A 56,909-nucleotide genomic window follows, 5' to 3' on the forward strand; every position below is an offset into this window, starting at 1 on the left:
CGCCCCCCACGCTCCGCGCCGAACCGAAGGGCTCCTGCTCGGCCTCGCCGCGGGCGACGCCGCAGGCTGGCCCGCCGCCCGCCACCGCGCCGCCCGCCTCCCCGACTGGACCCGCCGCCTCACCCGCGAACTCGACACCTTCGCCGAGCAGAACGCCACCACCACCCTCCCCGTCCCCATCGCCCTCAACCAACCCCCCGAACCCCTCCGCCTCGGGCCCTCCGACGACGCCGAGTGGGCGGCCTTCGCCGCCGAGGCGGTGCTCCGCGCCGGCGACGCCGCCACCCTCGGCGACCTCACCCACGACCGCCGCATACGCGCCGCCATCGACCTCTCCTGGAGCGCCGTCGCGGACGAGATCGCCGCCGCCACCGACCGCGCCCCCGAGGTCGAGTCCGCCCTGCTCCCCCTGCGCGCCCGCATCTCCGTCCGGGCCGGCCTCGGCAACCTCGCCGCCGGGCTCCGCCCGCCCGCCACCGGCCACGACAACCCCCACTACTTCGACGACGCCGCCTGCGTACGCGCCTGCGTCCTGGCCGTCGCCCACCCCGGCGAACCCCGCCGCGCCGCCGACCTCGCCGAGTTCGACGCCCGCTACACCCAGGACGGCGACGGCGTGCACGGCGCCCGCGCCATGGCCGCCGCGCTCTCCCTCGCCCTGGCCGGCGAGGACGTCACCGCCTGCGCCGGGGCCGCCCTCGCCGAACTCCCCGCCATCACCGAGATCGGCCGCAACGCCCGCCACGCCCTCGACCTCGCCGCCACCTGCCCCGACACCTTCACCGTGCTCCCGCTCCTGGAGCACCGGATCGTCGACCACGTCTACAGCTACGGCATCGCCGCCGCCGAGACCGTCCCCGTCGCACTCGCCCTGGCGACGGCGGCCCGCGGCCGGATCGCCGAGGCGGTGCCGGCCGCCGCCTGTCTGTCCCGGGTCGCGGACTCCGCCCCCGCCCTGGCCGGCGCCCTCACCGGCGCGCTCGGCGGCGCCGACGCGATCCCGGACACCTGGCGGTCGGCCTGCCGCACCCTCTCCGGCTGTGCGCTCCCCCGCCTCACCGGCACCGACCTCGTACACCTCGCCGAACTCCTGACCTCCACGGAACCGGCCCCCACAGAGGGATGATTCGGACATGACGCCCACTTCTGGCGAGACGACGCCCACTCTCGACGAACGGATCACCGGCGCCCTGGTCGGCGCGGCGGTCGGCGACGCCCTCGGCGGTCCGGTCGAGGGCTACAGCCCCGAGCAGATCACCGAGCGGCACGGCGGCCGGATCCACGGCATCGTCGGCCCCTGGAACGGCGACCAGTGGCGCACCGCCCGCCCCCTCGCCCCGTACCACAAGGGCGACGGCCACGTCACCGACGACACTCTGATGACCCATGCGCTGGTACGGGTCTACGCCGCCGTCCGCGACCATCTGGACGCGTACGCGGTCGCCGAGCACCTGGTCCCGGAGCTGATCGGACACCCGCGCTGGATCCCGGAGCTGGAGGCCGAGGCGCTGCCGCTACAGCGGATCTTCCTCGCCGAGAAGTGGCTCGTGGCCCGGCTGCACTACGGCCATGTCGACCCCCGCGAGGCCGGCACCGGCAACATCGTCAACTGCGGCGCCGCGATGTACATGGCCCCCGTCGGCCTGGTCAACGCGGGCAATCCGGCGGGCGCGTACGCCGAGGCGCTCGACGTGGCGGGCGCGCACCAGTCGTCGTACGGCAGGGAGGCGGCCGGTGTCCTCGCGGCGGCGGTCGCGGCGGCCTGCGCACCGGGCGCGACCCCCGACACGGTGGTCGCCGCCTGCCTCTCCCTCGCGAAGGACGGCACCCGCGCGGCGATCGGGGCGGTGTGCGAAACGGCCGCCCGGTACACGGACTTCGAGTCGGCGCTGCGCCCGCTGCGGCGGGCCGTGGAGCCGTACGACACCGTCGGCCCCGACTACCGTGCCCCCTCGCTCGGCGCCCGCCGCCCCTCCCGGCTGCACGCGATCGAGGAACTGCCCGTCGCGCTCGGGATGCTGGTGGTCGCCGGCGGCGACTACCAGCACGCGGTGCTCGGCTCCGTCAACTACGGCCGGGACTGCGACTCCATCGCCACGATGTCCGGCGCGCTCGCGGGCGCGCTCGGCTCGCCCGTGCCGGACGACTGGGCGAAGACGGTCGCCGAGGCGAGCCGCCTGGACCTGCACGCACCGGCGCGCACGCTCGCGGAGGTAGCGCGCGAGGTGTTCGCACGGGACGTGGCCCGCCGCCGGGCGCACGAGGCCGCGTTCGCGGGGCTGCTCGACGGGATCGGAGGCTGACCATGCTGCGCGTCACCTGGGTCCAGCCGGAGGACCTGCTCGGCCATGAACTCCGCCAGGCGGAACAGGACGGCCGCCGCCCGGAGGCGATCGCCCGCCGTTGGGCCGCGGCGGGCGGCCCCGACGCCCCGCCAAGAGCGGGCGCCTCCCCGCACCCCGTCTCCCGCTACCTGCGCCTGCTGGCCGAAGACCTCCTCGACGAACTGGCCGACCTCCCCAGCCACTTGGCGGACGACGAGCCGACGGAACTGGCCGCCGTCGAGGCCGCCTGCGGCCGTCCCGCACACCGCGCGCCGACGCCGTCCGCCCCCACCCCTGCTGCTGCGCCCACCCCCGCCGCGCTGGAGGCGTCCTGGCTGGGCAGGGCCGCCGGCTGCCTCCTCGGCAAACCCGTGGAGAAACTCCCCCTCGCCACCCTCCGCGAACTCGCCGCAGCCACCGGCAACCGGCCGCTCACCGGCTACTTCACCGCCCGCGGCCTCCCCGACGACCTCGCCGCCGTACCCCCCTGGAACCGCCGTTCCGCCTCCACCTCCCTCGCCGAGAACATCGACGGCATGCCGGAGGACGACGACCTCAACTACCCCGTCCTCAACCTGCTCCTCCTCCGCCGCCACGGCCGCGCCTTCACCACGCCCGACGTCGCCCGCCTCTGGCTCGACGAACTCCCCGCCGGCCGCACCTTCACCGCCGAACGCGTCGCCTACCGCAATCTCCTCTCCGGCATCGAACCCCCGCTCACCGCCCGCCACCGCAACCCGTTCCGCGAGTGGATCGGCGCCCTCATCCGCGCCGACGTCCACGGCTGGACCAACCCGGGCGACCCGGTCGCCGCCGCCGCGCAGGCGCACCGCGACGCCACCCTCACCCACACCGCGAACGGCGTCTACGCGGCCATGTTCACCGCCGCCGTCCTCGCCGAGGCCGCCACCGGCGCCCACGACGTGCACCACTGCCTGGCCACCGGCCTGACCGTCGTCCCACCCCGCTCCCGCCTCGCCCGCGCCGTCCGCCAGGCGATCGAACTGGCCCGGCAGCACGCGGACTTCGACACGGTCGTCGACGAACTCCACGACATCCACCACGGCTACCACTGGGTGCACGCCGTCCCCAACACCGCGCTGATCGCCGCCGCCCTCACCCACTCCGACGGCGACTTCTCCGCCGCCCTCTGCCGGACCGTGTCCGGGGGCTGGGACACCGACTCCAACGGGGCGACCGCCGGGAGCATCGCCGGTCTGCTCGCGGGCGACCCCGCCGCGCTGCCCGAGCGCTGGACCGCTCCGCTGAAGAACCGGCTCGCCACCTCCGTCGGCGACTTCGACGGCGTCGGCTTCGACACCCTGGCCCAGCTCACCCACCGGGAGATCCACCGCCGATGACCCCCCACCAGGAGCAGACACCGCCGCCCGCCCCCACCCGGGAAGAGACCGCCCCCGCCCCACCGCTGGCCGGCCTGCGCGTCCTCGATCTGGCGACCCTCTTCGCCGGCCCCCTCGCCGCCACCCTGCTCGGCGACTTCGGCGCCGAGGTCGTCAAGGTCGAGCACCCGGCCAAGCCGGACCCCTCCCGCGGCCACGGCCCCGCCAAGGGCGGCGTCGGCCTGTGGTGGAAGCTGCTCGGCCGCAACAAGCGCACCGTCACCCTCGACCTGTCCCGGCCCGGCGGCCGCGCCACCCTCCTCCGGCTCGCCGCGACCGCCGACGTGATCGTGGAGAACTTCCGCCCCGGCACCCTGGAGAAGTGGGACCTGGGCTGGGAGGAGCTGTCCGCCGTCAACCCGCGGCTCGTACTGGCCCGGGTCACCGCGTTCGGCCAGTTCGGCCCGTACGCGCACCGGCCGGGCTTCGGCACGCTCGCCGAGGCGATGAGCGGCTTCGCCGCGATCACCGGCGAGCCGGACGCCCCGCCCACGCTGCCGCCGTTCGGTCTCGCCGACTCCATCGCGGGTCTGACCACGGCGTACGCGGTGATGACGGCCCTCGCCGCCCGGGAGCGCACCGGGCGGGGCCAGGTCGTGGACATGGCGATCATCGAGCCGATCCTCACCGTGCTCGGCCCCCAGCCCCTCTGGTACGACCAGCTCGGCTACGTCCAGCCGCGCACCGGCAACCGGTCCACCAACAACGCGCCCCGCAACACCTACCGCACCGCCGACGGCGGCTGGGTCGCCGTCTCCACCTCCGCGCAGTCGGTCGCCGTACGGCTGATGGAGCTGGTCGGCCGCCCCGATCTGGCCGCCCGGCCCTGGTTCGCGACCGGCGCGGGGCGGGCGGAGCACGCGGACGAGCTGGACGCGGCGGTCGGCGCGTGGATCGCCGAGCGGACCCGGGACGAGGTGCTCGCGGAGTTCGAGAAGGCGGAGGCGGCCGTCGCTCCCGTGCAGGACGTACGGGAGGTGCTGACCGACCCGCAGTACCAGGCGCTCGGCACCTTCGCCACTGTCCCCGACGACCCTGAGCTGGGCGTGCTGCGCATGCAGAACGTACTGTTCCGGCTCTCCGCGACGCCCGGCGGCATCCGCTGGGCGGGCCGGCCGCACGGCGCCGACACCGAGGCGGTCCTCGGCGAGCTGGGGCTGACGGCCGCCGAGATCGCGGCGCTGCGCGCCGAGGAGGCCGTATGACCGCCGACGTCCTGCCGCTGACCTGGCTGTACGCGCCCGGCGACCGGCCGGACGTGGTCGGCAAGGCGCTGGCCTCGGGGGCGGACGTGGTGCTGATCGACCTGGAGGACGCGGTCGCGCCCGACCGCAAGGAGTACGCCCGTACGGCGACGGCGGACCGGCTGGGCGCGCCGCAGCCGGTGCCGGTGCACGTACGGGTGAACGCCCTGGACGGCCCCTGGGTGGAGGGCGACCTGAAGGCGCTGTCCGGGCTGCCGGGCGTGTCCGGGCTGCGGCTGCCGAAGGTGACCTCGCCCCGGGAGGTGGTGCGGGTCGCGGAGTTGACCGGTCCGGCGCGGGCCGAGGCGGACGGCGGCGGCATCGCGCTGCACGCCCTCCTCGAGTCGGCGCTCGGGGTGGAACGCGCGTTCGCCATCGCGTGCGCGCACCCCGCGCTGCGCGGGATCGCGCTGGGCGAGGCGGATCTGCGGGCCGATCTGGGCGTACGGGAGGACCGGGGCCTGGACTGGTCGCGCTCCCGGGTGGTGGCGGCCGCGCGGGCGGCGGGTCTGCCGGCGCCGGTGCAGTCGGTGTACCCGGACGTACGGGACCTGGAGGGGCTGGCCGCGTCCTGTGCGCACGGCAGGGCCCTGGGGTTCCTGGGGCGCGCGGCGATCCATCCGCGTCAGCTGCCGGTGATCGAGCGGGCGTATCTGCCGACGCCGAAGGAGATCGTGGAGGCGGAACAGATCGCGAAGGCGGCCACGGCCACGGCGGGCGCCCAGGCCCTGCCCGACGGCCGCTTCATCGACGCGGCGGTGGTGGCGGTCGCCCACCGCACCCTGACCCTGGCCCGCCGCCGACGCTGACCCATGGCCTGACGTACGAGACCGGGGGCGCCGCACGAGTGTCGTGCGGCGCCCCCGGTTCACGTCGGTCGGTGCGCGGTGCTCAGCTCTTCTTGGTCGCCGACGCCGACGCCGGCCCGGAGGGAATCTCCGTCTTCTTCAACGTCCCCGCATCCGCGTCCGCATCCGCTTTCGGACCGGCTTCGCCGGAGCCCTCGGCGTCCTTCGTGTCCGGCTCACCGGGGGCGTCCGCACCCGGTTCTCCCGGCTCACCCGGCTCCACCGTCTCCTCGCGGCCCGGCCGCTTCTTCGACGAGACGATGATGTACGCGACGGCCGCCAGGAACACCACCAGCGCGGTCCAGTCGTTGAGCCGCACACCGAGGAAGTGGTGGGCGTCGTCCACCCGCATGTACTCGATCCAGGCGCGGCCCGCGCAGTACGCCGCGACGTACAGGGCGAACGCCCGGCCGTGGCCCAGCTTGAAGCGCCGGTCGGCCCAGATGACGAGCAGCGCGACACCGATGCACCACAGCGACTCGTACAGGAACGTCGGGTGGTAGTAGCCCGGTACCCGGCCGCCCTCGGAGGAGGTGATGTGCAGCGCCCAGGGAACGTGCGTCTCCCGGCCGTACAGCTCCTGGTTGAACCAGTTGCCCCAGCGTCCGAGCGCCTGTGCGAGGGCGATGCCGGGCGCGATGGTGTCGGCGTACGCCGGCAGGGAGATGCCCCGGCGCCGGCAGCCGATCCAGGCGCCGACCGCGCCGAGGGCGATGGCGCCCCAGATGCCGAGGCCGCCCTCCCAGATCTTGAAGGCGTCCACCCAGTCGCGGCCCGCGCTGAAGTACAGCTCGTAGTCGGTGATGACGTGGTAGAGCCGTCCGCCGACGAGGCCGAAGGGCACGGCCCACACCGCGATGTCGGCCACCGTGCCGGCCCGGCCGCCGCGGGCGATCCAGCGCTTGTTGCCGAGCCAGACGGCCACGAAGACGCCGATGATGATGCAGAACGCGTAGCCGCGCAGCGGAATGGGGCCGAGGTGCAGCACTCCGCGCGACGGGCTGGGAATGTAGGCAAGGTACATGGCAGGGTCGACGCTACCCTGCCGACCGTGCGGCACGGCAACCCGCCTGGCTACGGCTCCATAACGTACGCCTCGGTAACCGGGTCCCGAGGGCGGGTCCGGCCGCCGTGCCCCGCCCGGTCATCCCTTGTTCGCCGCCTGGACCATCTGCTTGAGCTTCGCCGGGGTCATGGAGCGGTCCTCGACGAGGTTCTTGCCGTCGAACAGCACGGTGGGCGTGCCACTGAAATTACCGGCCTGGAAGGCGGCGTTGGACTTGTCCACCCAGGTGTTGTGCGTGCCGTCCTTCACACAGGAGCGGAAGGCCGGGGTGTCGAGGCCGCCGGCCTTCTTCGCCAGGTCGATCAGCTTGGCGTCGTCCGCGAAGGCGTCGTCCGTCTCCTGCGGCTGGTTGTCGTACAGCACGTCGTGGTACGCGGTGAACCTGCCCGCGTCCTGGGCGCAGGCCGCCGCGTTGGCCGCGTGGCGGGAGCCGCTGCCGCGGGTGTTGCCGTCGATGAGGGTGACCAGGTGGTATTCGACCTTGAGCTGTCCGGCGTCGACCAGGTCGTGGATCGTCGAGCGGTAGGTCTTCTCGAAGGCCTGGCAGGCCGGGCAGCGGAAGTCCTCCCAGACCGTGAGGCTCGCCTTGGCCGAGTCCTTGCCGACGGGGATGGCCAGGGCGTCCTTGCCGATCGCGCCCGAGGGCGCCACCGCCGGGCCCGCGGTGTCGCTCTTGTCCTTCGTGCCGGAGTTGGCGGCCAGGATCCCGCCGACGGCCGCGAGGCCCAGCACACAGACCACCGAGGCTCCGATGATCAGCGCGCGGCGGCGCTTGTCGGCGGCCTTCTGCTTCTCGCGCTCGTCCGCCAGCCGCTGCCGGGCGGTGCGCTTTCCCTCACGGTTCTTCTCGCTCACATCCGGCAGAACGAACCGGGGAGGCGCAGCGCGCCTCCCCGGCCCCAGGTCCACCCGTTCGAGTGAGCGGCTGTCGTCGTGTTTACCGTCGGCTACGGCCGGCCCGGTTCACCGCCGGCCCTCGCGGACACCGCGCGCCAGTTCGCCCGCCAGCTCCCGTACGGCCGCGAGCCCCGCCGTCTCGTCCGGGGCGTCCAGCATCCGCTTGACGAACGCCGAGCCGACGATCACACCGTCGGCGAAGCCGGCCACCTCGGCGGCCTGGGCGGCGTTCGAGACCCCGAGGCCGACACAGACGGGCAGGCCGGAGCCGGTGGCACGGGTCCGCTCCACCAGGTCCTGCGCCTGCGCGCCGACCGACTCGCGGGTCCCGGTGACACCCATCAGCGAGGCCGCGTACACGAAGCCGCTGCCGGCCGCCGTGATCTCGGCGAGCCGGGCGTCCCTGCTGCTGGGCGCCACCACGAACACGGTCGCGAGACCGTGCTTCTCGGCGTGCTCCCGCCACAGCGCCGACTCCTGCACCGGCAGGTCGGGCAGGATGCAGCCCGCGCCGCCGGCCTCGGCGAGCTCGGCGGTGAACCGCTCGACGCCGTAGCGGTCGATCGGGTTCCAGTAGGTCATGACGAGGACGGGCTTGCCGGTGGCCGCGTGGGCCTCCCTGACCGTCCGCATCACGTCCGCGATCCGCACTCCGCCGCGCAGGGCGATGTCGTCGGCGGTCTGGATGACGGGGCCGTCCAGGACGGGGTCGCTGTGCGGGAGGCCGACCTCGACGATGTCGGCGCCACCGTCGAAGACCTCCTTGACGGCCGCGATGCCGCCGTCCACGGTCGGGAACCCGGCCGGGAGGTAGGCGATGAGCGCGGCCCGGTCCTCCGCCTTGGCGGCGGCGAGGGTGTCGGTCAGGAGTTGGCCCCGCCGGCTGTTCGATGCTGCGCCGCTCACTTGGCGTCCCCCTCGATCTCCGCGGTGTCGGCGGCGTCGGCGGCCACCTCGGCGTCGGTGTCGTACAGCCCGAAGTAGCGGGCGGCGGTGTCCATGTCCTTGTCGCCCCGCCCGGAGAGGTTGACGAGGATCAGCCCGTCCTTGCCCAGTTCCTTGCCGACCTCCAGCGCGCCGGCCAGCGCGTGGGCGCTCTCGATGGCCGGGATGATGCCCTCGGTGCGCGACAGCAGGCGCAGCGCCTGCATGGCGGCGTCGTCGGTGACCGCGCGGTACTCGCCGCGGCCACTGTCCTTGAGGTACGCGTGCTCGGGGCCGATGCCGGGGTAGTCCAGGCCGGCCGAGATCGAGTACGGCTCGGTGATCTGCCCCTCGTCGTCCTGGAGCACGTACGACCGCGAGCCGTGCAGGATGCCGGGCTCGCCCGCGGTGAGGGTGGCCGCGTGCTCGCCGGTCTCGACGCCGTGCCCGGCGGGTTCGCAGCCGATGAGGCGTACGTCCTCGTCCGGGAGGAACGCGTGGAACAGGCCGATGGCGTTGGAGCCGCCGCCGACGCAGGCCACGGCGGCGTCGGGCAGCCGTCCGGCGCGCTCCAGGAGCTGGCGGCGGGCCTCGACGCCGATCACCCGGTGGAAGTCGCGGACCATCGCCGGGAAGGGGTGGGGCCCGGCGACGGTGCCGAACAGGTAGTGGGTGCGGTCGACGTTGGCGACCCAGTCGCGGAACGCCTCGTTGATCGCGTCCTTGAGGGTGCGGCTGCCGGACTTGACGGCCACGACCTCGGCGCCGAGCATCCGCATCCGGGCCACGTTGAGGGCCTGGCGCTCCGTGTCGATCTCGCCCATGTAGATGGTGCAGTCGAGCCCGAACAGGGCGCAGGCGGTGGCGGTGGCGACGCCGTGCTGGCCGGCGCCGGTCTCGGCGATGACCCGGGTCTTGCCCATGCGCCTGGTGAGCAGGGCCTGGCCGAGCACGTTGTTGATCTTGTGCGAGCCGGTGTGGTTGAGGTCCTCGCGCTTGAGGAAGACGCGGGCGCCCCCGGCGTGCTCCGCGAACCGCGGCACCTCGGTGAGCGCGCTGGGCCGGCCGGTGTAGTCGACCATCAGCTCGTTCAGCTCACGCGCGAACTCGGGGTCCGCCTTGGCCTTGTCGTACTCGACGGCGACCTCGTCCACGGCGGCGACGAGCGCCTCCGGGATGAACTTCCCGCCGAACGCGCCGAAGTACCCCTCGGCACTGGGGATCCGACCCTCCGGGTCGGGAATGAAGAACTCGCTGGACATGGGGATACCTCGTGGGCGAAGCCCTGGGGTTGTTGTACGGACAGGGGGGACGTGTGGGTGCGCGCGGTCGCCCGGTGGGCGGGGCCGCGCGGCTTACCGGGCGAGGGCGGACGCAGTGCGGATGCGTCGTGGCGTGCCTACGCGGCGGAGCCGCAGACCGGCGACAAGGCCCACCGACCCCGACGAGCCGCCGCCTGCCGCAGGGAACCGCGAACGGTTCCGTCGGCCCCGCTCAGCCCACCGCGGGTGACCGGCGCGCACCGAGCGCGCCGTACCATCGCATCCCGTTCACCTGTCCCGGCTCCGCCCCGATGACGTACCGCACCCGTCGCCCGTGCACCCGCCGCGCGGGCGCCCGGCAGCCACGCGGCCGGCATCCGCGGGCGAGGCGGGCATAGGGGTCCCTGGTCGCCGAGGTGTACGAGGAAGTCATCGCGGCCAACCCTACCGGCGTACGGCCGCCCGGGTGACCGCACGGCACCGGGAACCCCGGCCGCGGTACGAGCCCCTCGGCCCGCCGCGCGCCCACGGGCACCGGCGCCCCGGTCACGTCAGCCGCGCCCGTGCCGCAGCGCGGGGTGCGCGCCGGCGGCGACCAGGTCGGAGACGGCCGTCTTCGGGTCGCGCCCGGTGACGAGGGACTCGCCCACCAGCACCGCGTCGGCGCCCGCGTTGGCGTACGCGATCAGGTCGTGCGGGCCGCGCACGCCGGACTCGGCCACCTTGACGATGTGCTCGGGAATCTCGGGGACGACCCGGTCGAACGTGCCCCGGTCGACGCTGAGCGTCTTGAGGTTGCGCGCGTTGACGCCGATCACCTTCGCGCCGGCGTCCACCGCCCGCTCGACCTCGTCCTCGTCGTGCACCTCGACGAGCGGGGTGAGGCCGATGGAGTGGGCGCGCTCGATCAGTGACTCCAGGGCCGGCTGCTCCAGGGCGGCCACGATCAGCAGCACGAGGTCGGCGCCGTACGCCCGGGCCTCCCAGAGCTGGTACGACGTGACGACGAAGTCCTTGCGCAGGATCGGGATGTCGACGCGGGCCCGGACCGCCTCGAGGTCGGCGAGCGAGCCGCCGAAGCGGCGCTGTTCGGTGAGGACGGAGATGACGGCCGCGCCGCCCGCCTCGTAGTCGGCGGCCAGTCCGGCGGGGTCGGCGATCGCGGCGAGCGCGCCCTTGGAGGGGCTGGACCGCTTGACCTCGCAGATCACCTTGACGCCGTCGCCGCGGAGCGCGGCGAGCCCGTCCTTGGCCGCGGGAGCCTTCGCCGCGCGCTCCTTGAGCTCGTCGAGGCTGACGCGCGCCTGCCGCTCCGCGAGGTCGGCACGGACTCCGTCGATGATCTCGTCGAGCACACTCACGCGAGCGGCCCCCTTCCTGCCGGTTGATGCTGAGCCGATGGCTCTTGCGATGGTATCCGGAGGAACCCGTGGTCCTCGCATCCGGCCCGGGCCGGTCCCACTACCTGGACGTATCCCCGATGATCAAGGGTGGAGCCGGCCACCGAAGGGCAGGTTCCGGACAACCGTGAAGACCAGCAGCAACGCGCCACCGGTCCACAGCGGGAGGGGGCCGGGTTCGAGGCGGAGGGGGCGGCCGGTGAGGGCGCGGACCACCCAGACGGTCCACAGCACGGCGAAGCCGAGGAAGCCGGCGACGGCGAAGACGTTGTCGGTGAGCGCGGTGGTGAGGTCGCCGTGGGCGAAGGCATGGGCGCTGCGGAGGCCGCCGCAGCCGGGGCAGTACAGGCCGGTGACGCGGAGGAGGGGGCAGGCGGGGTAGTGGCCGGGCTCGTTGGGGTCGACGGCGGCGACGTAGGCGAAGGCGGCGACGGTTGCCGCGAGGGTCGCGGCGGGAGCCGCCGCCGCTCGTAGTTCGACGTTCACCCGGGCATTCTGGCGCGCCCCAAGGTTTTTCGCCCCCGCCGCCCCTGCCCGTCCCGTCCCTTCAAGGGGCTCCGCCGCGTGGTGACACAGCCCCGCGCCCCTGACAGGGGCGCGGGGAACTGCGCGTCTTTCGGGGGTCCGGGGGCTTGCCCCCGGGGACGGGACGGGCAGGGGCGGCGGGGGCGAGGAAAAGCCCCTGCTCAGCCCTGGACCTGGTGGGCCGGGTGGGTGTGCTTCGGCTGGCCGAGGCCCATCATGCGCATGATGCCGCCGACGACCGCGCCCAGCAGGATGAGCCCGATACCCGCCCAGAAACCCGCCGGCTGGGCCGCGACCATGAACACCCCCGCCACGCAGAAACCGATGAAGGCGATGATGACACCGGTCCAGGCGGCCGGGGTGTGACCGTGGCTGCTGCCCGCCATGACTTGCTCCTCGTTGCTGTGTACGTAGGTGAGCCGGACGCTCTGCGGTCATTCTCCCGCACCGGCGCCCGCGCCGTGAGCGCGGGGGTCGCCCGCCCGGCGGGGCCCCCTACGCGCCGGTCGGGTCCTCGCCCCGGTCCAGCGCCTTCCACAGGTCCTCGGGACGGTCCGGGTCCACCGGGCGGGCCCGGCGCGGCCGGGGCGTGCCGTCGCGTTCGTAGCGGCCGGACATCGCCGGCCACAGCCGGCCGTAGCGCAGCGCGAGCAGCCCGGCGAGCAGCAGCAGCGCGCCGCCGAGGGCCGCGATGTACGGCCAGGCCGTATGGGTGAGCGCCGCGGCGGTGGCGGAGGCGTTGCCGGAGGTCTGGGCGGCCTGCTCGTCCAGCGCGGAGCTGTCGCCGGCCCCGAGCAGGGCCGCGGCGGTCGTGCCGGCGCCGGAGAGCGCGAGCAGCGCGGAGACCAGGTAGCGGCCGGCGCGGCGGACGGCGAAGACGGCGACGAGCGCGGCGAGTCCGACCACGGCGAGGGCCGCGGGGACGCCGGTGACGTCGCTGCCCTTGACGTGCAGCGGGAAGTCGCCGCCGGGCACCGCGACGGTGGCGGAGGACCAGCCCTGCCGGGTGGACAGCAGGGCCACGGCGGCGCCGAGCGCCCCGCTCAGCAGGGCGGTGGCGAGGCTGCGGCGCCCGGACCGGGCGGGCGCGGGCTCCTCGGCGGAGGGGTGAGGTAGGGCAGTCACGTACTCCACTATCACCCGAACACCGGGCGAACAGTCACCCGGGGTTCGGGTCGGGTTCCGTGTCCTCGGTCACCGTGTCCGCGTCGTCCTCGGTCACCGGGCTCCCGTGGCGGCTCCTTCCAGGCGGTTCGCCGTGTGGACCGCGCGGAGTACCGCCGCGGCCTTGTTGCGGCATTCGGTGTCCTCGGCGAGCGGGTCCGAGTCCGCGACGATCCCGGCGCCGGCCTGCACGTACGCCGTGCCGTCCCGCAGCAGCGCCGTACGGATGGCGATGGCCGTGTCGGAGTCGCCCGCGAAGTCCAGGTAGCCGACGCAGCCGCCGTACAGGCCGCGCCGGGACGGTTCGAGTTCGTCGATGATCCGCAGGGCGCGGGGCTTCGGCGCGCCGGAGAGGGTGCCCGCCGGGAAGCACGCGGTCAGCACGTCGAACGCGGTACGGCCGGCGGCGACGCGGCCGGTGACCGTGGACACGATGTGCATGACGTGCGAGTACCGCTCGACGGACATGAAGTCGACCACCTCGACCGAGCCGGGCTCGCAGACCCTGCCCAGGTCGTTGCGGCCGAGGTCGACGAGCATGAGGTGCTCGGCGCGTTCCTTGGGGTCGGCGAGCAGTTCGTCGGCGAGGGCCTGGTCCTCCTGCGGGCTCGCCCCGCGCGGCCGGGTGCCGGCGATGGGGTGGACCATGGCGTGTCCGTCCTCCACCTTGACCAGCGCCTCGGGGGACGAGCCGACCACGTCGAAGTCGTCGAAGCGGAACAGATACATGTACGGCGACGGGTTGGTCGCCCGCAGCACCCGGTAGACGTCCAGCGCGCTCGCCGTGCACGGCGTCTCGAACCGCTGCGAGGGGACGACCTGGAAGGCCTCCCCGGCCCGGATGCGCTCCTTGATGTCCTCGACGGCCTGCCGGAAGTCGGGGCCGCCCCACCGCGCGGTGTACTCGGGCAGTTCGGAGGGCGGCAGCGCGGCGGGCGGCTGTGCGACCGGCCGGGCCAGGTCCGCCTCCATCGCGTCCAGACGGGCCACGGCGTCGGCGTAGGCCTCGTCGACGCCGGTGTCCAGGTCGTTGTGGTTGATCGCGTTGGCGATGAGCAGGACCGTGCCGTCCCAGTGGTCGAGGACGGCGAGGTCGGAGGTGAGCAGCATGGTCAGCTCGGGGAGCTTCAGGTCGTCCCGCTCGCCGGGGCCGACCTTCTCCAGTCGGCGCACGATGTCGTAGCCCAGGTAGCCGACCATGCCGCCGGTGAAGGGCGGCAGCCCCAGGTCGTGGGCGAGGTCCCGGGGGGTGTGCAGGGCCTCGACGGTGGCGCGCAGCGCGGCGAGCGGGTCGCCGTCGGCCGGGACGCCGACGGGCGGGGTGCCCAGCCAGTGGGTGCGGCCGTCGCGTTCGGTCAGCGCGGCCTGGCTGCGGACGCCGACGAAGGAGTAGCGGGACCAGGTGAACGCCGCGCGGCCGTTCTCCGCGGACTCCAGCAGGAAGGTGCCGGGGCGTTCGGCGGCGAGCTTGCGGTAGAGCGCGACCGGGGTGTCGCCGTCGGCGAGGAGCTTGCGGCTGACGGGGATGACGCGGCGGTCGGTGGCCAGCTTGCGGAACGTCTCGAGGTCCATGGCGGTCGACCCTACTGAGCGGGGGTGGTGGGCAGGAGGACGTCCGCGTCGAAGCAGGTGCGGGCGCCGGTGTGGCAGGCGGCGCCGACCTGGTCGACCTTGACCAGCACGGTGTCGGCGTCGCAGTCCAGGGCGACGGACTTGACGTGCTGGACGTGGCCGGAGGTGTCGCCCTTGACCCAGTACTCCTGGCGGCTGCGGGACCAGTAGGTGCAGCGGCCGGTGGTGAGGGTGCGGTGGAGGGCCTCGTCGTCCATCCAGCCGAGCATGAGGACTTCGCCGGTGTCGTGTTGCTGGGCGATGGCCGGGAGGAGGCCGTCGGGGGTCCGCTTGAGGCGGGCGGCGAGGTCGGGGGGCAGGGGGCTGTCGGCGGGTGGTGGTGCGGGCGTGCGGCTGGTCATGCGTGTCATTGTGCCGCGCGGGGAGTTGTGGCCCTTCCGGTTGTCCACAGGGCGGACCTTGCAGTCGTACTTTTCGGCGGGTGCGCGTGGGGCGCGGCTGGTCGCGCCACGCGGCGGAGCCGCGCACGGGCACCGTCCCGCGCCCCTTGCGGGGCCGCCGGTCGTAAGCTGAGCGTATGTCGACCCATGCGAAGCGTGAACGACTTCTTCTGGCGGATCTGTTGGAGGCGTCGGGGCCCGACGCGGACACCCTGTGCGAGGGGTGGCGGACGCGGGATCTGGCGGCGCACATCGTCCTGCGGGAGCGGCGGCCGGACGCGGCCGGGGGGATCCTGATCAAGCAGCTCGCCCCGCGCCTGGACCGGGTGATGGACGAGTTCCGGGCCAAGCCGTACGAGGAGCTGATCCAGCTCATCCGTACCGGCCCGCCCCGGTTCTCGCCCTTCTCGCTGAAGCAGATCGACGAGGCGTCCAACACCGTCGAGTTCTATGTGCACACCGAGGACGTGCGCCGGGCGCAGCCCGACTGGACGCCCCGTGAGCTGGACGCGGTCTTCCAGGACACCCTGTGGTCCCGGCTGGAGCGGATGGCCCGGATGCTGGGCCGCGGCGCCCCGACGGGCCTGGTGCTGCGACGGCCGGACGGCCAGACGGCCGTCGCCCACCGCGGTACCCCGGTGGTCACCGTCACCGGGGAGCCCTCGGAGCTGCTGCTGTTCGCGCACGGCCGGCAGGGCGCGGCCCGGGTGGAGCTGGACGGCGACGTCGACGCGGTCGCCAAGGCGCGGGGCACCAAGCGGCTCGGCAACTGACGGGGCCCGGGGGCGGGCGGGGCTACCGTACGGGGTGGCCCGCCTCCCGCAGTTCCCGCTTGACCTCGCCGATGCGCAGGTCGCCGAAGTGGAACACGGAGGCCGCGAGCACCGCGTCCGCGCCGGCCTCGACGGCCGGCGGGAAGTGCGGCAGGGCGCCCGCACCGCCGGAGGCGATCACCGGGACCGTGACGTGTTTGCGGACGGCCCGGATCATCTCCAGGTCGTAGCCGTCCTTGGTGCCGTCCGCGTCCATCGAGTTGAGCAGGATCTCCCCGGCGCCGAGGTCGGCGGCCCGGTGGGCCCACTCGACGGCGTCGATGCCGGTGCCGCGGCGGCCGCCGTGGGTGGTGACCTCGAAGGAGCCGGTCTCCGTGCGGCGGGCGTCGACGGAGAGGACGAGGACCTGGCGGCCGAACCGTTCGGCGATCTCGCGGATCAGTTCGGGGCGGGCGATCGCCGCGGTGTTGACGCCGACCTTGTCCGCGCCCGCCCGCAGCAGCTTGTCCACGTCCTCGGGCGTACGTACGCCGCCGCCCACGGTGAGCGGGATGAAGACCTGCTCGGCGGTGCGGCGGACCACGTCGTAGGTGGTCTCGCGGTCGCCGGAGGAGGCGGTGATGTCCAGGAACGTCAGTTCGTCGGCGCCCTCGGCGTCGTACACCTTGGCCATCTCGACGGGATCGCCCGCGTCCCGCAGGTTCTGGAAGTTGACGCCCTTGACGACCCGGCCGTTGTCCACGTCCAGGCAGGGGATGACTCGGACCGCCAGGGTCATGAATCCACGGCTCCTCTGAATGCTTCCAGTTCGACTTCGACCAGCACGCGCGAGTCGAAGAACCCGTCCACGACGAGCAGGCTGGCGACCGGCCGCACAGCGTCGAAGAGTTCCTTGTGCGCCCGGCCCACCTCGTCCACGTCCCGCGGATGGGTGAGGTAGACGCGGGTGCGGACCACCGACTCGGGGCCGAGTCCGAATTCGGCGATCGCCTCCAGGGCGCCGGCGAAGGCCGCCCTGGCCTGCTCGTAGGGGTCGCCCTCGCCTTGCAGGACGCCGTCCCGGAAGGCCGTCGTGCCGCCCACCAGGACACGGTCGCCCGCCGCGACGGCGCGTGCGAAACCGAAGGACTCTTCCCAGGCGCTTCCGCTCTGCACGCGCCGTACGGCGTCGGACGTCATGACGACACAACCTCCAGGGCCTCTTCCAACGTGAACGCCTTCGCGTACAGGGCCTTCCCGACGATGGCCCCCTCGACACCGAGCGGGACGAGGGAGGTCAGGGCGCGCAGGTCGTCCAGGGAGGAGACGCCGCCGGAGGCCACCACCGGGCGGTCGGTGGCGGCGCAGACGTCTCTGAGCAGCTCCAGGTTGGGGCCCTTCAGGGTGCCGTCCTTGGCGATGTCGGTGACGACGTAGCGCGAGCAGCCCTCCTCGTCGAGGCGCGCGAGCGTCTCGTAGAGGTCGCCGCCGTCGCGGGTCCAGCCGCGGCCGCGCAGGGTGGTGCCGCGCACGTCGAGGCCGACGGCGATCCTGTCGCCGTGCTCGGCGATGACCTTGGCGACCCATTCGGGGGTCTCCAGGGCGGCGGTGCCGAGGTTGACGCGGGTGCAGCCGGTGGCGAGGGCGGCGGCGAGGGTGTCGTCGTCGCGGATGCCGCCGGACAGCTCGACCTTGATGTCCATGGCCTTCGCGACCTCGGCGATCAGCGCGCGGTTGTCGCCGGTGCCGAACGCGGCGTCCAGGTCGACCAGGTGCAGCCACTCGGCGCCGGAGCGCTGCCAGGCCAGGGCGGCCTCCAGCGGGGAGCCGTAGGAGGTCTCGGTGCCGGACTCGCCGTGGACCAGGCGGACGGCCTGGCCGTCGCGGACGTCGACGGCGGGGAGGAGTTCGAGCGTGGCCATGGTGTCTACAGGGTTCCGATCCAGTTGGTGAGGAGCTGGGCTCCGGCGTCGCCGGACTTCTCGGGGTGGAACTGGGTGGCCCACAGGGCGCCGTTCTCGACGGCGGCGACGAACCGCTCGCCGTGCGTGGACCAGGTGACCTTCGGGGCGCGCAGGGCCGGGTTCGCGGTCTCCAGGGTCCAGTCGTGGACGGCGTAGGAGTGCACGAAGTAGAAGCGCGCGTCGGCGTCGAGTCCGGCGAAGAGCTGCGAGCCGGCCGGTGCCTCGACGGTGTTCCAGCCCATGTGGGGGACGACGTCCGCCTTGAGGGGCTCGACGGAGCCGGGCCACTCGTCCAGGCCCTCGCTCTCGACACCGTGTTCGATGCCGCGGGCGAAGAGGATCTGCATGCCGACGCAGATGCCCATGACCGGGCGGCCGCCGGCCAGCCGGCGGCCGATGATCCAGTCGCCGCGGGCCTCCTTGAGCCCCTTCATGCAGGCGGCGAAGGCGCCGACGCCGGGCACGAGCAGGCCGTCGGCGTTCATGGCCCGGTCGTAGTCACGGGTGATCTCGACGTCCGCGCCGGCCCGCACGAGGGCGCGTTCGGCGGAGCGGACGTTGCCGAAGCCGTAGTCGAGGACGACGACCTTCCTGGTGCCGGGACTGGTCAATTCCACACCTCCAGTCGCATGACGCCCGCGACGATGCACATCGCGGCGCCGACGGAGAGCAGCACGATGAGGCTCGTGGGCATCTTCTGCCGGATGAAGGAGACGATCCCGCCCGCCAGGAAGAGCCCCAGCACGATGAGTGCCGTGGACCCCCCGTTCACAGCGCGCCCTTGGTGGAGGGGAGGATGCCGGCCGCGCGCGGGTCGCGTTCGGAGGCGTAGCGCAGGGCACGGGCGAGCGCCTTGAACTGGCATTCGACGATGTGGTGCGCGTTGCGCCCGTAGGGCACGTGCACGTGCAGCGCGATCTGCGCCTGGGCGACGAAGGACTCCAGGATGTGCCGGGTCATCGTGGTGTCGTAGGAGCCGATCATCGGCGCCATGGTCTCCGGCTCGGTGTGCACCAGGTAGGGGCGGCCGGAGAGGTCGACGGTGACCTGGGCGAGGGACTCGTCCAGCGGGACCGTGCAGTTGCCGAAGCGGTAGATGCCCACCTTGTCGCCGAGGGCCTGCTTGAAGGCGGCGCCGAGCGCGAGGGCGGTGTCCTCGATGGTGTGGTGGGAGTCGATGTGCAGATCGCCCTCGGTCTTCACGGTGAGGTCGAACAGACCGTGCCGGCCGAGCTGGTCGAGCATGTGGTCGTAGAAGCCGACGCCCGTCGACACGTCGACCTTGCCGGTGCCGTCGAGATCGATCTCGACGACGACCGAGGTCTCCTTGGTGGTGCGCTCCACGCGCCCGACGCGGCTCATGCGCTCCGCTCCTGTCCTTGGTCCTTGAGGTCCGTCGCGGGGGCCTTCTCGTGGTCCTCCCCGAGGTCCTTCCTGAGTGCGCGTACCGCTTCGAGGAACGCGTCGTTCTCCGCCGGGGTTCCCGCGGTCACCCGCAGCCACCCCGGTACGCCGTTGTCCCGGACCAGGACGCCCCGGGCGAGGATCTTCCGCCACGCCTCGTGGGAGTCGGCGAACCGTCCGAACTGGACGAAGTTGGCGTCGGACGCCGTCACCTCGTAGCCGAGCGCGCGCAGTTCACCGACCAGCCGGTCCCGTTCGGTCTTCAGCTGTTCGACGTAGCCGAGCAGCGTGTCGGAGAACTCCAGCGCGGCCAGCGCGGTCGCCTGGTTGACGGCCGAGAGGTGGTACGGGAGCCGGACGAGCTGGACGGCGTCGACGACGGCCGGGTGCGCGGCGAGATAGCCGAGGCGCAGCCCCGCCGCGCCGAACGCCTTCGACATCGTGCGCGAGACGACGAGATGCGGCCGTCCCTCCAGCAGCGGCAGCAGCGAGTCGCCGTGGCTGAACTCGATGTACGCCTCGTCGACGACGACCAGGGAGGGCTTGGCCGCCTGGGCCGCCTCGAACAGGGCGAGGACGGTGGCGGGCGGGACGGCGGTGCCGGTGGGGTTGTTGGGGCTGGTGATGAAGACGACGTCGGGGCGGTGCTCGGCGATGGCCCGCTGGGCGGCGCGCACGTCGAGGGTGAAGTCGTCGTCGCGGGGGCCGGAGATCCATCCGGTGCCGGTGCCGCGCGCGATGAGCGAGTGCATCGAGTACGACGGCTCGAAGCCGATCGCGGTGCGCCCGGGCCCGCCGAAGGTCTGGAGCAGCTGCTGGAGGACCTCGTTGGAGCCGTTGGCGGCCCACACGTTCTCCGGGCCGACGGGGTGTCCGCCGGTCTTCGTCAGATACTCGGCGAGCCGGGTGCGCAGCTCGACCGCGTCCCGGTCCGGGTAGCGGTTGAGGCTGCGGGCTGCTTCGCGCACCCGTTCGGCGATCCGCTCGACGAGCGGTTCGGGCAGCGGGTACGGGTTCTCGTTGGTGTTCAGCCGTACGGGGACGTCGAGCTGCGGTGCGCCGTAGGGGGACTTGCCGCGCAGTTCGTCCCGTACGGGGAGGTCGTCGATGCCGAACGTGCTCACTTGCTTCCGGGTACCTTCCAGTCGAACCTCGCCTTGACCGCCGCGCCGTGCGCCGGCAGGTCCTCCGCCTCCGCGAGCGTCACCACGTGGTGGGCGACCTCGGCGAGCGCGTCGCGCGTGTAGTCCACGACGTGGATGCCGCGCAGGAAGGACTGGACGGAGAGCCCCGAGGAGTGGCAGGCGCAGCCGCCGGTCGGGAGGACGTGGTTGGAGCCGGCCGCGTAGTCGCCGAGCGAGACCGGGGCCCAGGGGCCGACGAAGACCGCGCCGGCGTTGCGCACGCGGTCGGCGACGGCCGCGGCGTCGGCGGTCTGGATCTCCAGGTGCTCGGCGCCGTAGGCGTCGACCACGCGCAGGCCCTCCTCGACGCCGTCGACCAGGACGATCGCGGACTGGCGGCCCTCGAGGGCGGGCACGATGCGGTCCTCGACGTGCTTGGTGGCGGCGACCTGCGGCTCCAGTTCGCGCTCGACGGCGTCGGCCAGCTCCGGGGAGTCGGTGACGAGGACGGCGGCGGCCAGCGGGTCGTGCTCGGCCTGGCTGATCAGGTCGGAGGCGACGTGCACCGGGTCGGCCGTGGCGTCGGCGAGGATCGCGATCTCGGTCGGTCCCGCCTCGGCGTCGATGCCGATGCGGCCGGTGAAGAAGCGCTTCGCGGCGGCGACCCAGATGTTGCCGGGGCCGGTCACCATGTTCGCGGGCGGACAGGACTCGGTGCCGTACGCGAACATCGCGACGGCGGTGGCGCCGCCCGCCGCGTACACCTCGTCGACGCCGAGCAGGGCGCAGGCGGCGAGGATCGTCGGGTGCGGCAGGCCGTCGAACTCGGCCTGGGCGGGAGACGCGAGCGCGATCGACTCGACGCCGGCCTCCTGGGCGGGCACGACGTTCATCACCACGGAGGACGGGTAGACCGAGCGGCCGCCGGGCGCGTACAGCCCTACGCGGTCGACCGGGACCCATTTCTCGGTGACCGTGCCGCCGGGGACGACCTTGGTGGTGTGCGTGGTGCGGCGCTGCGCGCGGTGGACCATGCGGGCGCGGCGGATGGACTCCTCCAGGGCCGCGCGGACCTCCGGGTCGAGCCGCTCCAGCGCCTCCTCGAGGGCCTCGGCGGGGACGCGGACGGATTCCAGCCGGACGCCGTCGAACTTCTCGGCGAAGTCGATCAGCGCCGCGTCGCCCCGATGATGCACGGCCTCGCAGATCGGACGCACCTTCTCCAGGGCGGCCGCGACGTCGAAGTCGGCTCGGGGCAGCAGGTCGCGCAGGGCGGGTCCCTCCGGGAGGGCGTCGCCGCGCAGATCGATTCGGGAGATCACACGGTCAATTCTCTCAGACCGGCAACGGTGGCCGTCCGTCCGTATCAGTGGCTGATACGTCACGCACGGCTCGCACGAGTGGCCGATACGGCACGCATGGACGGGCGGGCGGCGAAGTCGTCGTCACTTTGAGTGTTCAACACCTGACCCAGCGGGCATCACCCGTGATACCAACCCGCGAGTAGCGCCACCTGTGGGGCAGGAAGGAGGCACCGTGACGGGGAGGACGGGCGCGCCGTGACCGAGAGTGACGGCCTGCGCGCCACGACGACCGATGTTCCCGATGTTCCCGACGGACTGACCACCGTCGAGGCCGGCATGTGGCAGGCGTTCCGTGCCGGCACCGTCTACGACCTGCGCAGCGGCGACGCGCGCGTGGACGATCCGCACGGCGGCGCCCCCTGGGGCCCCGAGCGCACGGTCCGCGCCCGCGTGGTGTGCTGGCTGCTGCTCGACGGCCCGCCCGCGCTGGCCGGCCGGGTCTCCTCGCTGAAGCTGACCGGGGTGCTGATCACCGACCCGCTCGATCTGGCGGGCGGCACCGTCGATCCGTACGTCGAGATCAAGGGCTGCCGCTTCGAGCAGGAGGTGCGGCTGCCGGAGGCCCGGTTCACCACCGTGCGGCTGCTGGACTGCGCGATGCCCCGGCTGGAGGCGGCCCGGGTGCACACCGAGGGCGATCTGCATCTGCCGCGCTGCCGGGTCCCCGGGGGCATCCGGCTCACCGACGCGCACATAGGCACCGACCTGCTGCTCAACCAGGCGGCCGTGGGCCGGGACCGCACCGGCCGGGCGATCGTCGCGGACGGCATCTCGGTCGGCCAGGACCTCCAGGCCGAGATGCTCCGCACGGAGGGCGAGCTGAGCCTGCGCAGCGCCCAGATAGGCGTGTCGCTGAGCCTGCGGGGCGCCCGGCTGGCCAGTACGACCACGCGGCACGCCCTGAACGCACCCCAGCTCACCGTCGAACGCACGCTCTATCTGAGCCCCGCCGGGCTCGGCAACCCGGTACTGACCAGCGGCACCACCCCGGCCCGCGGCACGCTCGTGCAGCGGTTCGAGGCGCTGGGCGGAATCCGCCTCGACGACGGGCGGTTCGGGGACTCCGTGGACCTGGAGGGCGCCCGGTTCCGCTTCCGGGACGACCAGGAGCTGTCGCTGCGCCGGGTGCAGATGCCCGAGCTGCGCTTCCTCGGGGAGCGGCCGGAGCGCGGCCGGGTGGTGCTGTCGGGCGCCCGGATCGGCAACCTCGTCGACCGCACGACGAGCTGGCCCGGCCCCGGCCGGCTGCACATGGGCGGCTTCACCTACGAGAACCTGGTGCCGCAGGACGCCTTCCCGCTCCAGCGGCGCGTGGAGTGGGTGACGGCGGCGACCGCCGAGTACGACCCGGAACCCTACGAACGGCTCGCGGCCGTGCTGCGCGGCTCCGGGGAGGACGAGGACGCCCGCGAGGTGCTGCTCGCCAAGCAGCGCCGCCGCCGCGAGACCCTGCCGCTCGCCGCGAAGCTGTGGGGGTACGCGCAGGACTGGACGGTGGCCTACGGGTACCGGCCGGGGCGGGCCGCGGTGTGGATGGCGGTGCTGTGGGCGGCCGCGTCGCTGGCGTTCGCGGGGAACGACCCGCCGCCGGTCGATCCCCAGAAGCATCCGCACTGGAACGCCTCGCTGTTCGCGCTCGACCTGCTGCTGCCGGTGATCGACCTCGGGCAGGCCGACCAGTGGCGGCTCGGCGGCGGCTGGCAGTGGCTGGCCGCGGCGCTGATCCTGCTGGGCTGGGTTCTGGCGACGACGGTGGCCGCGGGGGTGACGCGGGCGCTGCGGCGGAGCTGAGGAGGGTTCCCCGGCGGACCGGGACGTGCCAGGCGTACGTACACCCGTGCGACAGGTGAGGGATGCTCACCTTTTACCGCGCCTTGACCCTCCCCCGTACAACCAATTTCCGTTTCGTCCGCACCTCTGGCGCGTGCGCGACCTGGTGTTTTCAATGGTCGACACCATGACCCGCTTGCGCGCCCTGCTCCGTGCCGCTCGGCCGTCCCGGAACGCTCCGCGGCCCGCCGCCGGGCCCGTCCCCGACGGTCTCCCCCCGGACGGCCGCGTTCCAGACGGCCCCGGTCCGGACGGCCCCCTCCCGGACGGGCCCCTCCCGGACGGCCCCCTCTCGGACGGTCTCGTGCCGGACGACGAGGTGCTGCTCGACGCGCCCGACGACCGCCTCTCCCCCGCGCTCGTCGCGGCCGGCCGCGGCGAGTACGGGCCGGCGGCCGCGCTGCTGGCCGGCACCCGCGAGGCCGCCGCGTGGGAGGACCGCGACGGCTACGTCCGGCGGCTCGCGCTGTTCGCCCGCTCGCGCGGCGAGTGGTTCGACGGCTGGTGCGCCGCCGACCCGGACTCCCCGGACGCGGCCCTGGTCGGGGCCCAGCTCGCGGTGGATCGCGGCTGGGTCTCCCCGGCCCGCGCCGAACTGCTGCGCCGGGCGAGTCCGCTGGTCACGGCGGTCAGCGAACGGGGCGGGGGTGACCCGGTGCCCTGGCGGATCGCCCTGGACCACGCCCGGGGCACCCGTGCGGGACACACCGCGTTCGAGCGGCTGTGGGTGGAGGCCGTGCGCCGCTCCCCGCACCACTACGGGTGCCATGTGGCCGCCCTGCGGTACCTCGCAAGCGCCTGCGACGCCCGGGGCGGCTCCGGCCCGTCGTGCCACCGCGAGTGCTTCGACTTCGCCGAGCGGGCCGCGCAGGACGCGCTCCCCGGGTCGCTGGTGCAGGCGCTGCCGGTCCGGGCCGCCCACGCCTACCTCTCCGCACGGGGCGGCGCGGCCGTCTCGCGGGCCCGGCTGGACGCGGCGGCGGACCGGGCCGTCGCGCTCTCCGCCGGGTACGCGCCGGCCGATCCCTGGCCGGCCGAGGTGCGTAACGTCCTCGCGCTCGTGCTGGTCCGCCTGTACCGCTGGGAGGACGCGCTGGAGCAGCTGCGCCTGATCGGCCCGTACGCCACCTCGTTCCCCTGGGAGCGGGAGGGCGAGGACCCGCTCGCCCGGTTCCTGCGGGTACGGGACGGCGTCCGGCTCCGGGCCGCGCACGACCGCGCGCCGCACGCGGGCGGTCCGCGCCCCGCGCGCCCGCCCGGCGCCTCCGATCCGTACCCGCCGGGTGACCGCACCGGCCGTTCCCGGCCGTAGGACCATTAGGCTGTCCCGTCGTGACCACCGTCCGGCTTCCGCTCTTCCCGTTGAACTCGGTGCTTTTCCCGGGACTCGTGCTTCCGCTGAACGTCTTCGAGGAGCGTTATCGCGCCATGATGCGCGAACTGCTGAAGACCCCCGAGGAGGAACCGCGCCGCTTCGCCGTCGTCGCCATCCGCGACGGCCACGAGGTGGCGCCCAGCGAGCCCGGCATGCCCGATCCGACGGCCGTGCCCGAGCGGGGGCCCGCGGCGGGCTTCGGGGCCGATCCGGCCAAGGCGCTGCACGCGGTGGGCTGCGTCGCGGACGCGGCGACCATCCGGGAGCGGCCCGACGGTACGTTCGAGGTGCTGGCCACCGGCACCACCCGGGTCCGGCTGCTCTCGGTGGACGCCTCCGGCGCCTTCCTGACGGCCGAGCTGGAGGAGCTGGAGGAGGAGCCGGGCGACGGCGCCGCGACGCTGGCCGAGGGCGTGCTGCGGGCGTTCCGGAAGTATCAGAAGCGGCTGGCCGGGGCGCGGGAGCGGTCGTTGTCGACCAGCGGGGAGCTCCCCGACGAGCCGTCCGTGGTGTCGTACCTGGTCGCCGCGGCGGCGATGCTGGACACCCCGGCGAAGCAGCGGCTGCTCCAGGCGCCGGACACCGCCTCGCGGCTGCGGGACGAGCTGAAGCTGCTGCGCGCGGAGACCGCGATCATCCGCAACCTGCCGTCGCTGCCGGCGGCGGAGCTGACGCGGGGCCCGCAGAGCCTCAACTGACGCGGCGCGGGACGGCGTGAGCGGCACGGTACGAAGAGGAAGGCGGTACGAGGGCCGGGATGGCGAAGAAGGCGAAGAAGCAGCAGCCGGGCGGGGGCGGGACTCCGGCCACGGTGGCGCTGACGGCGGCGGGGGTGGCGTACACGGTCCACTCCTACGACCACGACCCCTCCCACCCCTCGTACGGCGAGGAGGCGGCCGAGGCGATGGGCGTCTCCCCGGACCGGGTCTTCAAGACGCTGGTGGCCGACGTGGACGGCGCGCTGGTGGTCGGGGTGGTCCCGGTGGCGGGCTCGCTCGACCTGAAGGCCCTGGCGACGGCGGTGGGCGGCAAGCGCGCGGCGATGGCCGACCCCACGCTGGCCGAGCGGACGACGGGGTACGTGCGCGGCGGCATCTCCCCCCTGGGCCAGCGCAAGCGCCTGCGCACGGTTCTGGACGCGTCCGCGTCCGCGCACGCCACGGTGTGCGTGTCGGCGGGCCGACGGGGCCTTGAGGTGGAGCTCGCCCCGGGTGACCTGGCGGCCCTGACGGAGGCGGTCGTCGCGCCGATCGCGCGGGGCGCGTAGGGGCACGCCTCAGGGGCGTGTTGGGCGTGTGCATGCGGGACTGCGGGTGCGTCGTGGCCGGCCGCGCGGTTCCCCGCGCCCGTCAGGGGCGCGGCTTGGGGGAAGGCACCCGTCGAGCGCCGGGTCGCGAAGCCGCCGTGACGGCGACCCCGCTTTTCCGGGGCGCCCTCACCCCACCGGAGGCAACGGCACCGGCCCCGGCTCGGGGTCCCTCGGGCCGAACAGCGCCGTGAGGCCCAGGTGAACGACCAGCGCCGCCAGCGACCACGCCAGCAACGCCCCCTTCGCCCCCAGCTTCAACGGCGCGGAGAACGTCACCCCCTTGCCGACGCTCTTCGCATGGGCGACCACATCCTGCGCGGGCCCCAGCCAGATCCCCACCCGCCACGCGAGCAACGACCCCAGCACCCCGCCCACCGCGAGCGCCACCACCAAGGGCACCCCGCCCCGCCGCCGCACCAGGAACACCACCAGCGCGCTCACCGCCCCGAACGCCAGCGCGAGCAGCGTGAACGTCCCGTCGACCCCGATCGCCTGCTCCCCCTCGCTGTCCTTGAGGTAGACGACCCAGTTCTTGCCGACCACGTCACCGACCAGCGGCACATGCGGCGCCAGCCACCACCACAGCACCCCGAGCAGCACCCCCGTCACCGCCACGCCCAGCGCGACGACGACGCCCTCCCGCACTTCGGTCTTCATACCGGGTCCGTCCTGTGCGTACGACACGCCCGGCCCGTGGCCGAAGGGTCCGGGCACGGCCGCACCGTCGAGTCCCTGCCACCGCTCGTACGCGGGGCCCGGCGCCGCCGGGGCGGACGGGGCGGGGGCCTGCTGTCCGGCCTGGTCGCGGCGGGACGGTTCCTGCGGGGGCGGAGGAGTCAACGGAGCGGTCACCCTGTCATCGTGCCAGTCGAGTCGGTCGGTCGCGTCACCGGACGGCCGCGCGCCGGTACGCCCAGGCCGCCACGGCAAGCGAGGCGAACCCGACACCGGCGCACACGGCGAGGTCGCCGAGGACGTACATCCAGTCCGGGTGTCCCCCGAACGTCCGCGCGAACGCCTCCACACCGTACGTGGACGGCAGCAGATCGCGCGCGAGGCGGACCACCTCCGGCAGCCGGCCGGGCGGGAGCACGCCGAGCAGGAGCGCCGCCGACATGCCGAGCTGGCCGAGCAGGGTGGCGAGTTCGGGGCGCGGGGCGAGCAGCCCGAGGGCGGCGCCGAGCCCGGCGAGCGCGGCCCCGGCCAGCGGGATCACCGCGGCCAGTATCCACAGGTGGCCGAGCGGCAGTCCGAACAGCAGGCAGCCGAAGACGGCGGTGACCACCGTGCCCGGCACGGTGAAGGAGGCGTACGCGCCCGCCGCGCCCAGCACCACGGCGGCGGGCGGCACCGGGAGCGTGGCGTAGTGGTCGAGGCCGCCGTCGGCGCGGAGCCGACCGAAGTACTGCGCCAGCAGGTTGAGTGCCACGAAGGCGACGACGAGGACGGAGGACCCGGCGACCACCGCGCGCGCCCCGGCCGTGTCGTCCACGACTCCGCGCATGAGGATCATGATGCCGATCGACTGGAACGTCGCCACGAACAGCAGGGGGATGCGGGCGACCCGGGCGCGGGAGAGCTGCGCCTTGTACACGGCGGCCAGCGCGGGCCACAGCCGGGCCCGCGGCCCGAGGACGGCCGCCTCCGGGGCGGTGTCCGGCACCGCCCCCTGGGCGGCGGGCAGGATCCCGGCGGGTACGACACTCACGAAGCGCTGCTCCTTCTCGCTCGGGTCCTTCTCGCTCGAGTCTTCTCCCTCGGGGTGTTCTCCCTCGGGGCGGTCGTTCCGTTCCCTGTGGACCGTACGGACGCGGCGCCCCGCGTGCTCACCGCCGCACCGGCCCGCCTCACGCCTTCACCAGCCCCTGGCTGTCCCCGCCGAGCGCGAGGTAGACGTCCTCCAGGCTGGGCGTGGCGAGGGTGAAGTCGTCCAGGGCGGCGAAGGCGGCGCCGCCGGTGACCGTGGCGACGACGGCCCGGGCCTCCTCGGGGGCGAGCCGCAGCGTCCAGCGGCGTCCTGATTCGGTGGCGCGGTCGTGCAGGGCGGCGACTTCGGGCACGTCCAGTGGCGGGCGGTCGCGCCAGACGAGCTCCACGCGGACCTCGCCCGCCACCTCCGCCTTGAGTCCGGCGGGCGTGTCGCAGGCGACGACGCGGCCGCGGTGCAGGACGGCGACCCGGTCGAGGACGGTCTCCGCCTCGATGACGTTGTGCGTGACCAGCAGCACGGTGGTGCCGTGTTCCGCGCGGCGGCGGTCGACGGCGGCCCACACCGCGCGGCGGGCGACCGGGTCCATGCCGGTGGTGGGCTCGTCCAGCACCAGCAGCGGGCGCTCGCCGACGAGGGCGGCGGCGAAGCAGGCGAGCCGGCGCTGGCCGCCGGACAGCTTCTTCAGGGGGCGGGCGGCCAGCGGGGTGAGGCCGAGTTCCTCCAGCACGGCGTCCCGCTCCGCGCGGGCCCGGCGCAGGTCGAGGCCGCGGAGCCGGCCGGTGGTCTCGGCGGCGAGGGAGACGGTCAGCTCGTCGAGCGCGGTGGACTCCTGGCCGAGGTAGGCGAGGATGCGGGCGGCGCGCTCGGGGTGGCGGACGATGTCGTGGCCGAGGATCTCGACGCTGCCGCGGTCGGGGCGCATGAGGCCGGTGAGCTGGCGGACGAGGGTGGATTTGCCGGCGCCGTTGGGGCCGAGCAGGCCGAAGATCTCGCCGCCGCGGACGTCGAGGCGGATGTCGTCGGTGGCGGTGATCTCGGGGGTGGCGGGGGTGCCGCGGCGGGCGCGGGCGGCGGGGTAGGTCTTGGTCAGTCCGCGTACGCGTACGACGTCGCCCTGCGGTCGGGTCGACGGTGCGGTGCGCGTACTCACAAAGGACGAGACTACGGGGTATCGCCGACAAACCCTCGCCGGGGTGGGGCCGCGGGGCTTTTCCCGCCCCGGCGCCCCTGCCCTCCCCCGAGCCCTCGACTTCGTTCGAGCAGGCGCATCGCAGACAACTTCGAGCAGGCGCATCGCAGACGACACAGCCCCGCGGCTCTGTCGGGGGGCGCCCCCCTACTCCCCCGCCGGAACCCGTTCCGTAGCCGTTCGGCCGTCGATCTCGCGCCAGAAGCCCGCGCGGATCGCGTAGCGGTCCTGTTCGTCGATCTGGTCGTCCTTGTGGGCGAGCAGACCGAAACGCGCCGCGTACCGCAGCAGCTCGCCGTCGATGCGGTGGGGCACCCGGGGGTACATGCCGGAAAGTTTCTGCAAATGGACCTGGTCGGTCAGCCGCTCCGCCCAGCGGCGGGCGAACACCTGTCCGACCTCCAGCGGGTCGCCGCCGACCGCGGTGATGTCCTCCTCGCGGTCCGCCCACCGCTGCTCCGCGCTGGTGAGCTGCGCGAGCGTCGGCAGCGAGGCGGCCTCGGAGGACTCGCCCCCGGGCCGGTCGACCCAGCCCTTGTCCGAGGACCACCGCAGCGTCGCCGAGGGCGGCGGGGGCGCCGGCTGCGGGCCGGGGGCGCGCAGCCCCGCCAGGTCCTTCGGCGTGGGCACGCCCTTGGCGGCGGGCCCGCGCTCCGCCGAGCCGTTGCGCGGCTCGGCCGCCGCCGGGTGCCGGGGCTCCTCGGCGGGGCGTTCGGGCGCGGCGGAGAGCGAGGACTCCGGCAGCGGGGCGGAGAGGATCGCGGCGATCTCGGGCCGGGGCACGTGCGGGGGCGCGCAGATGCCGCCGTACTCCTTGGCGCGTACCGCCCGGGTGATCCAGGCGCGGTCCAGGACCCGGCGTTCGTCGGCCTCGGCGACCAGGTCCTCGGACTGGTTGTAGTCGCCGTCGGCGGCCTGCACCGCCCACAGGTGGACGGCGACGCCGTGCTCCTTGGCGGCCATCATGCCCGGCAGCAGATCGCCGTCCCCGGTGATCAGGACCACGTCGGAGCAGGCCCGGTTGCGGGCGAGTTCGGTGAGTTCGGCGTGCATGGCGGCGTCGACGCCCTTCTGCGCCCACCGTCCGTCGCTGCGGGTCAGGGCGCCGAGGCGGACGGTGACCCGGGGCATCACGCGCAGCCTGCGGTGCTCGGGCTGCGGTACACGATCGGGGGCGCCGTCGAACCAGTAGATGCGCAGCAGGGGCTGCCGGGTGTCGGACTCGGCGCGGTCGCGCAGGCCCTGGATGAGAGCGGCGTGGTCGACGGTGATGCGGGAGCGGGAGGGTTCACCGGCGAGGAGGCTGGCGGCGGCCCCGAGCAGGTATCCGGCGTCCACCAGGACGATGCAGCGGTCCACGCGGTCCACCTCTTTCCGGGAGGTTTGCTTCGGGCTTCCTTCGAGTCTGCCCGACGGCACGGGGGTTAACGGTCCGAACTGGATCTTCGGCGTGGCGCACGGGCGCGTCTGTCGCCAGCCACCTTGTCACACACGGTAATTGCCCGGAATGCGTTCTTTGTACGGCTGTGTGAGTCTGATCCCGTCCGGCCCCCGGACCCCCTCACAGGAGGCGAATCAGCATGGCGAAGAACAAGAACCAGAACCGCAAGCAGCCGAAGAACAACGGCCCGCAGAACCGTTCCGCCCAGGCGGAACACGCGGCGGAGCAGGCGCACCGGCCCGAGCGGGAGGCGCAGGCCGCCTCCATAGCCCCGGCGGATGCGGGCCCGGCCCAGCCCGGCCGCAAGCAGCGGAAGAGCTTCGGCCACAACTGAGGCCGGGCGCACCAAGAGGGGCGCATCCCGTGCGGGATGCGCCCCTTGCGTGCACCTGTGCGCGCCTGACCCAGGCGGAATCCCTGCCGGGATCTCCACCGGGCGTTCACGCCGGCCCCTCAACCCACCGGGCCGGGCAGGCCCTCGGCCTGGCAGGGCGGCGGGCCGGGCGGGGCTCAGCCCGCCAGGCAGGACGGGCCGAGCAGCACCTTGAGGTCGCCGAAGAGCGCCGGGTCCGGCTTCACCCGGTGCCGGTCGAGCCGGAGGACCGTGGTCTTGCGGGGTCCCTGGAGCTTGATCCGCACCTCGCTGTCGCCCTTGTGGTGGCTGAGGATCTCGCCGAGCCGGCTGACCATGGGCGGAGTGACCCTGGTGGCCGGGATGGTGAGCACCACGGGCGCGTTGGTGCCCGCGTTCGACAGGTCGGGCACCTGGAGCTCCATCGCGACCAGCCGCGGCACGTCCTCCCGCTTGTCGAGCCGGCCCTTGACGAACACCACGGCGTCCTCGACCAGTTGCGTCGAGACCAGTTGGTACGTCGCCGGGAAGAACATGCATTCCAGGGAGCCGGCCAGGTCCTCGACGGTGGCGATCGCCCAGGCGTTGCCCTGCTTGGTCATCTTGCGTTGCAGCCCGGAGATGATGCCGCCGATGGTGACGACCGCGCCGTCCCCGAAGTCGCCGCCGGTGAGCTGGGCGATGCCCGCGTCGGCCTTGTCGGACAGCACGTGCTCCAGGCCGAAGAGCGGGTGGTCGGAGACGTAGAGACCGAGCATCTCCCGCTCCTGGGCGAGCAGATACGTCTTGTCCCACTCGTCGGGCGAGAACTCCACGTCGAGTCCGAAGCCCGGCTCGCTGGTGTCGGCGTCGCCCATGCCGCCGAAGAGGTCGAACTGGCCCTCGGCCTCCTTGCGCTTGACCGCGACCACGTTGTCGATCATCGGTTCGTACTGGGCGGTGAGCCCCTTGCGGGTGTGCCCCATGGAGTCGAAGGCGCCCGCCTTGATGAGGGATTCCGTGGTCCGCTTGTTGCAGACGACGGCCTCGACCTTGTCCAGGTAGTCCGGGAAGGAGGCGTACTTCCCCTTCGCCTTGCGGGACCTGATGATCGACTCGACCACGTTGGTGCCCACGTTGCGCACCGCGGAGAGGCCGAAGAGGATCACGTCGTCACCCTGGGCGGCGAAGTTCGACTCCGACTCGTTGACGTTGGGCGGGAGCACCTTGATGCCCATGCGCCGGCACTCGTTGAGGTAGACGGCCGACTTGTCCTTGTCGTCCTTGACCGAGGTGAGCAGTCCGGCCATGTACTCGGCCGGGTAGTTGGCCTTCAGATAGGCCGTCCAGTACGAGACCAGGCCGTACGCGGCGGAGTGCGCCTTGTTGAAGGCGTAGCCGGCGAAGGGGACCAGGACGTCCCACAGGGCCTGGATCGCCTCGTCGCTGTAGCCGTTCTTCTTGGCACCGGCCTGGAAGATGGTGAAGTTCTTCGCCAGCTCGTCGGGCTTCTTCTTGCCCATCACGCGGCGGAGGATGTCGGCCTCGCCGAGCGAGTACCCGGCGATGATCTGGGCGGCCTTCTGCACCTGCTCCTGGTAGACGATCAGGCCGTAGGTGACGTCCAGGACCTCCTTGAGCGGGGCCTCCAGCTCGGGGTGGATCGGGGTGATCTCCTGGGCGCCGTTCTTGCGCAGCGCGTAGTTGGTGTGCGAGTCCATGCCCATGGGGCCGGGCCGGTACAGCGCCGAGACGGCGGAGATGTCCTCGAAGTTGTCGGGCTTCATCAGGCGCAGCAGGGAGCGCATGGGGCCGCCGTCGAACTGGAAGACGCCGAGGGTGTCGCCGCGCTGGAGCAGTTCGAAGGTCTTGGGGTCGTCCAGCGGCAGCGACAGCAGGTCGATGTCGAGGCCCTTGTTGGCCTTCACCATCTTGACCGCGTCGTCCATGATCGTCAGGTTGCGCAGGCCGAGGAAGTCCATCTTCAGCAGGCCGAGCGACTCGCAGCTCGGGTAGTCCCACTGCGTGATGGTCACGTTGTCGGTGTGCCGGACCCAGACGGGCACGTGCTCGGTGATGGTCTCGCTGGACATGATCACGCCGGCGGCGTGCACGCCCATCTGCCGCACCAGGCCCTCGACGCCCTTGGCGGTGTCGATGACCTTCTTGACGTCCGGTTCGTTCTCGTACATCCCGCGGACCTCGCCGGCCTCGCTGTAGCGCGGGTGCGAGGGGTCGGTGATGCCGTTGAGGTCGATGCCCTTGCCGAGGACGTCGGCGGGCATCGCCTTGGTGATGCGGTCGCCCATCGCGTACGGGTAGCCCAGGACGCGCGCGGAGTCCTTGATGGCGTTCTTGGCCTTGATCTTGCCGTACGTGCCGATCATGGCGACCTTGTCGGCGCCGTACTTCTCGGTGACGTACCTGATGACCTCGACACGCCTGCGCTCGTCGAAGTCGATGTCGACGTCGGGCATGGAGACGCGCTCGGGGTTGAGGAACCGCTCGAAGATCAGGCCGTGCGGGATGGGGTCGAGGTCGGTGATGCCCATGGCGTAGGCGACGATCGAGCCGGCCGCGGAGCCTCGCCCCGGGCCGACGGCGATGCCGTTGTTCTTGGCCCACATGATGAAGTCGGCGACGACGAGGAAGTAGCCCGGGAACCCCATCTGGATGATGACGTCCATCTCGTACTCGACCTGCTTCTGGCGGTCCTCGGGGATGCCGCCGGGGAAGCGGCGCTCCATGCCGCGGCGGACCTCCTCCTTGAACCAGGTGACCTCGGTGTAGCCCTCGGGGATGTCGAACTTGGGCATCAGGTCGCGCTTCTCGAACATGCCCGTGGTGTCGACCTGTTCGGCGACCAGGAGGGTGTTGCGGCAGCCCTCCTGCCAGGCGTCCGAGGAGTCGATGGCGTACATCTCGTCCGTGGACTTCAGGTAGTAGCCGGTGCCGTCGAACTTGAAGCGGTCGGGGTCGGAGAGGTTCTTGCCGGTCTGGATGCACAGCAGGGCGTCGTGGGCGCTCGCCTCGTGCGCGTACGTGTAGTGTGAGTCGTTGGTGACCAGCGGGGGGATGCCGAGCTTCTTGCCGATCTCCAGGAGGCCGTCGCGGACCCGGTGCTCGATGTCGATGCCGTGGTCCATCAGCTCAAGGAAGTAACGGTCCTTGCCGAAGATGTCCTGGTACTCGGCGGCCGACTTCAGGGCCTCGTCGTACTGGCCGAGGCGCAGCCGGGTCTGGAGTTCGCCCGAGGGGCAGCCGGTGGAGGCGATCAGCCCCTCGGACCACTGGGAGATGGTCTCCTTGTCCATACGGGGCCACTTCTGCAACCAGCCCTCGGCATAGGCGTCGGAGGACAGCCGGAAGAGGTTGTGCAGTCCGGTGGCGTTGGCCGCCCAGATCGTCTTGTGGGTGTAACCACCCGAACCGGACACGTCGTCCCGCTTCTGGTGCGGCTGGCCCCAGCGGATCTTGCGCTTGTTGCGCCGGGACTCGGGGGCGACGTACGCCTCGATGCCGATGATCGGCGTCACGCCCGCCTTCTTCGCGGAGTGGAAGAAGTCGTACGCACCGTGCAGGTTGCCGTGGTCGGACATGGCGATGTGCGTCATGCCCATCTCGTCGCAGGCCTTGAACATGTCGTTCAGCCGCGCGGCGCCGTCCAGCATCGAGTACTGGGTGTGGACGTGCAGGTGCGTGAACGGCGGCTTCGACACGTTCGGCCTCCAAGAGATGCTGCGTCGCGGAGCGCCCCGACGAGGGGCGGCGGTCGGTGACGGGAGGACGGTCGGCGACGGGCTCGCGGACAGTCCTGGGGTCAGCGTCGAAGTCTATGCCCCGGCACCGACACCGGCGGGACCCCTCCGCGTACCGTCGTGCGGGGGGCGCGGAAGCCCGCGCGTGTCGTCCGGGCACGCGGATCGCGGGCACTTCCGGTGACCGTCGCGCGTTGAAGGGACCGGCGGGGCCACCGCCCGTCGTCCGGCCCGGCGGACGTCGCTCCCGTCACATCTGTCACGCATCACCTGCTCCTGGAGGCACCCAGCGATGTCGGTCCCGCAGCTCACCGCCGAGCACCGCGGCGAGGAGATCCTCGCCGTCTTCGACACCGCCTTCGGCCGGCTCCTGGCCGCCGACCCGGCCGCGTTCCGCGTGAAGTTCCGCAAGATGGCGGCCTCCGCGTTCGCGTTCTACCGGGGCACGGCGTGCCTCTTCTACCACGACCTGGACGCGGCGGGCGACGGCGACCTCACGGGCCCGTACCTGGACGAGCGCACCTCCCGGGTGTGGATCCACGGCGACCTGCACGCGGAGAACTTCGGCACCTACATGGACGCCAACGGCCGGCTGATCTTCAACGTGAACGACTTCGACGAGGCGTACGTCGGCCCGTTCACCTGGGACCTGAAGCGGCTGGCCGCCTCGGTCGCGCTGATCGGGTACGCCAAGGCGCTCAGCGACGAGCAGATCTCCGAGCTGGTCGGGGTCTACGCGGCCGCCTACCGGGAGCGGATCCATGCCCTGGCCACCGGCGCCAAGGACGACGAGGTGCCGCCGTTCACCCTGGACACCGCCCAGGGCCCGCTGCTGGACGCGCTGCGCGACGCCCGCTCGCTGACCCGTTTCGGCCTGCTGGACTCGATGACGGAGATCCGCGACTTCGAGCGGCGGTTCGCCCCCGGCGGCGGCTCCATCGAGCTGGACGCCGCCACCCGCTACAAGGTGCTGGCCGCCTTCGACGGCTACCTGGAGACGCTGCCGGAGTCCTCCCTGACCCGCCCGGACTCCTACCGCGTGAAGGACGTCGTGGGCCGCCGCGGCATCGGCATCGGCTCGGCCGGCCTGCCCTCGTACAACATCCTCCTGGAGGGCAACAGCGACGCCCTGGAGAACGACGTCGTCATCTACATCAAGCAGGCCCAGACCCCGGCGGTCTCCCGGCACATCACGGACCGGGCGATCAGCGACTACTTCCTGCACGAGGGCCACCGCACGGTGATCTCCCAGCGCGCCCTGCAGGCGCACGCCGACCCGTGGCTGGGCTGGACGGAGCTGGACGGCGCCGGACAACTGGTCGCCGAGGTGTCGCCGTACGCCGTGGACCTGGACTGGGGCGACATCGACGACCCGGAGGAGATCGCCGCCGTCGTCGCCGACCTGGGCCGGGCCACCGCCACGATGCACGCGGCGGCGGACGACCAGTCCGGCGAGTCCCTGGTGCCGTTCTCCACCGAGCGCGCCATCGACGCCGCGATCGCCGCCGAGGAGGACGGCTTCGCCGACCTCCTGGTCGACTTCGCGCACAGCTACGGCGCTCGCGCGCGCGGTGACCACCAGATCTTCGTCGACCTGTTCCGCAACGGCCGGATCCCCGGCCTCTGACCCCCGGCCGGCCGCCCGGCCGGTCCCGATCACCACAACGCTCCGGTAACGCACAGCTCACCTTTAGGGGCCGCTTACCGGAGCGCATGGGACACTCTCCAGCGCGATGGACATATCAGCGACCCACCTCAGAGCCGTACGCGCGGCGGTGTTCACGGCGCTCGTCGTGACGCTCGGCACCGCGTCGCACGTGCTGCTGTCCGGGGTCCCGCTGCCGACGGGCACGGTGACGGCGACCGCCGCCGCCGTGTTCGCCGTCGCCTATCTCCTGGCCGGCCGTGAGCGCGGCTTCGGACGGATCGCGGCGCTGCTGGTCCCGCTGGAACTGGGCGCCGACACGGTCTTCACCACCGGCCAGCACACCTGCTACGGCCCCGCGGGCGGCCCCGTCACCGGCCCGCTGCGCTCGGTCGGCTGGGACGTGCTGTGCCGCGGCGGCGAGGTCGGCACCCCGCTCGCCCACCTGACCGGCTCCGGCGCCGCCCGGGTCTCCCCCCTGCTCGCCGACCCGGCCACCGCCTGGCTGCTGCTGGCCGCGCACGTGAGCGTGGGGCTGCTCGCGGCGGCCTGGCTGCGCCGCGGCGAGCGGGCCCTGGCCCAGCTCCTGCGCGCGGCCGGGGCCGTCACCTTCCGGCCGCTGCTGCTGGCGGTCGCGGCGGTCACCGTACGGCGCCGCACGACGGGGCACGCCGCGCTTCCCGCGCACCCGGCGGCCCCCGCCCCCCGCACCCGGCTGTTCACGCACTCCCTGGGCCTCCGGGGCCCGCCGCGCGCCACCGTGCCCGTCGCCGCTCTCGGCTGAGGCACACCCGCCCCGGTACGGGACCGGAGACGGCACCCGAGCACGCCCCCACCCCGAAGCATCCCGCGCACCCCACCGGTGCGCGCGTTCCCACGGAGATCACCCACATGAGCAAGCGAAACAGTCCTGCGGCGAAGTCGGCGGCCCGGGAGCGGCTGCGCCAGGAGCGCGAGCGCCAGGCCAAGCGCGACAAGGTCAAGCGGCAGCTCGTCGTCGCCGGCTCCATCGTCGCGGTCCTCGCGATAGCCGGCGGCATCGGCTACGCGGTCGTGCAGGGCAACAAGCCCGGCTACTGGGAGGCCGCCAAGGACGACAAGCTCGTCAAGCCGGCCCACACCAGCGGCAAGGACGGCCTGACCGTCGTCATCGGCAAGGACAGCGCCAAGAAGACCCTCGAGATGTACGAGGACCCGCGCTGCCCGATCTGCGCGAGCTTCGAGCAGACCGTCGGCCCGACCGTCCACAAGGACGTCGAGGACGGCAAGTTCAAGATCCAGTACATCGGTGCCACGTTCATCGACACCAACAGCCAGGGCGAGGGCTCCAAGAACGCGCTGAGCGCGATGGGGGCCGCCCTGAACGTCAGCACCGACGCGTTCGCCGACTACAAGACGGCCCTCTACTCCAAGAAGTGGCACCCCGAGGAGACCGAGGACAAGTTCAAGGACGACGCCTACCTGATCAAGGTCGCCAACACCGTGCCCGCGCTGAAGGACAACGCGGCGTTCCAGAAGGCGGTCAAGAACGGCACCTACGACAAGTGGGCGCTGGACATGTCGGCGAAGTTCGACAAGAGCGGCGTGAACGGCACCCCGACGCTGAAGATGGACGGCAAGACGCTGACCGGCTCCGACGGGCAGAACGCGCCGATGACGGTGGACGACTTCAACACCGCCATCAACAAGGCACTGGCCTCCTGACGCCGGACACCCCGCGGCACTGAGGTTCGCGGCCGAACAGCGGGCGGACTTCGGCGAGTTCGCCCGCTGGCGGCCGGTTCCGGACACTAGCCTGATCGTCCGTGACCCCCAGCCCACACGGATCGTCCGACAGCACCCCCGCCGCCGCGCCCCCTCCCCCACCGCCTCCGCCGGTGCCCTCCACGCGCGTGCCCTCCATCCCCGCGCCCTCGACCTCGCCCGAGGAGACCTCCCGGCTCGCGGAGGCGCTCGCTCCGCTCCGCCGTACGGTCGGCAGGGCGGCGGCGGCCACCGCGGAGCTGGTCGGTCCGCTCGCTGCCGTACTGCCCGCCCGGGCCGCGCCCGGCACCACCGCCTTCCTGCACGGCGTGGCCTCCGGCGATCCGCTGCCCGACGGCATCCTGCTGTGGACCAGGGTGACGCCCACCCCCGAGGCGGTGCCCGGCTCCGGGCTCGGTCCGGACGTCCGGGTCGGCTGGGTCGTCGCCACCGACCGGGCATTCACCGAGATCGTCGCCAAGGGGGCCGTCACCGCGACCGCCGCCTCCGACCACACCGTCAAGGCGGACGTACGCGGGCTGCGGCCGGCCACCGACTACTGGTTCCGCTTCACCGCCGGCCCCGCCGAGTCCCCCGTCGCCCGCACCCGCACCGCCCCGGCCGCCGACACCCCCGTCACCCACCTGCGCCTGGGCGTCGTCGCCTGCGCCAACTGGGAGGCCGGCCACTTCTCCTCCTACCGTCATCTGGCCGCCCGCGGCGACCTGGACGCCTGGCTGCACCTCGGCGACTACATCTACGAGTTCCCCACCGGCAAGTACGCCCACCGGGGCACCGTCGTCCGCCCGCACTCCCCGGCGCACGAGATCGTCACGCTCGCCGACTACCGGGTGCGTCACGGCACGTACAAGACCGACCCCGATCTGCAAGCGCTGCACCACACCGCGCCGGTCGTCGCGATCTGGGACGACCACGAGTTCGCCGACAACGCCTGGTCCGGCGGCGCGGGCAACCACACCGAGGGCGAAGAGGGCGCCTGGACGGACCGCCAGGCGGCCGCGAAACAGGCCTACTTCGAGTGGATGCCGGTCCGGCCCGCGACCGAGGGCACCACCTACCGCCGGCTGCGCTTCGGCACCCTCGCCGACCTGTCCCTGCTCGACCTGCGCACCTTCCGCTCCGAACAGGCGGCCACGGGCAGCGGTTCGGTCGACGACCCGGAGCGCACCCTCACCGGGCGGGGCCAGCTCGACTGGCTCAAGGCGGGGCTGAAGGCGTCCGACACCACCTGGCGGCTGGTCGGGAACTCGGTGATGATCGCGCCGTTCGCGGTGGGCTCCCTCTCCGCCGCCCTGCTGCGGCCGCTGGCCCAGTTGCTCGGGAAGCCCAAGGAGGGGCTCGCCCTCAACACCGACCAGTGGGACGGCTACACCCGCGACCGGCGCGAACTCCTCGGCCATCTGCGGGAGCACGGCATCGGCAACACCGTCTTCCTCACCGGCGACATCCACATGGCCTGGGCCAACGACGTGCCGTTCGACGCGGCCACCTATCCGAAGTCCGGCTCCGCGGGCGTCGAGTTCGTGGTCACCTCGATCACCTCCGACAACCTCGACGACTTCGTCAAGGCACCCGAGGGCACCGTCTCGGCGATGGCGTCCCCGCTGATCCGCACCGCCAACCGGCACGTCCAGTGGGTCGACACCGACCGGCACGGCTACGGGGTGCTCGACCTCACCCCCGAGCGGGCGCAGATGGACTACTACGTCGTCTCCGACCGCCGGGACCCGGCCGCGACCTCCTCCTGGGCCCGGTCGTACCGCACCCGCAGCGGCACGCAGAAGGTCGAGCGGGCCCACGACCCCGTCTGAGGCCCCGTCCGTTCAGCGGGCCCCGGGCTCTCACGCCTCCAGGGTCCCGAGGAAACCGAGCGCCACCCGCCAGGTGGCCTCGGCGGCCTCCTCGTCGTAGTCGGGGAGCCCGGGGTCGGTGTAGAGGTGGCCGGCGCCCGCGTATCTGTAGACCTCCACGTCGGCCCCCGCCCGGCCCATCTGCAAGTACCAGGCGCTCAGCCAGTCGTCCGGCTCGAACGGGTCCGGCTCCGCCACGTGCAGCTGGACCGGCAGCTCGTCCACCGAGGCGTTCGGCGCGAGGTCCGACGTGCCGTGCAGGAGCAGCAGTCCCCGGGCCTTGGCGTCGCCGAGGGCGAGGGTCTGGGCGGTCGCCGCGCCCAGCGAGAAGCCGGCGTACACCAGGCCGCGCTCGGAGTACGGGGCGGCGGCCAGCACCGCCCGCTTGAGCAGCTCCTCCTTGCCGAGCTCGTCCTTGTAGGCCGTGCCCTCCTCGACCGTGTCGAACGTACGGCCGTCGAAGAGGTCCGGGGTCCACACCTCGTGCCCGGCGGCACGCAGCCGGTCGGCGGCATCGCGGACGGCGGGCCGCAGTCCGTACGTCGAGTGGAAGAGCATGATGTTCATGGGCCCATGGTGCCAGCCGCCACTGACAGTCACGTTCCGCCGGAGCCCGCCGCCCGGCCGGCGGACCCCGGCGCACCGGCGCCCGGGGCCGCGTGCGGATGCGTGAGGTCGCTCACGCGGGGGCCCGCGGGCGCCCGGGGCTACCCGCGATCGCCGGGACGACACATGTTCATGACCGGCCGTGCCGGTTACGTTCTCCGGCATGGAGAACGTACTCCGCCCCCTGATCGTCGTCGGCGGTTCCGTCCTGCTCACCCTGTTCATCGGCTGGGCCTCGGACCGTCTGCTGCGCCAAGCGGACCAGCGGCACCACGAGACCCCCCTGTGGGGTCTGCTGCGCCGGGGCCGCATCCCCTACCTGCTCGTGCTGTGCGCGGCCCTGCTGAGAGGCTCCTACGACGAGGCGAAGCTGCTCGACGACCATCATGTCGGCATCGGCCGCGCCCTGAGCCTGGTGCTGATCGGCTCCGCCGCCTGGCTGGTGATCCGGATCGCGGCGGCGGTCGTCGAGACGTCGTACAGCCGCTATGCCCGGGCCCACCGCGACCCGGCGCGGGTGCGCCGGGTGCGGACCCAGGTGACGCTGATCATGCGGGTCGTCTCGGCGGTCGTCGGGGTGGTCGCGGTGGCCGCGATGCTGCTGACGTTCCCCGCGATGCGGGCGGCCGGCGCCTCCATCCTGGCCTCGGCGGGCATTGTCGGCATCGTCGCCGGTGTCGCCGCGCAGTCCACGCTCAGCAACCTGTTCGCCGGGTTGCAGATCGCCTTCGGCGACATGGTGCGGATCGGCGACACCGTGGTGGTGGACGGCGAGTGGGGCACCGTCGACGAGATCACGCTGACGTTCCTCACGGTACGGACCTGGGACGAGCGCCGGATCACCATGCCGGTGTCGTACTTCACCTCCAAGCCGTTCGAGAACTGGTCGCGCGGCGGCGCGCAGATGACCGGCACGGTCTACTTCCACGTCGACCACAGCGCGCCCGTGGAGACGATGCGCGAGCGGCTGCGGGACATCCTGCGCCAGTGCCCGGCGTGGGACGGGCGCGCGTACGGCCTGGTCGTCACCGACACCACGCCCAACACCATGGAGGTGCGGGCGCTGGTGACGGCGAAGGACGCGGACGACATCTGGACGGTGCGGGTCGCGGTCCGCGAGGAGATGATCCGCTGGCTGAGCGAGCACCATCCCTACGCGCTGCCGCGGGTCAACACGGCGGAGGCGGTGCGGCCGCCGCACCATCTGGACGGCCGTTTCGCCGTCCCGGGCGCCCGGCCCGCGCCGCCGGACGAGTCCGGGCCCGGGCGGTCCGACGGGACGCGGTCCCGGCAGACGGACGGGACGCGGTCCCGGCAGTCGGAGGGCGCGAGCTGGGTCACGGCCAACCGGCCGCCCGGCAAGAGCTGAGCCCGGCGCGGAGCCCGGGCTCGCGCAGGGCCCGGCCCGGCAGCACCCCAGCTTCCCCGCAGGGTGCCGCCCCGGGGGTCGTCAGCGCAGACTGCGCACGTCCAGGTGGCGCAGGACGCGGTCGACGACCTCCGGGTCCGCGCCCGGTTCGCTGCGGGCCGCCAGGATCTCGTGCCGGGCGGCGCTCAGCATCTCCCCCTGGATCCGCCGGATCCGCTTCAGCCGCCGCACCCGCTTCTCGTGCGCCTCCCGGCGTTCGTCCTCCGCCATGTCGGGGCTGATCCGCACCCCGATGTCGAAGGCGCGGCGCAGCATCTGCTCGGACAGTTCCTCGGAGAGGTCCTCGTTCTGCTCGATCTCCGCGAGCCGCTTCTTGGCCGCCCGGGCCGCGCGGGTGGCGAGTTCCTTCTCGAACTCCTTCTCCCGGTCGGTGTCGGCCCGTACGTCCAGCCACCGCACCAGCCAGGGCAGCGTCAGGCCCTGGAGCACGAGCGTGGCCATGATGACCGCGAAGGCGATGAAGACGATCTCGCCCCGGTCGGGGAAGGGCGACCCGTCGTCCATCTCCAGCGGGATGGCGAGCGCCAGCGCGACCGAGGCGACCCCGCGCATCCCGGACCACCACATCACGATGGTCTCCCGCCAGCTGGTCGGGATGTCCTCGTCCTGGTCACGCCGGCTGTGCAGCCGCTGGGTCAGCCAGGTGGCGGGCAGCAGCCACAGCAGGCGGACGAGGATCACGACGCCGACGACCGCCCCGGCCCAGCCGAGCATCTCGCCCCAGCGGCCCTCGGCGGTCGCGAGCGCGTGGTGCAGCTCCAGTCCGATCAGGCCGAACGCCACCCCGGTGACCAGCGTGTCGACGACCTCCCAGAAGGTGTGGCCGGCGAGCCGGGTCAGCACGTCGTCCGGGTCGGTGGCGTACTCCGCGAGGAACAGCGCGGTGGTGAGCACCGCCAGCACACCGGAGCCGTGCAGTTCGTCTGCCATGACGTACGACGCGAACGGCACCAGCAGGGTGAGTCCGATTTGCAGGGTGGGGTCCCCGAGGACGTCCATCAGCTTGTTGGACAGCCAGCCCAGCACCGTGCCGACGACGACGGCGACGACCGCGAAGAGCAGCAGTTCGAGCAGGGCCCCGGGCAGCGAGAACGAGCCGCTGACGGCGGCGGCGATGGCCACGTGGTAGAGCGTGATCGCGGTGACGTCGTTGAACAGGCCCTCGCCCTCCAGGATGGAGACGAGCCGGCGCGGCAGCCCGAGCTGGCCGGCGACGGCGGTCGCGGCCACCGGGTCGGGCGGCGCGACCAGCGCGCCGAGCGCGACGGCGGCGGCGATCGGCAGCCCCGGGACGACGGCGCCCGCGACCGCCGCGACCGCGATCATGGTGACGAACACCAGGGCCACGGCCAGCAGGAAGATGGGCCGTTTGTTGGCCGTGAACTGCCGCCAGGAGGTGCGCCGCACCGCCGCGTACAGCAGCGGCGGCAGCAGGGCGGGCAGGATCAGACCGGGCGGGATGTCGACGTTGGGGACGAAGTCCGGCAGCGCCAGCACGATGCCGAGCAGCGTCATCAGCACCGGCGAGGGCAGTCCGAGCCGGTCCCCCACCGGCACGCTCACCACGGTCCCGAGGAGCAGCACGAACAGCAGGGCCAGCTGGTCCACGGTCAGCGCTCCCGGGGTCAGGGACGATCAGGACGATCAAGAGGGGCCGGAGATCCAGCCTGCCACGCCGCCCCCGGGGACCGCACCGGCAGACTCCGTCGGCCGGCCCCGCCGCGCCGCCGCCCCGTCCGTCTCAGACGGGGCGCCGCATCGCCCGGTGGGGTATCCCGGCGTCCGGGAACTCCGGTCCGTACGCCTCGTACCCCAGCCGCCGGTAAAAACCCAGCGCGTGCGTCTGCGCGTGCAGATCGACGGCGGTCAGGCCGCGCTCCCGCGCGGCGTCCTCTATCGCGCGCACGAGGGCGGCGCCGACGCCGAGGCCGCGCGCCTCCTTGGTGACCGCGAGCCGGCCGAGGGAGCCCACCGACGGCTCGCCCCCGTTCTTCGCCGCGGCCGCCTCGCCGGACAGCAGCCGGCCGGTGCCGAGCGGCACGCCGTCCGCCCGCCGCACCGCCAGTACGTGCACCGCGTCGGCGTCGTGGGCGTCGTACTCGATGTCCTGCGGGACGCCCTGCTCGACGACGAAGACCTCCTTGCGGACCGCGAAGCAGGCCTCTCGGTCGGCGGAGCCTTCGGCGACGCGCACCTCGTACCGCTGCCCGTCACCGGTCGCCGTGCTCATGCGTAGGTCTCCTCGCGCACCTGGTCCAGGGCCTGCTGCAAGTCCTCGGGGTAGTCGCTGGCGAACTCCACCCACTCCCCGTCGCCGGGGTGCTCGAAGCCGAGGCGGACCGCGTGCAGCCACTGGCGGGTCAGCCGGAGCCGCTTGGCGAGGGTCGGGTCGGCGCCGTAGGTGAGGTCGCCGACGCAGGGGTGGCGGTGGGCGGCCATGTGGACGCGGATCTGGTGGGTGCGGCCGGTCTCCAGCTTCACGTCGAGCAGGGAGGCGGCGCGGAACGCCTCGATCAGGTCGTAGTGCGTGACGGAGGGCTTGCCCTCCGCGGTGACCGCCCATTTGTAGTCGTGGTGCGGGTGGCGGCCGATGGGGGCGTCGATGGTGCCGCTGGTCGGGTCGGGGTGGCCCTGGACGAGGGTGTGGTAGCGCTTGTCGACCGTGCGCTCCTTGAATTGGCGCTTGAGCGAGGTGTACGCCCGCTCGGATTTGGCCACCACCATCAGGCCGGAGGTGCCGACGTCCAGGCGGTGCACGATGCCCTGGCGTTCGGCGGCGCCGGAGGTGGAGATGCGGTACCCGGCGGCGGCCAGGCCGCCGATCACGGTCGTACCGGTCCAGCCGGGGCTCGGGTGCGCGGCGACGCCGACGGGCTTGACGATGACGACCACGTCCTCGTCGTCGTGCACGATCTCCATGCCCTCGACCGGCTCGGCGACGATCTGCACCGGCGCGGGCGCCTGCGGCATCTCGACCTCGAGCCAGGCGCCGCCGTGGACCCGCTCCGACTTGCCGACCGCCGAGCCGTCGACGTGCACCTTGCCCGCCGAGGCCAGCTCGGCCGCCTTCGTACGGGAGAAGCCGAACATGCGGGAGATGGCGGCGTCTACGCGCTCGCCCTCCAGGCCGTCGGGCACGGGCAGGGTGCGGATCTCGGGAAGCGTGCTCACCCGTCGAGTATGCCGGACGGACCGGGACCCCCCGCACGAGCCTGTGGACAACTCCGAGGACCGTCCGGCCTCAGTCCTTGTGGACGCTGCCGTCCGGGTCCAGTCCCCGGAAGGAGAGCAGCACGATCAGGATGCCGCCGCACACGATCGCCGAGTCCGCCAGGTTGAAGACGGCGAAGTGCTTGGGCGAGATGAAGTCGACGACCGCGCCCTTGAAGACGCCGGGGGCGCGGAAGACGCGGTCGGTGAGGTTGCCGAGCGCGCCGCCGAGGAGCAGGCCGAGCGCGATCGCCCAGGGCAGGCTGTAGAGCTTGCGGGCCAGGCGGGCGATCACCACGATCACGGCGGCCGCGATCACCGTGAAGATCACCGTGTACGCCTCGCCGAAGCTGAAGGCGGCGCCCGCGTTGCGGATCGCCTCCAGCTGGAGCCAGTCGCCGATGAGGCGCACGGGGGCGTGGTGCTCCAGCTTCGCCACCACGATGAGCTTGCTGACCAGGTCGAGGGCGTAGGCGAACGCGGCCACGGAGAACAGCACGGCGATCCGCCGCCGGCCGCGAGGACGCGCGGCGGCGTCCCCGGAGGGCTCGCCGCGTTCTTCGCCCTCCGCGCGCGCGGAGGCGTCGTCGGCCCGCGGGGAGCCGCCGTCCGCCTTCGTGGCCTCCTCCACCGGCCGGCCGTCGGACGGCGGGGCGGGGCGCGCCGCGGCCCGGTCACCGGCCGCGGCGGCCTGTGCGCGGGCCTCCTCCGGCCCGCTTCCCGCCGCTTCCGGGGTGTCCGGCGTACCGATGATGCGCTCCGCCTCTGCCACGTGAATCCCTCAACCTAGGTACCTGACTGAGGACGAGAGTACGACACGTCACCGTCACAGCAGGCGCTCAGGAGGGGTTCAGAAACGGCGTTCCTGCTTCTGCTTGCACTCCACGCACAGCGTGGCGCGAGGGAAGGCCTGCATGCGCGCCTTGCCGATGGGGTTGCCGCAGTTCTCGCAGAGGCCGTAGGTGCCCGTGTCGAGCCGGTCGAGGGCGCGCTCGGTCTGTTCCAGCATCTCGCGGGCGTTGGCGGCGAGGGCCAGTTCGTGCTCACGCGTGATGTTCTTGGTGCCGGTGTCGGCCTGGTCGTCGCCGGCGCCGTCCCCCGAGTCGCGCATCAGGCCGGCGAGCGCCCGGCCGGAGGAGTCGAGCTCGGTGCGCAGCCGCATCAGCTCGGACTGGAGTTCGGCCCGGGCCTCCGCGACCTCGTCCGGGGTCCAGGGGTCCTCGCCGGAACGTACCGCGAGCTCACCGGGGTCCACCGCGGCGAGCCGCGCCTTGGGCACGGGGGTCGGGTCCTTCGCCGCCGTGGCCGTGGCCGGAGTCTTCTTAGCAACCACCGTGGGCTCCCGTCTGCTTCGCGGGGTGGTTCGGATCGTGTGGTGCCGGGTGCTTCGCCGTCATGGGCCACGCCTCTTCACGGAAGTGATGTACTCGCTCGCGAAATCGTTCTGGGACGATAAATCGACTTGTGACCCCCGGCAACGGGGCGTGCCGGTGGGGGATCCGCCCCGCGGGCGCCGGGCGGCGAGCATGCAAGCGTTGTGCCCAGCTCCCGGCCGGGTAATCCGCCCGGCGCCCGTCCCGGAATCCCGTACGCCGCCGCCGCGCCGTTCGGGTCACCCGCGGCCGGGGACCGCGGGCCCGGGCCGTCCCGTAAACCGGTCGGCCGCTGTCGGCCCGGCGCCGTACACTGGGCGGAGCGAAAAAGCGTGGATGGGGACGAGTAGCGGCGTACGCAGCCCAGAGCGACCCGGGGACGGTGGAAGCCCGGGGGCGAGCGCGACGCGAAGATCACCCCGGAGCCGCCGGAAGAAAGCCGCAGCGGGCCGCCGTCACCGGGGCCTGCGGCGGCGAGTAGACCCGGTATCGCGACCCCAATGAGGGGGCTCACCGGAGCGCAGGGTGCGCCGGCGGGCCAAGGAGGGTGGTACCGCGGGAGCCCGCCGCACACGGCGTACGCACGACAAGTGGCTCTCGTCCCTCCGACGGAAGGCAGCAAGTCCGTTGGAGGAATCTCGCTGATGACAGCGCCGACGTACCGCCAGGTGCCCGCCCAGGTCGACCTGCCCGCGCTCGAGCACGCGGTGCTCGACTTCTGGCGCGAGCAGAAGATCTTCGCCAAGACCCTGGACCAGTCCGCGGGCCGCCCCGAATGGGTGTTCTACGAAGGTCCGCCCACCGCCAACGGCATGCCGGGCGCCCACCACATCGAGGCCCGCGTCTTCAAGGACGTCTTCCCCCGCTTCCGCACCATGCGCGGCTACCACGTGGCGCGGAAGGCCGGCTGGGACTGCCACGGCCTCCCCGTCGAGCTGGCGGTCGAGAAGGAGCTGGGCTTCACCGGCAAGCAGGACATCGAGGCGTACGGCATCGCCGAGTTCAACGCCAAGTGCCGCGAGTCGGTGACGCGCCACACGGACGCCTTCGAAGAGCTCACGACCCGCATGGGGTACTGGACCGACCTCAAAAACCCCTACCGCACGATGGACCCCGAGTACATCGAGTCGGTCTGGTGGTCGCTGAAGGAGATCTACACCAAGGGCCTGCTCGTCCAGGACCACCGCGTCGCCCCCTGGTGCCCCCGCTGCGGCACGGGCCTGTCCGACCACGAGCTCGCCCAGGGCTACGAGACGGTCGTCGACCCCTCCGTCTACGTCCGCTTCCCGCTCACCTCCGGCCCGCTGGCCGGCGAGGCCGCGCTCCTGGTGTGGACGACGACGCCCTGGACGCTGGTGTCCAACACGGCCGTCGCCGCCCACCCCGGCGTCACGTACGTCGTCGCGACGAACGGTGCGGAGAAGCTCGTCGTCGCCGAGCCGCTGGTCGAGAAGGCGCTCGGCGAGGGCTGGGAGAGGACCGGGCAGTCCTTCACCGGCGCCGAGATGGAGCGCTGGACGTACCAGCATCCGTTCGAGCTCGTCGAGTTCACGGAGCCGGCCCACTACGTGGTGAACGCGGACTACGTGACGACCGAGGACGGCACCGGTCTGGTCCACCAGTCCCCCGCCTTCGGCGAGGACGACCTCAAGGTGTGCCGCTCCTACGGGCTGCCCGTCGTCAACCCCGTGCGCCCCGACGGCACCTTCGAGGAGGACGTCCCGCTGGTCGGCGGCGTCTTCTTCAAGAAGGCCGACGAGAAGCTGACCGAGGACCTCAAGGAGCGCGGTCTGCTCTTCCGGCACCTGCCGTACGAGCACAGCTACCCGCACTGCTGGCGCTGCCACACCGCGCTGCTCTACTACGCGCAGCCGTCCTGGTACATCCGCACCACCGCCGTCAAGGACCGCCTCCTCCAGGAGAACGAGAAGACCAACTGGTTCCCGGAGCGGGTCAAGCACGGCCGGTACGGCGACTGGCTCAACAACAACATCGACTGGGCGCTCTCCCGCAACCGCTACTGGGGCACCCCGCTGCCCGTCTGGCGCTGCGCGGAGGACCACCTCACGGTGATCGGCTCCCGCGCGGAGCTCACCGAGCTGACCGGCACCGACCAGTCCGGGCTGGACCCGCACCGCCCGTTCATCGACGAGGTCACCTTCGCCTGCCCCCAGGACGGCTGCGGGGCGACGGCCACCCGCGTGCCCGAGGTCATCGACGCCTGGTACGACTCGGGCTCGATGCCGTTCGCGCAGTGGGGCTACCCGTACAAGAACAAGGAGCTGTTCGAGAGCCGGTACCCGGCGCAGTTCATCTCCGAGGCGATCGACCAGACCCGCGGCTGGTTCTACACGCTGATGGCCATCGGCACCCTGGTGTTCGACAAGTCGTCGTACGAGAACGTCGTCTGCCTGGGCCACATCCTGGCCGAGGACGGCCGCAAGATGTCCAAGCACCTGGGCAACATCCTGCAACCGATCCCGCTCATGGACCAGCACGGCGCCGACGCGGTCCGCTGGTTCATGGCGGCCGGCGGCTCGCCCTGGGCGGCCCGCCGGGTGGGCCACGGCACCATCCAGGAGGTCGTCCGCAAGACGCTGCTGACCTACTGGAACACGGTCGCCTTCCAGGCCCTGTACGCCCGTACGTCCGGCTGGGCGCCGAGCGGGGCGGACCCGGCCCCGGCCGACCGTCCGGTGCTCGACCGCTGGCTGCTGAGCGAGCTGCACGCGCTGACCGACCAGGTGACCCAGGCCCTGGAGGGCTACGACACCCAGCGCGCCGGCAAGCTGCTCTCCGCGTTCGTCGACGACCTGTCCAACTGGTACGTGCGCCGCTCCCGGCGCCGGTTCTGGCAGGGCGACAAGGCGGCGCTGCGCACGCTGCACGAGGTCGTCGAGACGGTGACGAAGCTGATGGCCCCGCTGACCCCGTTCCTCACCGAGCGGGTGTGGCAGGACCTGGTGGTGCCGGTGACGCCGGGGGCGCCGGAGTCCGTGCATCTGTCCTCCTGGCCGGAGGCGGACCTGTCCGCGATCGACCCGGAGCTGTCGAAGCAGATGGTGCTGGTGCGGCGGCTGGTCGAGCTGGGCCGGGCCACGCGCGCGGAGTCCGGCGTCAAGACGCGCCAGCCGCTGCGGCGGGCGCTGATCGCGGCGAACGGCTTCGAGTCCCTCGACCCCGAGCTGCACGCGCAGATCACGGAGGAGCTGAACGTCGAGTCGCTGGCCGCGCTGAGCGAGGTCGGCGGGTCCCTGGTGGACACCACGGCCAAGGCCAACTTCCGGGCGCTGGGCAAGCGGTTCGGCAAGCGGGTGCAGGACGTGGCCCGGGCGGTCGCGGCGGCGGACGCGGCGGCGCTGTCGCTGGCGCTGCGCGAGGGGACGGCGTCGGTGGAGGTCGACGGCGAGAAGATCACGCTGGCGCCGGACGAGGTGATCGTCACGGAGACCCCGCGGGAGGGGTGGTCGGTGGCCTCGGACTCCGGGGCGACGGTCGCGCTGGATCTGGAGATCACGGAGGAGCTGCGGCGGGCGGGGCTCGCGCGGGATGCCATCCGGCTGATCCAGGAGGCGCGGAAGAACAGCGGGCTGGATGTGGCGGACCGGATCGTGCTGCGGTGGGACGCGGTGGAGCCGGGGGTGGTCGCGGCGCTGTCCGAGCACTCCGGGTTGATCGCGGACGAGGTGCTGGCGACGGAGTTCGTGCGGGGGGAGGCGGACGGCTCGTACGGCGATCCGTTCACGGAGGACTCCCTGACCCTCACGTTCCGCCTCCGCAAGGCGTAACCCTCCGGGGGCGGGGGATTTTTCCCTCGCCCCCGCCGCCCCTGCCCATTCCCGACCCCCGGGGGCTGCGCCCCCGGACCCCCGAAAAGATTGCGCAGTTCCCCGCGCCCCTGTCAGGGGCGCGGGGAACTGCGCGAAAACGGGGCGCAGCCCCGTGCCGGGTCCAAGGGCGGAGCCCCTTGAAGGGACGGGAAGGGAAGGGGCGGCGGGGGCGAGGACAAGCAGTCCACGGGACCCCGCAGCCCCCTGCCGCACAACGCGAAGGCGGCCCTGGAGGGGGGAACCCTCCGGGACCGCCTTTCGAGCCCGCCGACGGCTCGCCGTGTGGCTACACCGCGCTCAGTTGTCGTCCTCGTCGATCAGGAAGCCCCGCATCGGAGAGGGAGCCTGCCCCATCGGCGACGGCCCCTGCGGCCGCACCGGCGCCATCGGCTGCGTCATCGCCGGCGTCATCTGCTGCTGCCCGCCGTACGACGGCGCCGACGGCCCCTGGGGGCCACCCATCGGCTGGTTGCCGCCGTAGGACGGCGCGCTCGCACCCGCCGGAGCCATGGACGGCGCGGACGGCGACGGCAGCGACGCCGTGGCCGGCGTGCGCGGCGGCGCCAGCGAGTCGTCGGCCTGGGTCTCCAGCTGACGCAGCTGCGACTCCAGGTACGACTTCAGCCGCGTGCGGTACTCGCGCTCGAAGCCGCGCAGATCCTCGACCTTGCGCTCCAGCGTGGCGCGGGCGGACTCCAGGGAGCCCATCGCGACGCGGTGCTTCTCCTGCGCGTCCCGCTCCAGCGCGTCGGCCTTGGCACGGGCGTCCCGCTCGAGACCCTCGGCACGCGAACGCGCCTCGCCGACGATCTTGTTGGCCTCGGAGCGGGCCTCGGCGATCGCCTGGTCGGCGGTCTGCTGGGCCAGCGAGAGGACACGCGCGGCACTGTCGCCACCGGGACCCTGGCCGGGGCCGCCCATCGGACCGCCCATCGGGCCGTGGCCGCCCATCGGACCGCCCATGGGGCCGCCCATCTGCTGCATGGGCGGCTGGCCGCCCATCGGTCCCTGGCCCATGGGACCGGGGCCCTGACCCATCGGGCCGGGACCCTGCGGGCCGCCCTGACCGCCACCGGGGCCGGCGGGCAGCTGCGGCGCACCGCTCGGCAGCTGGGGCGGACCACCCATGGGGCCACCCATCTGCTGCTGCGGCGGGCCCGATATGCCGGCGGGCACCGGAGCGCCGGGTCCTCGCATGCCCTGCTGCGGGTGCCCCTGCTGGTGGGGACCGCCCTGCTGGTGCGGTCCACCCTGCTGGTGGGGGCCGCCCTGCTGCTGGTGCGGGCCGCCCTGGTGCGGCGGTCCGTCCTGGCCCTCCGGGGGCTTGCGCATGTTCTGCTGGTTCTGCGCGGCGGCACGCGTGGCCGCGGCCAGCTTGGCGCGCAGATCCTCGTTCTCGCGCAGCAGCTTGGTCAGCTCCGCTTCGACCTCGTCGAGGAAGGCATCGACCTCGTCCTCGTCATAGCCTTCTCGGAGGCGGACGGTCGTGAACTGCTTGTTCCGCACGTCCTCGGGGGTCAACGGCATTTCTTCACCTCAACGTTGTCGTCGGCAGTCGGCAGGCCCATGTCGTCCACGCTCATCCCAGTGCACTACCCACGAGGGAGATCAGGATGTAGACGATGATCATCAGTACGAAGAAGGACAGGTCGAGCGCCACGCCCCCGAGACGCAGCGGCGGGATGAACCGCCGCAGAAGCTTCAGCGGTGGATCGGTGACAGTGTAGGTCGCCTCGAGAACGACCACCATCGCCCTGCCGGGTTGCCATGAGCGGGCGAACTGGAAGACATAGTCCATGACCAACCGGAAGATGAGCACCACGAGGAAGCACATCAACACGACGTAGACGACCTGCACCACCACGCCCATGATCCGTGCGTCCCTCTCCCCTGTTCCTGTGCGTCATTCCTCGTCCTGCCGGGCACTGCTTCTCAGCTCTGGTTGAAGAACCCGCCCTCTGCGATGCGGGCCTTGTCCTCCGCCGTGACATCGACGTTAGCAGGAGACAACAGGAAGACCTTCTGCGTCACCCGCTCGATGCTGCCGTGAAGACCAAACACCAGACCGGCCGCAAAGTCGACAAGTCGCTTCGCGTCTGTGTCATCCATCTCAGTCAGATTCATGATCACCGGGGTGCCCTCACGGAAGTGTTCCCCGATGGTACGGGCCTCGTTGTAGGTCCGGGGGTGAAGAGTCGTGATCCGGTACGGCTCTCGTTCCGACACGACCTTGGGCATGATCACCGGTGCGTTCTTCTCCAGGCTGGCGCGTTCTTGTGTGATGGATGCCACGGGCGCGATGCGTGCCGGACGTCCGGATTCCGCGGGAAGCGAAGCGGCGTGGGGCAGTGGGTCGCGTGGCGCGGGCGGCTGTACCGATCGTGCCGGTTCGTCCCTTTGCGGCTGAAGTGACTGGTGTGACGGCTCGTGCCGGCGACGCTCCCGTTCGGGCTCCGGGTCGAGCTCCGGTTCGAAGTCGTCGTCGGGGTCGAACCCCCTGCCGTCGTACCCATCGTCCTCCACGAGGCCGAGGTAGACCGCCATCTTGCGCATCGCGCCGGCCATGCTCCGAGTCCTCCGCTCTGTGGTGGATCCACTGACGACTTGCCAAGTGCCCGCGATCCACGAGGTCGTTACGCCCGCCTACCAGCGGTAATGACCATATTTTCTGCTGTGGTCCGACTTCCTGGCGACGTTACCCGAGCCCGGGGCGGACTCCGAGTACCGCAGTGCCGACGCGTACATGTGTCGCTCCGGCCGCCACGGCCTGTTCGAGGTCCGTACTCATCCCCGCGGAAACCATGTTCGCAGCAGGATGAGTCCGGCGCAGTACGGTCGACAAATCCATCAACCGCTCGAACGCCGCCTGTTGACGTCCCGCGTACTCCCCGGTGAGCGGCGCGACGGTCATCAGTCCGTCCAGCCGCAGTCCGGGGGCCCCGGCCACCAGGGAGGCCAACTCCCCGATGCCGTCGGGTCCGATGCCGCCGCGCTCGCCCCGTCCGCTCTCCCCCGCGTCCAGCGCGACCTGGAGCAGACAGCCGACCTCGCGGCCGGTCCGGTCCGCCTCTCTGGAGAGCGCCGTGACGAGCCGGGCGCGGTCGACGGACTGCACGAGTGCGGCATAACCGAGCACGGAACGCACCTTGTTGGTCTGCAACTGGCCCACGAAGTGCCAGGTGAGCGGCAGATCCGAACAGGCGGCGGCCTTGGGTGCCGCGTCCTGGTCCCGGTTCTCCGCGACGTGCCGCACACCGAGTTCGGCGAGGAGGCGCACGTCGCTCGCGGGGTAGGTCTTGGTGACCACGATCAGGGTCACCTCCTCCCGCCCGCGCCCCGCGGCCGCGCACGCGGCGGTGATGCGGTCCTCCACCTGTGCCAGGTTCGCGGCGAGTTGTGCCCTGCGGTCGGTCATGTTCCTTCAGTCCAGCCAGACATAGCCGGCGAGCCGCCCGGTGGTGCGGTCGCGGCGGTAGGAGAAGTGGTCCTGCGACTCCCGGGTGCACACCGGGGAGCGCACCCGGTCGTGCACGCCAAGGCGTTCGAGCTGGGCGTGCACTCCGGCGGCCACGTCGAGCGCCGGCGTACCCCAACTCGTCTCGGCGTGCGCCGCCGGCTCGACGGCGGCGACCTCGGCGCGCATGGCCTCGGGCACTTCGTAGCAGCGGCCGCAGACGGCGGGGCCGGTGCGGGCGGTGATCCGGGCCGGGTCTGCGCCGAGCGCGGTCATGGCGCGCACGGCGGCGGGAACGACACCGGCGACCATGCCGGGCCGTCCGGCGTGCGCGGCGGCGGCGACCCCGGCGACGGGGTCGGCGAGCAGGACGGGCACGCAGTCGGCGGTGAGGACGGCGAGGGCGAGGCCGCGGCGGGTGGTGACCAGGGCGTCGACGGCGGGAAGTCCGGCGGGGCCGCTCTCCCAGGGTCCGTCGACGACGGCCACGTCGGCGCCGTGCACCTGGTTCATCCACACGACGGCGCCGGGGGCGATCCCCAGGGACTTCGCGGCGAGTTCACGGTTGGTGCGGACGGCGTCGCCGTCGTCGCCGACCGCGCCGCCGAGGTTGAGCTCCTCGTACGGAGCGGCGCTCACCCCGCCCCACCGGTCGGTGAAGGCGAAGTGCGCGCCACTCGGGTCGGGAGCGTCGAAGGGGCCTATCACTTGAGGAAGTCCGGAACGTCCAGTTCCTCGGCGGCGCTGTCCGAGTACGTCCGCGACGGCGGGACCGGCGGGCCGGCCGGGAGGTCGTTGACCGGCTCCGGGGCGGGCTCGGGCGCGGCCTCCTTGGGGGTGACGCTGCCGAGCGAGCCGAAGGACGGGCGGCTCTCCGCCTGCCGTACCGGGGCGGGCTCCTCGCGCTTGGCCGAGGCCGAGCCGAGGACGGTGTCCCGCTTGGACGGCGGCTGACCGCCGTCGAACCCGGCGGCGATGACGGTGACCCGCACCTCGTCGCCGAGCGCGTCGTCGATGACGGCGCCGAAGATGATGTTGGCCTCGGGGTGCGCGGCCTCGCTGACCAGTTGGGCGGCCTCGTTGATCTCGAACAGGCCGAGGTCGGAGCCGCCGGAGATGGAGAGCAGCACGCCCCGGGCGCCGTCGATGGAGGCCTCGAGCAGCGGCGAGGAGATCGCCATCTCGGCCGCCGCCACCGCGCGGTCGTCGCCGCGGGCCGAGCCGATGCCCATGAGCGCCGAACCGGCCTCCGACATGACGGACTTGACGTCGGCGAAGTCGAGGTTGATCAGGCCGGGGGTGGTGATGAGGTCGGTGATGCCCTGGACACCGGAGAGCAGGACCTGGTCGGCCGACTTGAAGGCGTCCAGGACCGAGACCTGGCGGTCCGAGATGGACAGCAGGCGGTCGTTGGGGATGACGATGAGGGTGTCGACCTCTTCGCGGAGCTCGGCGATGCCGTCCTCCGCCTGGTTGGCGCGGCGCCGTCCCTCGAAGGTGAACGGGCGCGTGACCACGCCGATGGTGAGGGCGCCGAGCGAGCGGGCGATGTTGGCCACGACGGGTGCCCCGCCGGTGCCGGTGCCGCCGCCTTCACCGGCTGTCACGAAGACCATGTCGGCCCCCTTGAGGACCTCCTCGATCTCCTCGCGGTGGTCCTCCGCGGCCTTGCGGCCGACGGCCGGGTTGGCTCCGGCGCCGAGTCCGCGGGTGAGTTCGCGGCCGACATCGAGCTTGACGTCGGCGTCGCTCATCAACAGCGCCTGTGCGTCGGTGTTGATGGCGATGAACTCGACGCCCTTGAGACCGACCTCGATCATCCGGTTGATGGCATTGACACCACCGCCGCCGACACCGATGACTTTGATGACTGCGAGGTAGTTCTGCGGTGCTGCCACGTCGAAGGCCTCTCGCCTCGAGTTACGTGTCGCCGCATCACCGGAGCACTGCCGGCCCCGCGATCCGACGACTGATGCCGAATGGGACGGTCCGAACGCCGACCCGAACCCTAACGCTGAAGTTTAGGGTTACCAGTGTGTCTGTTCCTTGAAGTCTTCTGAACAGGACACTAAGTCGACAAGTGGCGCGCGTTCAACGAACACGCCGAACCTCCCGTTTTTCTTTTCACCCTATGTGATCAGCCGTAGCGCTGCCCAACCAGGGTGCTGGCCTGCGCGGATGTGCGTCAACTCCCCGCTGACGCCGGGGCGGTGGGCACGCTCACGTCGAAGTGGCGTGCGCGCGGTGCCGCTTTCATGAGCGCGGTGAGGGTACGCGCCTTCGCGCGCCCCTGCTCGGCGCTGCCCCACAGCACGCTGCGGCCGCCGCTCAACTCCAGCGTGATGGAGTCGTAGGAGCGGACCGTGACGGTACGGGTGGTGCGGGCCACCGCGGCCGGGAGGTCGCGGGCGACGTCCACCGCCGCGCGCGTCAGCCGCTCGGCGGGGAAGCGGCGGGCGGAGGCACCGCGGGCCACGGTCAATTCCAGCAGCGGGGTGCCGTCGGGAATGCGGGAGACGGTGGCGAAGCGCACGCCCTTTTTGTCCACTTCGACATATTTTCGCGCTTTATTATCTTTTTGATTGTCACCCGACTTTTCCGTTGCGCCGGTTTTCTCGATCACGAGGACCGGGACACGCTCCGTGACGTTCAGCGTGATTCCGTGCGGCCAGGAGCGGGAGACGTCGACGGTGTCGATACGGGGCAGCTCCTCGCGCAGCCGCGCCTCGATCCCGTCCGTGTCGACGGACAGCAGCGCGTCGCCGAGCGGCACCCGGGCCGTCGTGCGCACCTGCTCCGGGGTGAGCACCCGGGTGCCGGAGACGGAGACGTGCTCGGCGCGCAGCCACGGGGAGCCGTAGAGCAGCCAGCCGAGGCCGGTGCCGAGGACCACCGCGGCCACGGCGAGCAGGACGAGGGTGCGGCGGCGGGGCAGCCGCCGCAGGGGCGGCCGGGGCGGGCCGGACTTCTTCGGCTGCTGCCGTTCGCCGCGTTCGGCGGTGGTGGGTCCGGCCACGCTCCTGCCCTTTCGTCATACGGTGCTAACGGCGCGAGGCGATCGCCTCGTACACCATGCCGACGAGCAGTTCGTCGGCGTCCCGGCGGCCGAACTCACCGGCCGCGCGCGACA

The 56,909-nt window shown here is 72.7% G+C and carries 55 protein-coding genes (1 of these 55 running past the window's edge); 17 read left to right on the forward strand and 38 right to left on the reverse strand.

Features of this window, described 5'->3' with window-relative positions:
• The 5 genes from IO29_RS13010 to IO29_RS13030 form a co-directional block, all read left to right on the forward strand.
• Positions 1-1,126 (forward strand): ADP-ribosylglycohydrolase family protein (locus tag IO29_RS13010; RefSeq protein ID WP_030380269.1); only part of this gene is annotated, 1,126 nt, incomplete at its 5' end.
• Positions 1,127-1,133: 7 nt separating this feature from the next.
• A complete protein-coding gene (locus IO29_RS13015) occupies positions 1,134-2,303 on the forward strand; it encodes an ADP-ribosylglycohydrolase family protein (protein ID WP_030380270.1) in 1,170 nt (389 codons plus the stop codon).
• 2 nt (positions 2,304-2,305) lie between these two features.
• Complete coding sequence (locus IO29_RS13020; protein ID WP_030380271.1) at positions 2,306-3,685, forward strand: ADP-ribosylglycohydrolase family protein; 1,380 nt, start codon at positions 2,306-2,308, stop codon at positions 3,683-3,685.
• A complete protein-coding gene (locus tag IO29_RS13025) occupies positions 3,682-4,929 on the forward strand; it encodes a CaiB/BaiF CoA transferase family protein (RefSeq protein ID WP_030380272.1) in 1,248 nt (415 codons plus the stop codon). Before IO29_RS13020 ends, IO29_RS13025 begins: the two co-directional genes overlap by 4 nt.
• Entirely contained in the window at positions 4,926-5,777 is an 852-nt protein-coding gene (locus IO29_RS13030; RefSeq protein WP_030380273.1) for an HpcH/HpaI aldolase/citrate lyase family protein, read from the forward strand. The genes IO29_RS13025 and IO29_RS13030 overlap by 4 nt, the downstream gene beginning before the upstream one ends.
• Positions 5,778-5,859: 82 nt before the next feature.
• Here IO29_RS13030 and lgt read toward each other — a convergent pair whose 3' ends face one another.
• The 11 genes from lgt to hisI form a co-directional block, all read right to left on the reverse strand.
• Positions 5,860-6,840 carry a prolipoprotein diacylglyceryl transferase gene (gene lgt, locus IO29_RS13035; protein ID WP_030380274.1) on the reverse strand — a complete coding sequence of 327 codons (981 nt, stop codon included), beginning with the start codon at positions 6,838-6,840 and terminating at the stop codon, positions 5,860-5,862.
• A gap of 120 nt (positions 6,841-6,960) precedes the next feature.
• Positions 6,961-7,737 (reverse strand): DsbA family protein, encoded by a 777-nt coding sequence (locus IO29_RS13040; RefSeq protein ID WP_030380275.1) that lies wholly within the window; start codon positions 7,735-7,737, stop codon positions 6,961-6,963.
• A gap of 108 nt (positions 7,738-7,845) precedes the next feature.
• Entirely contained in the window at positions 7,846-8,685 is an 840-nt protein-coding gene (gene trpA / locus IO29_RS13045; protein WP_030380276.1) for a tryptophan synthase subunit alpha, read from the reverse strand.
• Complete coding sequence (gene trpB / locus IO29_RS13050; RefSeq protein ID WP_030380277.1) at positions 8,682-9,965, reverse strand: tryptophan synthase subunit beta; 1,284 nt, start codon at positions 9,963-9,965, stop codon at positions 8,682-8,684. The genes trpA and trpB overlap by 4 nt, the downstream gene beginning before the upstream one ends.
• Positions 9,966-10,197: 232 nt before the next feature.
• On the reverse strand, positions 10,198-10,398 hold the full coding sequence (trpM, locus tag IO29_RS40350) for a tryptophan biosynthesis modulator TrpM (protein WP_078618310.1): 201 nt from the start codon (positions 10,396-10,398) through the stop codon (positions 10,198-10,200).
• 118 nt (positions 10,399-10,516) lie between these two features.
• Entirely contained in the window at positions 10,517-11,326 is an 810-nt protein-coding gene (gene trpC, locus IO29_RS13055) for an indole-3-glycerol phosphate synthase TrpC (protein WP_030380278.1), read from the reverse strand.
• Positions 11,327-11,449: 123 nt separating this feature from the next.
• Positions 11,450-11,851: a DUF2752 domain-containing protein gene (locus tag IO29_RS13060; protein WP_030380279.1), complete on the reverse strand. Its 402-nt coding sequence runs from the start codon at positions 11,849-11,851 to the stop codon at positions 11,450-11,452.
• Between the two features lie 200 nt (positions 11,852-12,051).
• Positions 12,052-12,276 carry an HGxxPAAW family protein gene (locus IO29_RS13065; protein WP_030380280.1) on the reverse strand — a complete coding sequence of 75 codons (225 nt, stop codon included), beginning with the start codon at positions 12,274-12,276 and terminating at the stop codon, positions 12,052-12,054.
• 109 nt (positions 12,277-12,385) lie between these two features.
• Positions 12,386-13,024: a TIGR02234 family membrane protein gene (locus IO29_RS13070; protein ID WP_030380281.1), complete on the reverse strand. Its 639-nt coding sequence runs from the start codon at positions 13,022-13,024 to the stop codon at positions 12,386-12,388.
• Between the two features lie 84 nt (positions 13,025-13,108).
• Positions 13,109-14,626, reverse strand: coding sequence for an anthranilate synthase component I (locus tag IO29_RS13075; protein WP_030380282.1), 1,518 nt, complete (start codon positions 14,624-14,626; stop codon positions 13,109-13,111).
• Between the two features lie 11 nt (positions 14,627-14,637).
• Positions 14,638-15,027, reverse strand: coding sequence for a phosphoribosyl-AMP cyclohydrolase (hisI, locus tag IO29_RS13080; protein ID WP_030380283.1), 390 nt, complete (start codon positions 15,025-15,027; stop codon positions 14,638-14,640).
• A 176-nt stretch (positions 15,028-15,203) separates the two neighbouring features.
• Between hisI and IO29_RS13085 the strand changes: the two genes are divergently transcribed.
• The gene (locus IO29_RS13085; RefSeq protein ID WP_030380284.1) at positions 15,204-15,839 is read left to right on the forward strand and encodes a TIGR03085 family metal-binding protein; all 636 of its coding nucleotides are present in this window, start codon (positions 15,204-15,206) and stop codon (positions 15,837-15,839) included.
• A gap of 22 nt (positions 15,840-15,861) precedes the next feature.
• Here the strand turns inward: IO29_RS13085 and hisF are convergent, their stop codons facing one another.
• From hisF to hisD, 8 genes are read right to left on the reverse strand one after another with little or no spacing between them, the layout of a single operon-like run.
• A complete protein-coding gene (gene hisF / locus IO29_RS13090; protein ID WP_030380285.1) occupies positions 15,862-16,617 on the reverse strand; it encodes an imidazole glycerol phosphate synthase subunit HisF in 756 nt (251 codons plus the stop codon).
• On the reverse strand, positions 16,614-17,018 hold the full coding sequence (locus IO29_RS13095; protein WP_030380286.1) for a RidA family protein: 405 nt from the start codon (positions 17,016-17,018) through the stop codon (positions 16,614-16,616). Before IO29_RS13095 ends, hisF begins: the two co-directional genes overlap by 4 nt.
• On the reverse strand, positions 17,015-17,740 hold the full coding sequence (gene priA / locus IO29_RS13100) for a bifunctional 1-(5-phosphoribosyl)-5-((5-phosphoribosylamino)methylideneamino)imidazole-4-carboxamide isomerase/phosphoribosylanthranilate isomerase PriA (protein ID WP_030380287.1): 726 nt from the start codon (positions 17,738-17,740) through the stop codon (positions 17,015-17,017). Before priA ends, IO29_RS13095 begins: the two co-directional genes overlap by 4 nt.
• A 5-nt stretch (positions 17,741-17,745) precedes the next feature.
• A complete protein-coding gene (gene hisH, locus IO29_RS13105; protein ID WP_420705366.1) occupies positions 17,746-18,393 on the reverse strand; it encodes an imidazole glycerol phosphate synthase subunit HisH in 648 nt (215 codons plus the stop codon).
• Entirely contained in the window at positions 18,390-18,554 is a 165-nt protein-coding gene (locus IO29_RS38905) for a hypothetical protein (protein WP_030380289.1), read from the reverse strand. Before IO29_RS38905 ends, hisH begins: the two co-directional genes overlap by 4 nt.
• Positions 18,551-19,144 carry an imidazoleglycerol-phosphate dehydratase HisB gene (gene hisB, locus IO29_RS13115; protein WP_030380290.1) on the reverse strand — a complete coding sequence of 198 codons (594 nt, stop codon included), beginning with the start codon at positions 19,142-19,144 and terminating at the stop codon, positions 18,551-18,553. Before hisB ends, IO29_RS38905 begins: the two co-directional genes overlap by 4 nt.
• Complete coding sequence (locus IO29_RS13120; RefSeq protein ID WP_234307541.1) at positions 19,141-20,310, reverse strand: histidinol-phosphate transaminase; 1,170 nt, start codon at positions 20,308-20,310, stop codon at positions 19,141-19,143. Before IO29_RS13120 ends, hisB begins: the two co-directional genes overlap by 4 nt.
• Positions 20,307-21,632 carry a histidinol dehydrogenase gene (gene hisD / locus IO29_RS13125; RefSeq protein ID WP_030380292.1) on the reverse strand — a complete coding sequence of 442 codons (1,326 nt, stop codon included), beginning with the start codon at positions 21,630-21,632 and terminating at the stop codon, positions 20,307-20,309. Before hisD ends, IO29_RS13120 begins: the two co-directional genes overlap by 4 nt.
• Positions 21,633-21,869: 237 nt before the next feature.
• Here hisD and IO29_RS13130 point away from each other — a divergent pair, with 237 nt between their 5' ends.
• The 4 genes from IO29_RS13130 (at position 21,870) to ybaK (ending at position 26,146) form a co-directional block, all read left to right on the forward strand.
• Entirely contained in the window at positions 21,870-23,465 is a 1,596-nt protein-coding gene (locus tag IO29_RS13130; protein ID WP_030380293.1) for a hypothetical protein, read from the forward strand.
• 154 nt (positions 23,466-23,619) lie between these two features.
• A complete protein-coding gene (locus IO29_RS13135) occupies positions 23,620-24,816 on the forward strand; it encodes a hypothetical protein (RefSeq protein WP_030380294.1) in 1,197 nt (398 codons plus the stop codon).
• 20 nt (positions 24,817-24,836) lie between these two features.
• A complete protein-coding gene (locus tag IO29_RS13140; protein ID WP_030380295.1) occupies positions 24,837-25,577 on the forward strand; it encodes an LON peptidase substrate-binding domain-containing protein in 741 nt (246 codons plus the stop codon).
• 59 nt (positions 25,578-25,636) lie between these two features.
• Positions 25,637-26,146, forward strand: a complete 510-nt coding sequence (gene ybaK / locus IO29_RS13145; protein WP_030380296.1) for a Cys-tRNA(Pro) deacylase — start codon at positions 25,637-25,639, stop codon at positions 26,144-26,146.
• 168 nt (positions 26,147-26,314) lie between these two features.
• Here ybaK and IO29_RS13150 read toward each other — a convergent pair whose 3' ends face one another.
• The 4 genes from IO29_RS13150 to IO29_RS13165 all read right to left on the reverse strand — a co-directional run bounded on the left by IO29_RS13150 (position 26,315) and on the right by IO29_RS13165 (position 30,447).
• Entirely contained in the window at positions 26,315-27,040 is a 726-nt protein-coding gene (locus IO29_RS13150) for a DUF2567 domain-containing protein (RefSeq protein WP_030380297.1), read from the reverse strand.
• A gap of 34 nt (positions 27,041-27,074) precedes the next feature.
• Positions 27,075-27,896: an ABC transporter permease gene (locus tag IO29_RS13155; RefSeq protein ID WP_030380298.1), complete on the reverse strand. Its 822-nt coding sequence runs from the start codon at positions 27,894-27,896 to the stop codon at positions 27,075-27,077.
• A gap of 139 nt (positions 27,897-28,035) precedes the next feature.
• Complete coding sequence (locus IO29_RS13160) at positions 28,036-29,049, reverse strand: ABC transporter ATP-binding protein (RefSeq protein WP_030380299.1); 1,014 nt, start codon at positions 29,047-29,049, stop codon at positions 28,036-28,038.
• Positions 29,050-29,235: 186 nt separating this feature from the next.
• Positions 29,236-30,447 carry an NYN domain-containing protein gene (locus IO29_RS13165; protein WP_030380300.1) on the reverse strand — a complete coding sequence of 404 codons (1,212 nt, stop codon included), beginning with the start codon at positions 30,445-30,447 and terminating at the stop codon, positions 29,236-29,238.
• 221 nt (positions 30,448-30,668) lie between these two features.
• Here IO29_RS13165 and IO29_RS13170 point away from each other — a divergent pair, with 221 nt between their 5' ends.
• Positions 30,669-30,863 carry a hypothetical protein gene (locus tag IO29_RS13170; protein WP_030380301.1) on the forward strand — a complete coding sequence of 65 codons (195 nt, stop codon included), beginning with the start codon at positions 30,669-30,671 and terminating at the stop codon, positions 30,861-30,863.
• 176 nt (positions 30,864-31,039) lie between these two features.
• Here the strand turns inward: IO29_RS13170 and dnaE are convergent, their stop codons facing one another.
• Entirely contained in the window at positions 31,040-34,579 is a 3,540-nt protein-coding gene (gene dnaE, locus IO29_RS13175; protein WP_030380302.1) for a DNA polymerase III subunit alpha, read from the reverse strand.
• Positions 34,580-34,910: 331 nt separating this feature from the next.
• Here dnaE and IO29_RS13180 point away from each other — a divergent pair, with 331 nt between their 5' ends.
• From IO29_RS13180 to IO29_RS13195, 4 genes are all read left to right on the forward strand, one after another.
• A complete protein-coding gene (locus IO29_RS13180; protein ID WP_030380303.1) occupies positions 34,911-36,245 on the forward strand; it encodes a DUF2252 domain-containing protein in 1,335 nt (444 codons plus the stop codon).
• 106 nt (positions 36,246-36,351) lie between these two features.
• On the forward strand, positions 36,352-37,047 hold the full coding sequence (locus IO29_RS13185; RefSeq protein WP_030380304.1) for a hypothetical protein: 696 nt from the start codon (positions 36,352-36,354) through the stop codon (positions 37,045-37,047).
• A gap of 107 nt (positions 37,048-37,154) precedes the next feature.
• Positions 37,155-37,967, forward strand: a complete 813-nt coding sequence (locus tag IO29_RS13190; RefSeq protein ID WP_030380305.1) for a thioredoxin domain-containing protein — start codon at positions 37,155-37,157, stop codon at positions 37,965-37,967.
• A 197-nt stretch (positions 37,968-38,164) separates the two neighbouring features.
• Positions 38,165-39,838 carry an alkaline phosphatase D family protein gene (locus tag IO29_RS13195; RefSeq protein WP_030380306.1) on the forward strand — a complete coding sequence of 558 codons (1,674 nt, stop codon included), beginning with the start codon at positions 38,165-38,167 and terminating at the stop codon, positions 39,836-39,838.
• 30 nt (positions 39,839-39,868) lie between these two features.
• On the opposite strand, the gene IO29_RS13200 is transcribed toward IO29_RS13195, so the two are convergent.
• A complete protein-coding gene (locus IO29_RS13200) occupies positions 39,869-40,444 on the reverse strand; it encodes a dienelactone hydrolase family protein (protein WP_030380307.1) in 576 nt (191 codons plus the stop codon).
• 202 nt (positions 40,445-40,646) lie between these two features.
• Here IO29_RS13200 and IO29_RS13205 point away from each other — a divergent pair, with 202 nt between their 5' ends.
• Entirely contained in the window at positions 40,647-41,852 is a 1,206-nt protein-coding gene (locus IO29_RS13205) for a mechanosensitive ion channel family protein (protein WP_030380308.1), read from the forward strand.
• A gap of 81 nt (positions 41,853-41,933) precedes the next feature.
• On the opposite strand, the gene IO29_RS13210 is transcribed toward IO29_RS13205, so the two are convergent.
• From IO29_RS13210 to IO29_RS13230, 5 genes are all read right to left on the reverse strand, one after another.
• Positions 41,934-43,520 (reverse strand): Na+/H+ antiporter, encoded by a 1,587-nt coding sequence (locus tag IO29_RS13210; protein ID WP_030380309.1) that lies wholly within the window; start codon positions 43,518-43,520, stop codon positions 41,934-41,936.
• Positions 43,521-43,653: 133 nt separating this feature from the next.
• Positions 43,654-44,142 (reverse strand): GNAT family N-acetyltransferase, encoded by a 489-nt coding sequence (locus IO29_RS13215; RefSeq protein WP_030380310.1) that lies wholly within the window; start codon positions 44,140-44,142, stop codon positions 43,654-43,656.
• On the reverse strand, positions 44,139-45,083 hold the full coding sequence (locus tag IO29_RS13220; protein ID WP_030380311.1) for an RluA family pseudouridine synthase: 945 nt from the start codon (positions 45,081-45,083) through the stop codon (positions 44,139-44,141). Before IO29_RS13220 ends, IO29_RS13215 begins: the two co-directional genes overlap by 4 nt.
• Before the next feature lie 70 nt (positions 45,084-45,153).
• Positions 45,154-45,894 carry a signal peptidase II gene (lspA, locus tag IO29_RS13225; RefSeq protein ID WP_030380312.1) on the reverse strand — a complete coding sequence of 247 codons (741 nt, stop codon included), beginning with the start codon at positions 45,892-45,894 and terminating at the stop codon, positions 45,154-45,156.
• A gap of 78 nt (positions 45,895-45,972) precedes the next feature.
• Positions 45,973-46,455, reverse strand: a complete 483-nt coding sequence (locus IO29_RS13230; protein WP_234307542.1) for a TraR/DksA family transcriptional regulator — start codon at positions 46,453-46,455, stop codon at positions 45,973-45,975.
• A 684-nt stretch (positions 46,456-47,139) separates the two neighbouring features.
• On the opposite strand from IO29_RS13230, the gene ileS reads away from it, so the two are divergent.
• Positions 47,140-50,283: an isoleucine--tRNA ligase gene (gene ileS / locus IO29_RS13235; protein WP_030380314.1), complete on the forward strand. Its 3,144-nt coding sequence runs from the start codon at positions 47,140-47,142 to the stop codon at positions 50,281-50,283.
• 339 nt (positions 50,284-50,622) lie between these two features.
• Here ileS and IO29_RS13240 read toward each other — a convergent pair whose 3' ends face one another.
• From IO29_RS13240 to murG, 8 genes are all read right to left on the reverse strand, one after another.
• Complete coding sequence (locus IO29_RS13240; protein ID WP_030380315.1) at positions 50,623-51,852, reverse strand: DivIVA domain-containing protein; 1,230 nt, start codon at positions 51,850-51,852, stop codon at positions 50,623-50,625.
• A 52-nt stretch (positions 51,853-51,904) separates the two neighbouring features.
• Entirely contained in the window at positions 51,905-52,195 is a 291-nt protein-coding gene (locus IO29_RS13245) for a YggT family protein (RefSeq protein ID WP_006143575.1), read from the reverse strand.
• Between the two features lie 62 nt (positions 52,196-52,257).
• Positions 52,258-52,890 (reverse strand): cell division protein SepF, encoded by a 633-nt coding sequence (locus tag IO29_RS13250; protein ID WP_030380316.1) that lies wholly within the window; start codon positions 52,888-52,890, stop codon positions 52,258-52,260.
• A gap of 130 nt (positions 52,891-53,020) precedes the next feature.
• Entirely contained in the window at positions 53,021-53,740 is a 720-nt protein-coding gene (locus IO29_RS13255) for a YggS family pyridoxal phosphate-dependent enzyme (RefSeq protein WP_030380317.1), read from the reverse strand.
• Positions 53,741-53,746: 6 nt separating this feature from the next.
• The gene (pgeF, locus tag IO29_RS13260; protein WP_030380318.1) at positions 53,747-54,487 is read right to left on the reverse strand and encodes a peptidoglycan editing factor PgeF; all 741 of its coding nucleotides are present in this window, start codon (positions 54,485-54,487) and stop codon (positions 53,747-53,749) included.
• Complete coding sequence (gene ftsZ, locus IO29_RS13265; RefSeq protein ID WP_030380319.1) at positions 54,484-55,677, reverse strand: cell division protein FtsZ; 1,194 nt, start codon at positions 55,675-55,677, stop codon at positions 54,484-54,486. Before ftsZ ends, pgeF begins: the two co-directional genes overlap by 4 nt.
• A 287-nt stretch (positions 55,678-55,964) precedes the next feature.
• Entirely contained in the window at positions 55,965-56,795 is an 831-nt protein-coding gene (locus IO29_RS13270; protein ID WP_030380320.1) for a cell division protein FtsQ/DivIB, read from the reverse strand.
• A gap of 25 nt (positions 56,796-56,820) precedes the next feature.
• Positions 56,821-56,909 carry the 3' portion of an undecaprenyldiphospho-muramoylpentapeptide beta-N-acetylglucosaminyltransferase gene (gene murG / locus IO29_RS13275; RefSeq protein ID WP_030380321.1) on the reverse strand. The gene runs 1,000 nt beyond the window's last position, so the window shows 89 of its 1,089 coding nt (coding positions 1,001-1,089); its start codon lies off the right edge, out of view; the stop codon is at positions 56,821-56,823.

Origin of the sequence: Streptomyces sp. NRRL F-6676 (assembly GCF_000725625.1) — a bacterium.
GTDB lineage: Bacteria > Actinomycetota > Actinomycetes > Streptomycetales > Streptomycetaceae > Streptomyces.

Excerpts from the sequence above, each read along its gene's own strand:
- IO29_RS13015 (WP_030380270.1), top strand. The coding sequence starts at position 1,134 with ATGACGCCCACTTCTGGCGAGACGACGCCCACTCTCGACGAACGGATC.
- IO29_RS13020 (WP_030380271.1), top strand. The coding sequence starts at position 2,306 with ATGCTGCGCGTCACCTGGGTCCAGCCGGAGGACCTGCTCGGCCATGAA.
- IO29_RS13025 (WP_030380272.1), top strand. The coding sequence starts at position 3,682 with ATGACCCCCCACCAGGAGCAGACACCGCCGCCCGCCCCCACCCGGGAA.
- IO29_RS13030 (WP_030380273.1), top strand. The coding sequence starts at position 4,926 with ATGACCGCCGACGTCCTGCCGCTGACCTGGCTGTACGCGCCCGGCGAC.
- lgt (WP_030380274.1), bottom strand. The coding sequence starts at position 6,840 with ATGTACCTTGCCTACATTCCCAGCCCGTCGCGCGGAGTGCTGCACCTC.
- trpB (WP_030380277.1), bottom strand. The coding sequence starts at position 9,965 with ATGTCCAGCGAGTTCTTCATTCCCGACCCGGAGGGTCGGATCCCCAGT.
- trpM (WP_078618310.1), bottom strand. The coding sequence starts at position 10,398 with ATGACTTCCTCGTACACCTCGGCGACCAGGGACCCCTATGCCCGCCTC.
- IO29_RS13065 (WP_030380280.1), bottom strand. The coding sequence starts at position 12,276 with ATGGCGGGCAGCAGCCACGGTCACACCCCGGCCGCCTGGACCGGTGTC.
- IO29_RS13075 (WP_030380282.1), bottom strand. The coding sequence starts at position 14,626 with ATGGACCTCGAGACGTTCCGCAAGCTGGCCACCGACCGCCGCGTCATC.
- hisI (WP_030380283.1), bottom strand. The coding sequence starts at position 15,027 with ATGACCAGCCGCACGCCCGCACCACCACCCGCCGACAGCCCCCTGCCC.
- IO29_RS13085 (WP_030380284.1), top strand. The coding sequence starts at position 15,204 with ATGTCGACCCATGCGAAGCGTGAACGACTTCTTCTGGCGGATCTGTTG.
- hisF (WP_030380285.1), bottom strand. The coding sequence starts at position 16,617 with ATGACCCTGGCGGTCCGAGTCATCCCCTGCCTGGACGTGGACAACGGC.
- IO29_RS13095 (WP_030380286.1), bottom strand. The coding sequence starts at position 17,018 with ATGACGTCCGACGCCGTACGGCGCGTGCAGAGCGGAAGCGCCTGGGAA.
- priA (WP_030380287.1), bottom strand. The coding sequence starts at position 17,740 with ATGGCCACGCTCGAACTCCTCCCCGCCGTCGACGTCCGCGACGGCCAG.
- hisB (WP_030380290.1), bottom strand. The coding sequence starts at position 19,144 with ATGAGCCGCGTCGGGCGCGTGGAGCGCACCACCAAGGAGACCTCGGTC.
- IO29_RS13135 (WP_030380294.1), top strand. The coding sequence starts at position 23,620 with ATGGTCGACACCATGACCCGCTTGCGCGCCCTGCTCCGTGCCGCTCGG.
- ybaK (WP_030380296.1), top strand. The coding sequence starts at position 25,637 with ATGGCGAAGAAGGCGAAGAAGCAGCAGCCGGGCGGGGGCGGGACTCCG.
- IO29_RS13170 (WP_030380301.1), top strand. The coding sequence starts at position 30,669 with ATGGCGAAGAACAAGAACCAGAACCGCAAGCAGCCGAAGAACAACGGC.
- IO29_RS13180 (WP_030380303.1), top strand. The coding sequence starts at position 34,911 with ATGTCGGTCCCGCAGCTCACCGCCGAGCACCGCGGCGAGGAGATCCTC.
- IO29_RS13185 (WP_030380304.1), top strand. The coding sequence starts at position 36,352 with ATGGACATATCAGCGACCCACCTCAGAGCCGTACGCGCGGCGGTGTTC.
- IO29_RS13190 (WP_030380305.1), top strand. The coding sequence starts at position 37,155 with ATGAGCAAGCGAAACAGTCCTGCGGCGAAGTCGGCGGCCCGGGAGCGG.
- IO29_RS13200 (WP_030380307.1), bottom strand. The coding sequence starts at position 40,444 with ATGAACATCATGCTCTTCCACTCGACGTACGGACTGCGGCCCGCCGTC.
- IO29_RS13205 (WP_030380308.1), top strand. The coding sequence starts at position 40,647 with ATGGAGAACGTACTCCGCCCCCTGATCGTCGTCGGCGGTTCCGTCCTG.
- IO29_RS13215 (WP_030380310.1), bottom strand. The coding sequence starts at position 44,142 with ATGAGCACGGCGACCGGTGACGGGCAGCGGTACGAGGTGCGCGTCGCC.
- ileS (WP_030380314.1), top strand. The coding sequence starts at position 47,140 with ATGACAGCGCCGACGTACCGCCAGGTGCCCGCCCAGGTCGACCTGCCC.
- IO29_RS13240 (WP_030380315.1), bottom strand. The coding sequence starts at position 51,852 with ATGCCGTTGACCCCCGAGGACGTGCGGAACAAGCAGTTCACGACCGTC.
- IO29_RS13245 (WP_006143575.1), bottom strand. The coding sequence starts at position 52,195 with ATGGGCGTGGTGGTGCAGGTCGTCTACGTCGTGTTGATGTGCTTCCTC.
- IO29_RS13250 (WP_030380316.1), bottom strand. The coding sequence starts at position 52,890 with ATGGCCGGCGCGATGCGCAAGATGGCGGTCTACCTCGGCCTCGTGGAG.
- IO29_RS13255 (WP_030380317.1), bottom strand. The coding sequence starts at position 53,740 with ATGACCGACCGCAGGGCACAACTCGCCGCGAACCTGGCACAGGTGGAG.